The sequence below is a fragment of the Xenorhabdus sp. NBAII XenSa04 genome (genome assembly GCF_963866145.1).
GTDB lineage: Bacteria > Pseudomonadota > Gammaproteobacteria > Enterobacterales > Enterobacteriaceae > Xenorhabdus > Xenorhabdus indica.
The window spans coordinates 1-57,671 of the sequence record NZ_CAWMEB010000406.1; the positions used below are offsets into that span (position 1 = coordinate 1).

Genomic DNA, 57,671 nt, shown 5'->3' on the forward strand with positions numbered 1-57,671 from the left:
ACTGCTGTTCCGATCAGTGATGAAATCTACCCAATAAAATCAAGTGATATCTTGTCTCCATGCTTCGGCGGACAGCGGTTCGCCAAAATGGCTGGCTATCAGCTTGCGTGTAATATCATGTAATGGAGAGGCCAGCACTTCGGCTGTATTACCGCGCTCGACGACCTCCCCCTGATGCATGACCAATACCTGATCACTGATATGTTTCATCATACCGAGGTGTTGGGTAACATATATATAGGCAATACCATGTTTCTCCTGTAATTCCAGCATCAGATTAATAATCTGGGAACGCATAGACATATCAAGAGAAGCCAATGCTTCATCAGCAACAATAATTTGAGGTTGTAATATTAGTGCCCGTGCTAGTGCTACACGTTGCTTCTGACCTGAAGCCAGCATATGTGGGTAATAATTGGCATGATCGGGCAGCAGTCCGACTTGGCGTAATGTCTGATTGATGCGTTTTTCCCGCTCAGAAGGAGAAAGTTTTGTATTCAGGATCAAAGGCATATCCAGAATTTGACCAATCCGTTGACGGGGATTTAATGACGTACTGGGATCTTGAAAAATCATACGGATGAGCTGGCTGCGGTAACTATAGTCCCCATAAATCAGTTTATGGTTTTTAATCAAGATTTCACCTGATGTAGGTTCGATAACCCCTGACAGCATTCTGGCCAGCGTAGATTTGCCTGAGCCATTTTCCCCGATAATCGCCAGTGTTTTTCTGGGCTGCAAAGTAAAACTTACGGGCTTTACGGCATCAAGATAATGGCGACGGAAAAATCCGGTACGATAGCGGAATGTTTTCGTCAGGTTTTTAACTTCCAATAATGTCTCGACCACTTATTGTTCCTCCATGTTTAGGGGGAAATGACAGGCAAAAGTATGACTTTTGATTCCCCGCAATCGTGGCGTTTCAATACAGGTCTTTTGGGCATAAGGACAACGAGGCCCAAGACGGCATCCAATCGGCAAATGTTCCAATGATGGAATCACACCGGGTAGGGTGTTCAGGCGGCTTTTATGGGGTAGCGGGCTACCGAAGTCAGGAATCGAACGGATCAATGCCTGTGTATAAGGATGGCGAGGAGTGACCAGCAACTCATCAGGTGTAGCACTTTCCACCGTTTGACCACAATATAACACGTTGATGCGTTTTACCAATTTACTCATCATTTGCAGATCATGGCTAATTAACAAAATCGTCATGTTGTTGTTTTGATTCAGGCTCGATAGTAAACGGAATATTTGGGCCTGCGTTGTTGGTTCCATTGCATTGGTTGGTTCATCGGCAATCAGCAATCTTGGTTGATTGGCAAGTGCAATGGCAATCATCACTTTTTGACATTCTCCATCGGTTAACTCATAGGGATAAGAGTTCATAATGTCATGATGATCTTTGATACCCACCCGATGGAGCAATTCAATAGCACGGCGTTTTTTCCAGTTGAATCGTTGCCACCAGCGACCTTTAAATGTCCAGCCGGGAATAGATTGAATAAGTTGTTTACCAATACTTTCCGATGGATCGAGGCATGATTGGGGTTCTTGAAATATCATTGAAATATTGTGACCAATAACTTTACGACGCTGTTTTGGTGTCAGGCGCAATAAATCAATATCATTAAAGCGGAAACGATCTGCGGTAACTGTAAGGTTATCTTTTGTGACACCACAGATAGCTTTGGCGATTAAGCTTTTACCAGAACCTGATTCACCAGCCAGTCCAAGTATTTCACCTTCGGTTAACGAAATACTCATCCTGTCAACGGCTTTGACAGGGCCTTCTGCCGTCATGAATTCAATTGTAAGATTACGGATATCGAGTAACGGCATTATTCGACTCCTGCATTAATAGCGCGGTGCAAGCCATCACCAAGTAAGTTAACCAGCAGGACGCTGAGCATAATCGCCGCACCCGGCAACATCACTGTCCAGGGGGCAGTGTAGATTAATTCCAGCGATCCTCCGAGCATAGCTCCCCATTCAGGTGATGGCAATTGTGCACCAAGATTGAGAAAACCTAAGGCTGCAATATCAAGGATGGCAATAGAGAAAGTACGCGTTAATTCACTGACTATCACAGCAGTAATATTCGGAAAAATGGCATAACGTAGAATATGATAATTTGAAGCGCCATCCAAACGGGCAGAAATAGTATATTCTTTATCCAACTCGTCGTGTACAGCGGTGTAAACGGTTCGTACGATCCTTGGTAATAAGGCCAGCCAGATAGCAATCATCGCATGTTGCAAACTGGCTCCCACAAAAGCAACCACAATGATAGCCAATAACAGTGAGGGAATAGAAAGTAAGGTGTCAAGAATGTGGTTCAGAATTGCAGATTTCAACCCATGTGTAATGCCAGCAAGGCTGCCGATAAATAATCCGACAATGGCTGCTGCCGTAGTCACAATCAGCGCCGCACCAAAAGTAGAAGAAGTGCCAATCAATAATCGGCTGAAAATATCCCGCCCAAGATCATCTGTGCCAAGAAAAAAGGCAACATTACCGTAATGTGACCATGAAGGGGGCATTAGCTGGTCGATAAGTTGCTGATCAATCTGATATGGAGCAATATGGCTACCGAAAAGACTTAAGACAATCAAAATCAGTACGCCATAAAAACCCGTCATTGCCAGTGCGTCAGCATAGAAAAAACGCCAGATAACTTTTAGGGGCGAAGGCGTTTTCTTTTCACGGTAAAAATTATCTAAGGGCATACCATTCCTTATGTTTTAAGGGATTAGCCATCGCGCCAATAATATTTGTCAGCACGTTAACTGAAATAACTAAAGTGCCTATCACCATCACACCCGCAGAGATAGTCGAATAGTCCTGCTGACGAATGGCACTGATAAGCCAACGCCCCAATCCCGGCCAATTGAAGACTTGTTCCGTGACCATAGCTAATGTGAGCATGGTTGAGAATTGTAATCCTAGTTTAGGGATAATGGGGGGCAGGGCATTATGCAGTAAATGACGACGGATAATCGTCAGTCTCGATAAGCCACGAATGGAAGCAGATCTTATATAGTTGGATGCTGAAACCTCTTCCGCACTATTACGCATCAGGCGAATAACATCAGTCATCGGCGCAACTGACAGCGTGATAACAGGTAAGATCATATGCAGGATGACATTCATAATCATGTCATTACGATGAGGGCTTTCTGATAACCAGGCATCAATCAGTGCGGAACCTGTTACGGGTTCCATTCGGTACAGTAAATCAATCCTTCCTGATACTGGTAACCAACCTAAGTGCAGTGAAAATAAGAGAGTGAGTAGCAAAGCCAGCCAGAACCCAGGAATAGAAAAACCAAACAGTGCAAGCGTGCTGATAATTTTATCTGCCTTTTTATTTCGCCATACACCAGCAATAATCCCTAAAGGGATACCCATTAATAACGCCAGAGTGAACGAAAGCAGGCAAAGTTCAAGGGTTGCCGGGAATACATCGTACAGTTGTTCAACAATTCTCTCACCATTAATGCTGGAAATACCAAAATCCCACTGTAGCAAGCCGTGAAAATAGAACAGATAGGCATCAATCAGTGATGCACCGCTCAAAGGTCCATGAGGAGTAAAATACATCAGACTAAAGCTGATTAATGAGAGAAAAAATAACGTCACAACCAGCAATAGCAAACGACGCAGAATATAAATAATCATTTGCTTTCCTTTTCGTTTTTAGCAGGCGTAAGTTCAGTGGATATATGCTCAGTAGATATCTGTCCTGTAGATATATAGCGTTCCTGCTCTCGGTAAACTCCGGCAAAAGAGCTATTGCCAAAAGGACTCAGAACTAATCCTTTAATGTCATAGCGAAATATCTGCGATCTCATTGGATACGCTAGTGGTAATACAGGTAATTGTTGAGCAAGGATTTGTTGTGCTATATGATAACTTTTGATACGTGACGCGAGTTGCTGATCTAACAGTGCCTGGTGGATTGCCTTATCAAACGTCGGATCACACCAACGGCTCAAATTTGTTTGAGATGCGATAGCTGCACAACTGAGAAGCGGGCGGAAAAAACTATCAGGATCGTTACTGTCAGTAGACCAACCCGCTAACGTCATATCATGGGTTTTGTCCATTAATTGGTTTTCCTGAAAACGGCCTTCAACAGAGCGGATAGACATGTTAATACCGACATGCGCCAAATCTGCCTGAATCAACTCTGCCATTTTCAAAGGGCTTGGGTTATAAGACTGTGAAGTGATTGGCACCCACAATGTCAGTTCCAGCCCATTTAAACCCAATATATGGAGTATCTTGCGGGCTTCTGTCGGATTATATTCGGTGATTTCAGCACGATTATCATAAGCCCACGATGCTCTTGGTAAAATAGATGCGGCAGTTTCAGCCGTGCCATAATAGATAGCTTGCATCAACCTTTGATTATTGATGGCATACGCAATGGCCTGACGCACTTCCAGTTTATCTAATGGCGGTTTACTGGTATTGAATGCAAGATAGGCAATGTTCATCCCTGGACGTAAAGTCAGGCGCAGGTTCTGATCACTATGGAGTAAGCTCCATTGGTTAGCCGTTGGGTAGGCCAATACGTCACATTCACCAGTGAGTAATTTGGATATCCTGCCTGTACCACCCGCTCCGGTATCTACAACGAATTGTTCCATCAATGGCTTACCTTTCCAATAGTTATCATGCCGGACAAGACGGATATATTGTCCCATCTGATAATCTTCCAGCATGAATGGCCCTGTCCCGACGGGTTGCCAGTCAATTTGTTCCTCCCTGTTTATGTGATGCAGTTTCTGCCCGTATTCGGCAGATAATATAGGAGAATAATGAGTGGCTAAATGCCAGAGAAAAGAAGCATCAGGAGCATTCAGGCGGAACTCGACAGTATATTTATCGATTTTTCGGATATCCTGAACGGAATCGCCAAACTGTAAGCTATCAAAATAGGGGTAATGCCCGCCATTGACATAATGATAATAGTGCGTTTTGTCGAATAAACGGCGGAAGCTGAAGATAACATCATCAGCGTTCATCGTACGGGTCGGCGTAAACCAAGCGGTTGATTGAAAAGCAACGTTATGACGCAAGTAAAAACGGTATGTTGCGCCGTTATCCTTTACTTCCCAGCGAGAAGCTAATTCTGGCATTAAACGATAAGTTAGAGGGTCTACCCCCAGCAGACGATCATAAATCTGGGCGGCCAGAGTATCTACAGTCAGACCGCTAATAGCCATTTGGGGGTTAAAAGTATTCAGGTTACCGTTGACGCAATAAATAAAGCCATTCTGCCGCAGAGTAGCCGGAACATAAGATATACCTTCTGATATATGTCCATGAGCCACTTTGACAGTAGCTTTAGTCGTTTCTGGAATAGCTGTCTCAGCAGCCAGAGTGGATGCTGAAAACAATAATATGATCCAGTAGATCAAATAGCGCATATAAAACATCAGTTATAGAAGAAAGTCTGGCTATTGTAACTTAACTAACCCTTCTTGCTCAAAAACAACGGGTGGATCACTATAGTGAGAAAAATTCTCAATAAAAGACTTTACAATCACTATTGATAAGCATTATCATTCGCATCGTGCTGTTGAGATGTGTTTCGTGACCCCAGTCTGTTGTCTCAATATGCATGACATTGCTCACATTGCTTCCAGTATTTTTATTATTAGCCAGCTCGGGTGCTGGCTATTTTTTTATCTGTGTAACCTTCTGCATTTTTTCTTTTTTTAGCCCATAACTAACCTATCAATAACCCATAATTTTTAATCCATGACATGAATATTGATGTGATGTTTTTTGATTAATCCACGTAATTGATGGTATGTCAGGTTGAGTTTTTCAGCCGCTTTTTTCTGGCTGTATTGGCTTTCTGTTATTGCTCGTATAATCAGTCGCTTTTCACAATCGTTTTGCCATTGTCTTAAATCGAGAGGTAAATCAGGAAGAAAATAGTCACTGGCGGTGTTATGGCCAGAGGTTTTCTCTGACACCGTTTGTGCAGCAGATGACAATATTGGTGATGTTGAAAAAGGATTGATAATAACAGTAGCTAATTCATTTTGGTTATCTCCATGACGGTAGATAGAGCGCTCTATGACATTTTTCAATTCACGAACATTGCCGGGCCAATGATAATCGAGTAACTGCTGTTTGGCTTGCTCGGTAAATCCCGGAAAAAAAGGAAGGTTTAATTCCTGACACATTTGAATGGCAAAGTATTGTGCCAGTAACATAATATCTTGATGTCTTTGGCGTAATGGAGGGATGTTGATAACATCAAATGCCAGCCTATCGAGCAGGTCAGCTCTGAATTTTCCATGATCTGCCATAGCAGGTAAATCTTCATTGGTGGCACAAATCAGCCGGACATCAACTTGTAAAGCTTGACTGCCTCCCACACGTTCAAAATATCCATATTCAATAACCCTTAATAGCTTTTCTTGTACTTGCATTGGAGCAGTAGCAAGTTCGTCAAGAAACAGTGTTCCGCCATCGGCTCGTTCAAAACGCCCCAGATGCTTCGAACGGGCACCGGTAAAAGCCCCCGCTTCGTGACCAAAAAGCTCTGAATCCAGCAAATTCTCGCTGAGGGCAGCACAGTTCAGTGAAATAAATGGGCCTTGCCACCTGGGAGAAAGATAGTGCAAACGGCGGGCAATCAGCTCTTTACCTGTTCCCCGTTCTCCCAAAACCAAAACAGGTTTATTTAATTTTGCCAATTCAGAGACTTGCTCCAAGATCTCAATAAAATTGTTTGCTTCCCCTAATAGGTTATCAGTGAACTGATTCATAATTTTTTCCACTAATGGATGGTATTTTTCGCCAATTATTGGTTGATTTAACTACGAAAAAATATTGTAAGAAAAAATCAAACGGAAATTAAACGATATATTTCAATAGGATAATTTATAAATAAAAGTTGGCACATATTTTGTATTTAACTGAATGCCTTACTCTGTATCTTACTTAACAGTACACAGGCATAACATACATTCTAATGAAAGAGGTTTATGACTATGGGTATTTTTTCTCGTTTTGCTGATATCGTTAACGCTAATATCTCTTCCCTGTTGGATAAAGCAGAAGATCCACAAAAAATGATCCGCTTGATGATTCAGGAAATGGAAGATACGCTGGTGGAGATACGTTCAACATCTGCCCGTACATTGGCTGAGAAAAAGCAGCTTCTGCGCCGTATCAGCGCCGGAGAAAGTCAAATTGAAGGTTGGCAGGAAAAAGCCGTATTGGCATTGAGTAAAGACAAAGAAGATCTGGCCCGTGCTGCCTTGATTGAAAAACAAAAAGTCAGCCAATTGGTTGAAACGCTGAAAAATGAATTGTCTATTTTGGATGAAACGTTTGATCGTATCAAAGGAGAAGTTGCTGAACTGGAAAACAAATTGATAGAAGCGAGGGCAAGACAGCAGTCTTTGACTTTACGTCATCAGGCGGCGGCCTCTTCCCGTGAAGTACGTCGTCAGTTAGATAGCGGTAAAATTGATGAAGCTATGGCACGTTTCGAGCAGTTTGAGCGCAGAATTGACCATATGGAAGCAGAAGCGGAAGCTGTTGGTTTGGGGAAAAAGCAATCGCTGGAACAGCAGTTTGCAGAATTGAAAGCGGATGATGAAATCAGTGCACAACTTGCTGCACTCAAGGCTAGAATGAGTGCTAAAGATTCACAGTGATAGCAAATGTTATTCGCACTCTCATTGATAACTAAGGAAAGGTAATGGCCTATATATTTCTGGGGATCCCGCTGATCCTGTTTGTGCTCTTTGTATTACCCATCTGGTTATGGTTGCATTACAGTCACCAGAATCGCGGTAAATTAGAGAACAATGAAATTCAACGTTTGGAGCAACTGGCAGAAAACGCCCGGCGTATGCAGGAGCGGATCAAAACGCTGGAAGATATTCTTGATGCAGAACATCCAAACTGGAGACAGTCATAATGTCCAATTCTTACCGTGGAAAACTTTACCGTTTGCCAGAACAGGGAGTGATTAAAGGCGTGTGTGCTGGGTTAGCGCACTATTTTGGTATCCCGGTTGCGCTTATCCGTACTATAACAATATTGTCACTATTCTTTGGATTACTTGGCATAACAGTATTGGCTTACATTATCTTGACCTTTGTGTTAGATCCCGCACCTACGGGATATCAGGCAGAGGAAAACAGAGCACCATCAACCCGAAAAATGCTGGATGAAGTTGACTACCAATTGCGGGCAGGGGAAGAACGTTTGCGCCAAATGGAACGTTATGTGACTTCTGATACTTATAATGTGCGCAGCCGATTTCGCCAGCTTTAAGCGAGGCTGGATAGATTTTCAGGGAGGCAACTTGAATTATTGGCAGGAGCTTATAAGGTTACTGCGGTTGCAATCTCTCGCCCATTATCTCTCACCCATTGGTTGGGTGAGGGAACTCACCTATTCGGAAAATCCAAGCCATAATAAACAAGTTATGATAAAAATGGACGACATTGGAAATATCTTTATTGAAATATGGCAGGCATAAAGCATACATAATGTCATGGTGTCCAATTCAGGAGAAACATGAAACGATTGCAAAATGAACTGACGGCACTTGTTAATCGTGGAATCGATCGCCATTTACGGCTGGCAGTAACAGGATTAAGCCGTAGTGGAAAAACCGCATTTATTACTTCTTTGGTCAATCAGCTTCTGCATGTTCACAGTGGTGCCAGATTACCGCTGTTTTCAACTGTGCGTGATGGCCGTTTGTTAGGTGTAAAACGAGTACCGCAGCGGGATTTTGGTGTTCCCCGTTTCACCTATGATGAAAACATGGCTGCATTGCATAATACACCGCCTTATTGGCCAGTTCCGACGCGGGGAGTGAGTGAAATCCGCCTTGCCCTGCGTTATCGTCCAGAAGATTCTCTATTTCGTTATCTCAAAGAGACCTCCACCCTTTATCTGGAAATTGTCGATTATCCGGGAGAGTGGTTATTGGATTTACCTATGCTGGAACAGAGTTATTTGGCATGGTCATGGCAGATGAACGGATTGTTGAAAGGTGAAAGGTTAAACTGGGCTGAACCGTGGTTGGCATTATGTAAACAGTGTGACCCACTGGCACCTGCCGATGAAAATCTGTTGGCCAGAATTGCACAGGCTTATACGGATTATTTACACCAGTGTAAAACAGAGGGGCTACATTTCATTCAGCCGGGGCGTTTTATCTTACCGGGAGATTTGACGGGAGCACCAGCGCTGCAATTTTTTCCCTGGCCGGATATTGATCGAATCGGAGAACCTCAACTACTTAAGGCGGATAAAAATACCAATATTGGTATGCTGCGTGAACGGTTTACGTATTACTGCAATCACATCGTAAAAGATTTTTATAAAGAACACTTTCTTCGTTTTGATAGGCAAATTGTTTTGGTTGACTGCTTGCAGCCATTAAACAGTGGCCCCCACGCTTTTAACGATATGCGTCTGGCGCTGACACAGCTAATGCAGAGTTTTCATTATGGCAAGCGGACGCTATTTCGCCGTTTATTTTCGCCTTGCATTGACAAGTTAATGTTTGCAGCGAGCAAAGCCGATCATGTCACAGCGGATCAACATGCCAATCTTGTTTCCCTTCTCCAGCAACTTGTACAGGAAGCATGGCAGAATGCTGCATTTGAAGGGATCAGTATGGACTGTGTCGGCCTTGCGTCAGTTCAGGCAACCGAAAGTGGCATTGTGGTGCATGAGGGAGAAAAGATCCCGGCTATCAAGGGAAACCGTTTGTCAGATGACAAGTTATTGACATTTTTTCCGGGAGAAGTGCCACAACGTTTGCCTGACAATGCTTTTTGGCAAAAGCAGGGTTTCAATTTTGAATCATTCCGGCCAAGACAAGTTAATATTGATGAGCCGTTACCTCATATCCGCATGGACAGTGCGATGGAATTTTTATTAGGAGACAAGCTGACATGACGGACTCTTTGAAGACGGAACCAAAGGGATCTGGCTCCTTAAAACCAAGAATGGATTTTGATGATCTTTTATCAACATCATCAGAACCTTCGCTGAAATCCCAAAAAGAATTCAATGAGCGGGGGAACGAGTTCTATCCGGTTATGTCTGAATTGAACGCTGAAGAGCAGGAAAGTGAATTTGAAGGAGCAGTGAATGCAGCATTGAAGCCTAAGCATAGCTTGTGGAGAAAAATTTTTTCTGGCGCAGTACTGTTATTGGGTGTCAGTGTTATCGCTCAGTTTATTCAATGGATATATCAGTCATGGCAACAACAGGATTGGATTGCATTGGGTATAGCTGCCGCAGGTAGTTTGATTATCTTTGCGGGAATAGGGGGAGTAATCAGTGAATGGCGTCGTCTTTACCGTTTACGCCAGCGGACAGAAGAACGTGATATCGCCAAGACATTGTTAAAAAGTCATGGCATTAGCAGAGGGCGACAATTTTGTGAAAAACTGGCAGAACAGGCAGGTATAGGGCAACAACTTCCTGCTTTACAACGTTGGCAGGCGGCTGTGCATGAAACTCACAATGATCGTGAGATAGTCATGTTATACAGTAAGCTGGTTCAACCTGTTCTGGATGAACAGGCCAAAAAAGAGATCCGTCGTTCAGCAGCAGAATCTGCACTGATGATCGCTGTCAGTCCACTTGCTGTGGTGGATATGGCCTTCATTGCATGGCGAAATATTCGTCTTATTAACCGGATTGCGGCAATATATGGAATTGAATTGGGGTATTTCAGCCGTATTCGTTTATTTCGGCTGGTATTGTTGAATATTGCCTTTGCAGGTGCGTCAGATTTGGTCAGAGAAGTGGGAATGGATTGGTTATCGCAGGATATTGCTGCCCGGCTTTCAGCCCGTGCTGCGCAGGGTATTGGTGCGGGGTTACTTACAGCTCGTCTGGGAATTAAGGCAATGGGGCTATGCCGTCCTTTACCCTGGATTGATGACGATAAACCCAAGTTGGGAGATTTCCGTTATCAGCTGATTAACCAGATTAAAAGTACGTTGGCGGCTAAGTCCAAGAGTGAAGTTAAAAAAACAGGACTGTGACCAGTTAGAAACCATCACCAACTAGAAGCGACTGTCACTTTAATTTGACACTTTGCTTTATTGTCAACTTTAGCTGACAAGGGGCTTCATCTATTGCACAGTAACGAGTAATATTTCAGACGGTTATGAACATCGTGTAAATAAGGTCGGAATAAATGCGATTGGAAGTTACTTGTCAGGATCGAATTGGGCTGACTCGCGAGTTACTTGATTTATTGGTTTTAAGAAATATTGACCTGAAAGGAATTGAGATCTCTCCTGAACGTCGTATTTACCTTAGTTTTACTCAAATTGATTTCAATACCTTTCGCTTGCTGATGGCAGAAATCCGCCGCATTAATGGCGTGATAGATGTGAGGACAGTGGCTTTTATGCCGTCAGAAAAAGAGCACAGAGCTATGTGGACATTACTGGAGTCTGTGCCTGAGCCTATCTTGTCCATTGACATGAAAGGAAGTATCGATTTGGCTAATCTGGCATCCCAGACATTGTTTGGTATCAGTAAAGAAAAAATCAGCCAAAAAAATATCAGCCAACTTATCAGTAATTACAATTTCCTCCGTTGGTTGGAAAGCGATCATCATCAGCCTCACTCGGCAACGTTAACTATCAAAGGAAAATCTTATTTGATGGATATGACACCCATGCAACTGACTGATGAAAATCAGAAGGTTAAATGTGTGGGAGCGGTGATTATGCTACGTGTATCCGTTTATGCGGAACCTGCGCAGAAAAAATTGACAGTGAATGACGATCAGGCTTTTAAGGATCTTGTTGCTGTCAGTCCGAAGATGGTTCATGTCGTTGAACAGGCCCGTAAAATGGCTATGTTGGATCTGCCTTTGTTGCTTATTGGTGATACAGGAACAGGGAAAGATGAATTTGCCAAAGCGTGTCATCTGAGAAGTTCAAGAGGAAAACAACCTTTTCTTGGACTAAATTGTGCATCTATGCCGGATGACGTAGTAGAAAGTGAACTGTTTGGTTATGCTGCGGGTGCATATCCGAATGCACTGGAAGGTAAAAAAGGCTTTTTTGAGCAGGCGAATGGCGGCACAGTTCTGTTAGATGAAATTGGTGAAATGTCGCCACAAATGCAGATCAAATTACTCCGTTTCCTCAATGATGGAACATTTCGTCGTGTTGGAGAGGATAACGAAGTTAAAGTGAATGTCAGGATCATCTGTGCTACTCAGAAGAATTTGGTTGAGTTGGTGCAAAAAGGGGAATTCAGGGAAGATCTCTACTATCGGCTCAATGTATTAACAATCACTTTGCCACCTTTACGGGAGCGGCGGGCTGATATCATTCCATTGACGGATTATTTTGTAACCCGTTTTGCTAGAGAGCAAGGTGTAGAAAAACCCAAATTTTCACCTGATCTGGAACAATTCTTGTGTAACTATTATTGGCCCGGAAATGTGAGGCAGTTGCGTAATGCCATCTACCGGGCATTAACGCAGCTTGAAGGTAACCAATTAAGCCCACAAGATATTCAGTTACCGGAATTAGAAACAGAAACCGCCTTTATCAATGAAGATATTCTGGTTGGCTCTTTAGATGAAATCAGTAAGCGTTTTGAACGTTCTGTCTTGACCCGTCTTTATCGCCACTATCCCAGTACCCGTAAGTTGGCAAAACGACTTGGTGTTTCTCATACCGCTATTGCTAATAAACTGCGTGAATATGGATTGAGTGGAAAAAAACAGACAGTGGGATCAGATTCGAATGATGAATAATACCTGCTTGTGCAAACGACAGGTTTTTTCCGGGGGATAATGTTTTTCAGGAGATGTATCTTCGGTTGTTATTCCTGGCGCAGATCTCCTGAAAGCAGGCATGTCAGGAGATCTGATAAAGGAATGGGAGGTGCGATGCGGGAGTTTTACAGGCTTGTATGAGAGAGTGTTTTATCATCGCAGCTAATTTTAAAATGGAAGGCGGGCGGTCTGACACTTTTATTGCCAGCATACAATCAATGACATGCAGAAATGATAAGGAATAACCTGTAGGGCACTGTTTGGTTAAAGGTTGATAATGATCTTCAATATTGCGCACAATGCTGACGGGTGGTGGCCTCCCGACAATCAAAGTATGTAATACAGCCCCTAAAGCATAGATATCAGTCCAGGGGCCTTGCTGTCCTTCTTCATTGATGGTGTATTGTTCGCAAGGTGTGAAACCAGGCCTGACAGTGATTTCTTCATCATCAGACAAATGTTCTGTTGTTTTTCGGGCCGATCCCAAATCAAGCAGTATTGGTAACTGATTGTTCTGAATTAAAATATTATCGAGAGAAATATCGCAGTGCAGATAGCCTGCTTGATGAAACGTATTGAGAGCATCAAACAAGGGAAACAAAATACGACATAGCCAGCTCTGCGTAATGATCTTTGGGTGTTTTAGCTGTAACAGTTTTAGTGTTATACCCCTGTAAAACGGAGTGGCAATGTAAGCTGTACTATTCTGTTGCCAAAAACGTAAGAAACGGGGCAAACATGGATGATTAAAGCAAGACATTATATGGGCTTCACGCATAAAACTATGAAGACCAATTTTGAATTTCTTTTGCAGACTTGAGCAACGCAGATTTAATTTTAAATCGTTGCGACGGAGCACAACTGCTGATGGCAGATATTCTTTAATGGCAACAGCACATTTTTTACGGTGATCCCAAGCCTTATATACGATGCCAAATCCACCTTTACCCACAACTTTCTCAATTTCAAATTCCTTGAAGCAGTACCCAATAGGTAATGCCTGCAATAATGGGTGCCTGTTATTAAAGTAGCTATAGTCGGAATTCTGCATCGGAGATGGCCTCTTGAACCTCTGTTTTATCCTCTTTACTTTTCAAGTTCCCTCTTTGGTTGGCTGCATCTTGAAATCCATAGGGTATACACACGATGTTACGCAGGATCTATTGATTATCATTCGAAAACTGGAATTCAAGCTCACCTTGTTCGAGTGATACTTGTAACCGGTTATATTGTTCATCCTGGGCACTGGCAGAGAGCAGCCGTTGACTGATTTGTGGCAATATAGTGTTAGTCAAGATAGCATCCACCGTACGACCACCTGATTCAACCTCAGTACAACGACTGACAATATTTTCAATCATAGCGTCATCAAATGTTGCAGCAATGCCATGGTTCTCCAGTAAGCGTTTTTGAATTCGTCCTAATTGTAAATGGACAATATTAGTCATCACTTCGTCATTCAATGAATAGTAGGGAATAACTAACAAACGCCCCAATAAAGCCGCAGGGAATGTGTCCAATAATGGCTTACGTAATGCAGAACTGAGCTGTTCCGGTTCTGGTACGCTATTATCTTGTTGGGGATGCTGGCGGCATAATGAACTGACTAAATCGGCTCCCACATTGGATGTCAGGATAATAATGGTATTACGAAAATCAATGTGTCGGCCTTCACCATCTTCCATCCAGCCTTTGTCGAATACCTGAAAGAAAATCTCATGAACATCAGGGTGCGCTTTTTCGATTTCATCCAGCAATACAACACTGTATGGACGACGGCGAACAGCTTCAGTTAATACACCTCCTTCACCATAGCCAACATAGCCGGGAGGGGCTCCTTTCAAGGTTGATACGGTGTGTGCTTCCTGAAATTCGCTCATATTGATGGTAATGAGATTTTGCTCACCACCATATAGTGTTTCAGCCAGAGCGAGTGCTGTTTCCGTTTTACCCACACCAGAAGGGCCACATAATAGAAAAACGCCAACTGGTTTATTGGGATCATCTAATTTTGCCCGTGAAGTACGTACCCGTTTTGCGATTATTTCCAATGCGTGGTATTGACCAATCACCCGCTGACTGAGTGTATCAGCCAACTGCAATACAGCTTCAATTTCATCTTTCATCATGCGGCTTAGAGGAATGCCGGTCCAATCTGACACAACAGCGGAAACAACGTTACTGTCTACTGCCGCAAAAATGAGAGGTTCTTCCCCCTGTAAAGTTTTCAATTGTTGTTGCAGATCAGTTAATTCGGTATGGAGAGTAGCGGTATCATTATTTTGGTCTTCATTCAATTGGATGCGTAATTGAATAATTTTCTCTGTCAGGGAAAGTTCTTGTTGCCAGCGTGCTTCTAGCTGCGCTTTTTGTTCTGCCAGAGTGGCGAGTTGATTGAAGATATTTTCTGTTCGCTGAGAGTCACCCATACCGACTTTTGCTTCCCGCTCCACAATTTCCAGTTCAACATTCAGGGCATCTATCTGATGACGGCAGTTTTCTAGCTGAGGAGGCTCTGCATGTTGGCTGACAGCAACTCTGGCACAGGCTGTGTCCAGTAATGCGATGGCTTTGTCTGGTAACTGACGGGCAGGGATGTAGCGGTGGGAGAGATGCACGGCTGCTTCAACTGCCTCATCTAATAAAAGAATACGATGATGTTTTTCCAGTGTATTGACCAGACTACGTAGCATTATCAGAGCTTTGGTTTCGTCCGGTTCATGAACCTGAACAACCTGAAAACGACGGGTCAAGGCAGGATCTTTTTCGATATATTTTTTATATTCTGACCAGGTTGTCGCACCAAGTGTACGTAATTGACCTCTCGCTAAGGCCGGTTTTAATAAGTTGGCGGCATCACCTGTTCCTTGTTGTCCACCAGCACCAATTAAAGTATGGATTTCATCAATAAACAAAATGATGGGGGTTGGACTGGATTGCACTTCTTCAATCACTTTGCGCAAACGGGATTCGAATTCTCCTTTAACACCCGCTCCAGCCTGTAACATGCCAATATCTAGCAACCAAAGCTGAACATTCCGTAAAGGAGGTGGAACTTCGTCTGCGGCAATCCTCAGTGCTAACCCTTCAATTACCGCAGTCTTACCGACACCAGCTTCACCTGTCAGTAATGGGTTATTTTGACGGCGGCGCATCAGGATATCAATGATCTGGCGGATTTCTTCATCACGTCCAGACACAGGATCAATCTCACCATTACGGGCCCGTGCCGTTAATTCCTGACCATATTGCTGTAGTGCTGAGCCTGTTGTAGTTTGTGTTGTTGCCCCTTGTGTACCTGTTGATAATGTTGTTATCTCCTGGGCTTCATCACTGCCATCGAATATTGCGTGAAAATTATCGATCAGGACATCTGTATTAATGCGATCAAACAGGGGAGAAATGGTTTTCAGGACATTGCGTAGATTGAAAGTTTTCAATATGCCTATCAGTAAATGGGCACTGCGAATTTGATCAACACCGAATTTCAGTGAACCATAAACCCAAGCCCGCTCAACGGCACTGTCAATATGTTCTGAGAGGTCAGAAATGGCGCTGGCACCACGTGGCAGGCGATCCAGTGCGGTAACGATGTCTTTGGTCAACGCAGATTCATCCAGCCCGAAGTGATGGAGAAGTTTCTGTAAATCACAGTTTTGTTGCTGCATGATTTGATGTAGCCAATGCGCTAACTCAACATAAGGATTACCCCGCAACTTGCAAAAAGCAGTGGCACCTTCTAACGATGTGAATAATGTACGGTTAAGCTTACCAAATAGTACAGAGCGGCTGATTTCTGACATAACGTGTAATCCGTGATGTTATCGTTGATAGTGTTTTGTAGAGAGTGATTACATTGTTGTTTATGGAATTGTTATTCGATGAAATTGCTGTTCAGTGAAATTCTGGATTGTAGATTAAGTCACCACAATGGGATTTCTGTTCAATGTTGCCAAGCCAGCTACTTAATCCTAATTTTACGGGCTCTGACAGGTGAATACCTTTTATATCGGCTCGATCAAGTATCAGGCGGATATCCCATGCGTATTCGATCCCGAAATATTGATATACCCAATCACGTAGCTGTAGGGACTTTGGTTGGTTTGGTAAAAACGCTTCATACTCAGCCAGGGTTAACGGGCCGAGTTCAAGGCGGAATTTATATTGAACATCATATAATGCTGTTCCCAAAAAGGCCGATTCACCCAAACGAGGCATATTGCGTCCGGCTTTTAACCGTGCCTGATCCTGAGCTTCAATTTTCAACCATTGGGGAATATTTTGTATAACTTTTAACGGAATATTGAAGTAACTGAATAATATTTTTGCCAACCCTTCCGCGCCATGTCCCTGTCGGGATAAATGGCCTGATAACGAATAGCGGGCGTGTTCACTAATTGAATCTGATTGTTGTTGAGCAGGTAACCCCATACCTATCAGACAAGCAAGATAATGACAGAAGCGTTGGTTATCCTGACGATCAAGCGATACTGTTGATTGGGAATTAGCCCAGGCACGATAGAACAGCAGTATTAGCCGATGGTGAAATAAATTAGCAAATGCGTTCAGTGTTGGGTCTTGATAGTTATATTGTCGCGCATAAGTATATTCGGTGATATGGAGCGGCAATGGCCCATTTGGGCCGAACAAGCCAAAACTGTAAATCAGTATGTCATACAGTTTTGAGTTTTCGCGTTTTTTGGCTTCAGCAATGGTCGATGGGGCGAATATCATTGACGCTTTTTGACCTAGCCGCAGCAGGTCGTATCGCGGCAATGGGGCTGAACCTAGCATATAATACTCCCCGGACTGGGCGTCTATTCGGCGCAGGGTCTGAAATAGATCGAATTGCCACGGTGTCTGGGTGAGTTGTTGCCAAAAATTATCCGGCAGGTGACATATGCGATGTATGGAAATAGCACTTGTTTCGCTCATATTCATTTTTGTCTGTAATTACTGGCTATATCAGTTTCTTTTTTCCCATCCGGGCCGGCCAAAAACCGATCTTGCCCCGTTGCTGGCTATAGAGAGTCATTTCAGTAAAAGAGTTCATGGTGACCAGACGCGAGAATAATTTTTCCAGAACACTTCCCAGTAACCAGGGGCTGTTGCCGGCAAACTCCTGCTCATCCACTTCCAGTTCAATGCTGACTCCACGGGCAAAAACGATCGGGCCGGGTTCAGGAACCCTCCGATAAATCGTTTTTAATGAACAATGGCGAATACCATTAATCTGACGGGTGATAGCTGGCTCTGAAAGATTGGCATACAGGCTGAGTAATTGCCGTAATGCCTGAGTCCCTTGTTCATCATTTTTATCCATAAAATTCAGATAATTGAGCTGGAGGTGACTGATTAATTTCCACGATATTGAGCCTTGTGCTAAGGCAGGGCGTGGTATGGTTGGTCTTTTAAGAAACACAATCTGGTTGATGGGGATAGAATCCAGCATAACGAAGTTATCAAGATCTTGTTGACGCAACATTGCAGATAAATCGCGGTTAGTGCACATGACATCGGCAGTCAGGAATTTGAGTTCGTTCGGCCAAGGGGAATGATGTTCATCAACAATAGAAACAAAGGATTCTGTACCGACATAACTGGTTCGGGTGCCGTAATGATGGGCATGTTCAGATAAAATGCGGGGATCACGGCGCACAGAAAAATAGGCACCGTAATTGCTTTTATCATCACTGAAAGTAGACCAGAAGGGTCTGAAAATCTGCGTTTCTCTGTGTTTAATATCTGCACCATGCAGATGTTTCACAGAAAAGATTTCATAATCCAGAGGCCGAATATTGTCGACAACTAAATGGTACTCATTAGTACTTTCTTTTACCGTGGTACGTTCAGTCAACTTAGGGAATAAATTAATGACGGGTGTACTATTGAGGGCTAAATAAGAGACATCAACCAGATGCTCCAAATCCGTATCTATTTTGTCCAAAAGCAGGATCAGTTCAAACTCACTCTCTTTTTGTGTTTTTTCCAACAGAGATTGCATGCCACTAATGCTGAAAAATTGGAAACGTGCCGGAAAAGCAAAATATTCCTGGAGCTGACGATAGCCACTGAAAGTACGTGGATCATTAGGTAACAATGACTGATCATCATCAAATCCTTCATGATGTGGAGAAATATCAGGTAAAACCTGATATTGAGGAGTATCACCAAGGGTCTGACATACCATGCCGACGCAATGTTCCATGAGTAATTCTAACAATTGTTGGGATTGAATATCTGGCCCTGAAAGAAAGAATACCAGTTTGTTGAGATCCAGTTCGTTGAGGAAAAATTTGCCTTTGCAGGAAAGATGAATGCGCAGCGCACTGACAGCACCGGATTGGTGAAGATTTAACGTTGCCAGAGGAATGTTGGCAGGCAGCTTACCCAGTTCAACTTTCTGCAAATTTAATGGTTGCAGAATAACGTCTTGTGCTGTGCTGTATTGGAATGTGATGCCATCTTTTTTCAATGTCTGACAGTGCATGAGCGTTCCACGTGGCACCAAAAATCCATGGCTGATATCCCCTTTGCTGGTATCAGGCTGGAGCTCGACGATTGTCATTGATGGCGTAGGAGCCAGATAATTAGGGTAGAGCATCTCCAGTAATTGTTGGGAAAAATTTGGAAATTCAGCATCCATTTTCAACTGAATACGGGAAGTCAGAAAAGCAAAACCTTCCATAAGTCGTTCAACATAAGGGTCAGCAACATCAATACCATGCATACCCAGTCGGTTGGCGACTTTTGGATAACGTTCAGCAAATTCTTTGCCCATTTCACGTAAATAGACTAGCTCACGATTGTAATATTCAAGTAGTTTGTTATCCATGTATCCATATCCTCTCGTATCTGTTTTTATCCTGCTTCTTTGATAGTGAAATAACCATTTTCCAGGTCAATATCACTACGGAACAGGAATTCGAGTGGCCAGGGAACACACCACAAAAAACCTTTAATTTCAATGGATAATGTATTGTATAGATTCAGGGAATGCGTATCAGAAACACAACGCACTTCAAGTTCATCAGCAATAATGCGTGGTTCAAACACATGTATCGCCTTAATGATTTTATGTTGAATATCTTCCCACTCTATTTCAGACATACGTTTACCCGCCAGGGGTTCCAGCCCAAAGTTATAAACAGAACGGCGTATTTCCGGATACAGGGTAAGATCTTGCTCGGATTCACAGTTGATGCTATTGAGCAACCACTGTAAATCCCGCAGAACATTTTGTCGTAATGTACTGTGTGATATCAGATAGTTGCTGATTGCCTCTTTTTTCTTATCGGGGTCGTTATCAGTGAGCCTATCCAGCAAGGATGGCTGCATTCTGTCTCTGGCAGTGATACGCTTGGCATTACTCCGACGATGATAACCACCATACATTAAAGTTATATTGTCATTCATGGAGTACCTATTGGTCGTGTTGATAATGGGCAATAGGGGAAAGATTGTTGAGGCAATGAACCTATTTTTAATTTGCCTATTTTTTTAGTTTGCTTTGAGAACTTTTATATTTATTGACCTCTTTTTCATAGGCTTGTAGAAAGTTTTCACCAAACAGAGCTGAATTTTGCTCAAATTCATTGGCTGTTTTTTGATAGTATTTGGTGAGAAATTCCCACAGTGATGTTTTGTAGGTTGACGATAAAGACAAACGTGGCATACCGCCTTCATCCCGCGCTTTCTGCTCAAGAATACCGGGATGGAAGAGTTGCAGGATATCTTTCGTAATGGCACGTACTCCTGCAATCATTCCTAATTGGTGTGCCTGTAATTCAATTAAAATATCGCGGGTCGCCTGCTCAATAGGCATAAATCCAGGCATATGATCACCAAACATCTGTACTAAAACAGATTGACCAGAAGGTAATAGCTTAAATGGATTATTGGCATCCAGTAGCATTTGAGTCATATCCGCATCAGCTTCCCGTTTCAGCATTGTGCGTGAAGCATTGAGTGCGACAATCCCTTGAGATAACTGGCTGATAAACAGACCTAATTGATACATACGGTGTTCATCAAATTGTGGTTGATGAAGGTTTTTGAGTCCCATCCCCTCTAATAGCGATGCCAGTAATTTCCCCTCTAGTTTGATCCCGTCTGTTTGATGGTTATTGGAACTGTAGCTTATTGGATCAATACCAAGCCGTTCATAAGCATGATTATCATGCGTGATATGCAGGGAATGATTCGCGTGACTCACTTGGTGCTTAACAGAGGGCTGGTGATTGGTGCTGGCCGGATAATCAGGATATTCATTTGAAGGAGCAGGAGGAAAAGGAGGAAAAATATTTTCTTCTGTTCTGGCTTCTTCTATACCTGTATGACTTTGAGTTAAATCTTTGCTGAGTTCCTTAGATATCTCTTCTGTTGTGAAGAGTGGAGGTAAAGAAGGTGGCTGAGCAATGGATTGTTTATCCTGAGCAGATATGGGCTGTGATATAGGCGCAAACTGAGAATTAGAAAGTGTTGGGTTATCAGGTGATGTTAGTGGTACGGCATTATCTAACATCAAGTTTAATGGGTCATCATTTTTGACGTGTTTCTGCTGTCTTATAGAATTGTCAGAAAATAATGCCAGTGGATCAATTTCTTTTTCTTTGTCGTCACTATGTTCAATTCTCTGGTCATCGTACTGGAATAATGTTGTGGGTGTATTGTTATTCAGAATATCTTCCTGTTGGAAGAGGGCATCTGAATGGAACATAGTCACAGGATCTGTCGCCCGTAATTGTAGTGTCTCTAGATCGGTTGTGTTTTCAATTTGGGCTAATGGATCAATTGGGTTACGTTCATCATTTTCCTGTTGTTGGGGTTTGAGTAGTGGGTTATTGTCATTTCCCTCTGATGTTGTCTGATGTCTGTTGGGGGAGGCCGAAGTATCGGGTGCAGTGAAAATCTGTTCCAGACCGTCCCAGATTTCATTGGGAATGCCGGAGCAGTTGGCAGCCGATTGGGATTCCGTATTGATAACCCGAGTGACTGTTTGCGGCGGCGCACTTTTATTGATATCAACTGCCTGAATCTGATAGTCGCCAATATTCAATACATCACCATCGCGGATTTCAACCTGACGATCCGGAGCCAATGGTATTGTGTTTAGTAACAGCTCAGATGCAGAGCCACGATTGGTAATCCGACACTCACCATCAGCAGAAATAGACACGATGGCTTGAAGCCGGGCAATAGCCTGCTCTTCATCGGGCAAAATCCAGTTATTGTCTTTGCTGCGACCGATAGTTCCCCCCGGAGGCGAAAAGTCATAACTCAATTGTGTGGGTTGGTTTGTACCGGTGTTTTTAACAATGGTGAATCGCATAAGCGTAGATCCCTATTTTTTGATAAGGATAGGTTAGTAAAAATAACCTCCCTGTTTTAGGGAGGTTATCGGGGTGGATAATTATGAAATTAGAGTGGCTTATTAGCGAAAGAATCCCATCCATAAGTGACTTCGGCGCCTTTTTTGCCTGTGAAGTCCAGAGGATAGTAGCTTTCTTTATGTTTTTGGAAGAATAACTTAACAGTAGAAATGTATTGGTCAAATGAGAATCCGAGCGATGTGCTTGCTACCATAACGTTCGTCATGACTATGGTATGCCAAAGTACATTTTCGCCTCCTTGTCGCAATACTTCAATTTTAACTTCATTGATATGTTTACCTATCGTCAGATAATTAGACAAAGTTATACATGATTTATCAAAGAAGAGTCCTACAGTAATACCAGGAATTTCAACTATACCTGAACTCAATCCGCTAGACTGAGTATTTGTAGAAACAGAATTAGTCATTGTCAGTTCAAAAACATGAACGGCTGTCCAATCTTTATGGGCATCGTCACCTGATTCACCTTTAATGTCAGTAAAAGTAATATATGCGTTATTAGACATAATCTTTGCCTTAATAGAGTTGAATGGGATGATTGAATCCAATGGATGTATATTGGAGTACGTATATACGTCTAGAAATACATGTGTATTGTTACTGGAAGCCCCTCTGTGCGGGATGATTTCTGATTTTACTTAGAGAAAATGACTTTTTAGTATCACGCTCCTTTTAGTGAGGGTAATTTTGAAACCAGACGTAGAGAAACGGTTAGTCCTTCCAATTGATAATGGGGACGCAGAAAAAACTTAGCTTGATAATAGCCTGGGTTGCTCTCTATTTCTTCTACCTGAACCTCCGCGGCTGCCAGTGGCTTCTTCGCCTTGGTAAGCTGTGATGAATTGACTGGGTCACCGTCAACATAATGAGTGATCCATTCATTCAACCAACGTTCCATATCACTACGCTCCTGAAAAGTCCCAATTTTGTCGCGTACAATACATTTCAGGTAATGAGCAAAACGACAACAGGCAAATAAATAAGGCAGACGGGCGGAGAGATTGGCATTTGCTGTAGCGTCAGGATCATAATATTCTGATGGTTTTTGCAGCGATTGGGCACCGATAAAGGCGGCCATATCGGTATTCTTACGGTGTAAAAGTGGAATAAAACCATTTTTGGCTAATTCAGCCTCACGACGATCGCTGATGGCAATCTCGGTAGGACATTTCATATCCACTCCGCCATCATCAGAGGGAAAAGTATAGCAAGGCAAATTTTCTACAATACCACCAGATTCCACACCGCGAATAGAGGTGCACCAGCCGTACAGTTTAAAGGAACGGTTGATATTGACCGCCATAGCATAAGCGGCATTTGCCCAGGTATAGTTTTCATGGGTGGGGCCTTCGGTATTTTCCTCAAAATTGAAATTATCAACGGGATTAGTGAGAGCGCCATAAGGTAAACGGGACAGAAAACGGGGCAGTGCTAATCCGATGTAACGTACGTCTTCTGATTCGCGTAAGCTACGCCAGGGGGCGTACTCTGTATTTTGGAAAATCTTGGTGAGATCACGAGGGTTAGCTAACTCCTGCCAGGATTTCATTTGCATAACACTTGGGGCTGCTCCTGAAATAAATGGACAGTGTGCTGCGGCACTGATTTGTGCTAGCTGACGCAAAAGTTCAACATCCGGCGCGGTATGGTCAAAGTAGTAATCGCCTACCAGACAGCCGAAAGGTTCACCACCAAACTGACCGTATTCTGCTTCATAGACCTTCTTAAAAAGTGGGCTTTGGTCCCAACTGACGCCTTTGAAACGTTTTAGCGTGTTGCTTAGTTCTTTTTTGGAAAGGCACATCACACGGATTTTCAGCATCTCATCGGTTTCTGTGTTATTAACCAGATAATGCAGACCACGCCATGCGCCTTCCAATGTCTGGAATTCATCATGATGCAGGATATGGTTCATCTGTTGTGATATTTTGGTATCAATTTCAGCAATCAATGACTGGATAGTGCGATAAGTATCGCCGGAGATGGTGAGGGTATTTTCCAGTGCCTGCTGTGCCAGGGTCTTTACTGCATTTTCAACGGCATCACGTGTTTGATCACTTTGCGGACGGAATTCTTTACCGAGCAATACACTTAATTCATCAACCGTATATTCTTTCGGTGCCTGCTCTTGTTGAGCCAGGTTTTCTTGTTCAGTTGTACTCATCAATTACTCCTTATCTTCAGCACCTTCATCTGAAGCTGAAGTGCTATCTTCAGGTTTTGGCGCTTCCGCCAGTGATTTCAACAGAGCAGGATTTTGCAGTATTTCAGCGATCAGTTGTTCTGCGCCACTTTTACCATCCATATAAGACAGTAGGTTCGCCAGTTGGGTACGTGCTTCCAACAGTTGAGCTAAAGGTTCTACCTTTTTAGCGATAGCATCAGGTTGAAAGTCTTCCATTTTTTCAAAAACTAACTCGACATTCAGTTTGCCATCACCTGTCAAGGTGTTATCAACCTGAAAGGCGGCTCGTGGCTTTATTGACTTCATGCGTTCGTCAAAATTATCAATGTCAATTTCCAGAAATTTCCGGTCGCTAACGTCTGGTAGGGCTTCTGTGGGTTTTCCTGCCAAATCAGCCATAACGCCCATGACAAATGGTAATTGGACAACTTTTTCTGAGCCATAAAGCTCGACATCGTATTCAATCTGGACTCGAGGAGCACGATTTCGGGCGATAAACTTTTGTCCACTGGATTTCATGACAATTTCTCCATTACTGGCTAAATAGGTAAGTTAAGAGATAAACGGGCGATATACCCTTCGTCTTTCAAGTTGCCTCTTTGTTGGTTGGATAAGTACAAGAGACAACTAATTTGTATCAGTGTCAGAATTATCAGTATGGCCAAAGATGATGGCGAGCTGATTTAATCCTTCTGGTGCAAGGTCATAGATAATGTCGATAAAATCACGATCAATCAGGCGTTGAATACGGTCAATCATCATCGGAGCAGGGTGGCTTGGTTCGTGTGTCAGAAAATAGGTTTTCGCTTTTTCCAATAACATGCGTGCTTCATCACGATTATTGACTTCTACTCCGTACCAATTAAATGAGGACAAACCAGCCATCGCTGCTATATCTGTTGATGATTGCTCTATAGACGATGGGTCTATTGATGATCGCGTTGTTGCCTGCTTTATCACTGATGCAGATTGAGGTTCTCCTTTATTGCCGGGAGTTATCGAAGCGGCAATAAAGGAGCCACTTAATGCGCTAAATTCAATAACGGTATTCAGATTTTTTAGGAATCGCGATAGTTCAGGCATATGCCCGGCGGATAAGTGCTGGCGAATGATATCAAGCAGAGCAGTAATATGATCGCGAATGATGGCTAATGCTGATATTTCCGGGCTGTCAGTTTGTTGTTTTAACTCATCTTGCAGGCGGGTTCGCCCTCCGGTGTAACCACTGATTTCTGTTATCGAACCATCAAGCAGTGAGCAAACTTCCCGGAATGACAATTCTTGCGAGATACTTTTCAGCAGAATGGAATATTGCACTTTTATTGAGAGAGGGGCGCCATCTTCAATATCTGCCAGAGCATTAAGGCGAAATAAGGGATCGTATTCACCATCAAATTCCAGTCTTGGCCATACCTCTTCCCAATAGTGTTCCAGTGTTTGTCGGAGTAGCGCCAGGCCATTGGCATAGCCACATATTCCCTGAGTTTCTACCCATGCATGCATGAGAGCGATGATAATACGCAGATCTTTGGTACGGGATAGCAGTAACGTTGTAGCTTGTTTTTCCACTTCTAACCAATCGGGTGGTTCCGCAGGGATAACAAAATCACCAAACTGTTGCTCTGCTTTTCCGATAATGCTTTGTTCTAATAATAGAAATACATCATCGTATTCGAGATTTTCCCCACAAGGAGACTCTTCACTGATTGGCGCAAGTAAAGCATCAATATTCATGGTGTTTTCATACTCTTCAGGTTCGGGCAGGAGAAATCAGGTAGTTTAAACGGACTGAAAATACTATTTGGTGTGAACTCCAGTAAGACCGTATGCCCTTTGATATTAAACATTGCCTGTAAGCCAGTATCATCACTTTGAGTTGAACTTCCTGTTCTGTTTTGCCAAATACGCTTCGCTTGATCCAGTAACCGGTTCAGTGCCCAGGGGCCAGAAGTTGATAAGTTTGCCGTTGTGCCATTTTCTAAATTTAATTGAATGCGGGCCTGATTGGTTCCCGCAGAGCCCGGCCAGCTAATGAGCTGCGAAAGTTGAGGGCCGTGACTATATTGCAGTCGTTGCCCATCAACATCCAGTACCATACTCAATATCTCATTATCCATACTGATTGGGCGAACCATGATATGAAATGACGGTGTGAGAGCCCCACTGGAAAAGAGAGTATCGCGAATAATCTGTGCTTGCTGGAAAGGTTTGAGCAATTTTTCTCCACCGGGTAAAGGCTTGCCATCTACCCCGGGCATAAATCGCCATCCTGGCTGAGTTGTATCAACTTTGCCCACTAAATTTTTTTGGAAAAAACTGTCCATTAAGCCTTTTCCGGGAGCAAACATCCGTGTCATGTCATCAGGTTTGATGTCTTTGTGCGCTTTAGGCATCAACGGATAACGGTTGGCAATAGCCTGTTGGCAAAAACCACCTATTTCTGCACCGAGATGTTTGCCGACATTTTTCATATCACTGATTTGTGTATCACTACTGGCTCCAATTGCCAGGGCAGAAATCATATCTCTGAATGGTATCGGCAGGCGTTCAGATGCCGTTTGTAACTGGGTAATAATGTTGTTGGGAGGAAAAGTCATACCTGTATTGACGGCATTTTGCACTGAAGCCAGATATTGATATAAGTCACCGATTTTTTTCAGTATATCGTCAAAAGGTATTTTTTTATTTTTTCCATCAGGGCTTTTCGCCAGAGCGGTAATTTGTGCAAAATGTTCTGCTAACACTTGCTCTGGTGAAGGTTGACCATTATCCGGCAAGATTTGTTTTGAAACTAAATTTGTTAATTTACTGTTTGTTACGTTACTACTGACTTTACCTTTAGCCTTCTTCATAAGGCTGTTAAGTTGGTTATTAGTTAGTGTGACATTTTTGCTGATATTGATTAGCAGAGTACGCATCGGTGAAGCTGAAGAAGAGAGCAAACGCGCTGTGCTGGTACGTTGATTTAATTCATTAATATTGTTCAAACGAATATCAGTCAGATATTTGTCCCATTGATAAATATAGTCACTGATATAAAACTGTCGGACAGATAATTCGAGATCTTTAACTGACTGTTTTCTCGCATAGGAATCCAGTACCCAATTATCCTGTGAATTCAAAGTGACAAGAAAAGTCATGAGATCTTTGCCGATACTTTTTTTATAACCCGCAGGGGTGAACATTCCCGGTATGCCACTGGTTATTGGTGCTCCACTAATGCGTGAGAAAGCTAATTCAGCTTGAGGACCAGCAAGTGTGACTAAATTTACTGATGCTAAATTGGGGTCAAGTAACAAATTGTGTTTCAGGATATTGTAGGCACGTTGCGCAGGGGGAATGCTGCCAATTAATGCTTGTTTTTGTTCAACCAGATAGTCATTACGAATATACGGTGATGTGACAACCTGATTATCCAGTAATTGACTGAGATGCCTGTTAATTTGTTGTAATTGTTCCTGAGTTGTTTCTGGATCTAAGTGTGTTTTCAGATATTGCATCACCCAATTACGTAGAAACTCACCGTCATAATGTTTGGGCTGATATAACATCTGATATGCTTTTAATGTATTGTAGGTTTCCTCTGTATTATTATTGTCATTATTATTGTCGTTAGCATTGTGTAGTTGGCTGGTGATTAACTTGGTTATTTGTGGCAGTAGTAGTGTTTGCAGTGCTTTCATATACAGAGTACGGCTTGCATTACTGACTTGTTCACCACTATATAATCCCATGCGGTAAGATATTGGGGGATCATCCAGCGAAAAGTTCTGGCTTTTAGCGAGGTTAGCCAGGTTGTTCAAAATCGGCAATAGATTATAGGTGTTATTTATCTCATCGGTGTCATCATGATTTTTATTTAATTCAGCGCCCTGACGTAAAATGGTCGGAATTTTAGCCTGAACTTCCATCAGATAATTTTTATTATTGTTGTAACTGGTCAGAAATAAAGTGGTGACTAAGACCAGAATTGCTATTAATGCCATGTTGCCTAACCAATTAAGCAGGCGATTTTGGTATACCCACCAACGGTTGTAGCTGGCGAGTCCTGCTTCCTGAAAAATACTGTCCAGTAAATTTTTCAGAAAATAAGTCTGGCGAGTCTGGGGTTGATATAAAATTCCTTTATCATCATTATTATTTCCCCATGACATTGAAATGCTGTCATTGTCTGTTGGCAATTGGAAATTGCGGTTAAATTTATCCATGACACCATCAAATGGTATCCCTCCCTGTGTGCCACTGGTGAAATAGAGTCCTCGTGGGTAACTGGGGACTTCAAATCCTGATCTTGCGAATACAATTTCAAGATATTGCGCAATGCGTGGACGTAAGGCAGCAAATTCTTGTGGAAACAGATAACTCTCGGCACATTGCCGCGGGTTCGGCTCGTTTAAGAGAATATAGGGTAATTCTGCATCCAGTCGCAGTTGTAACTGGTTGTATTGCTCCTCAAATATCGAATTGATATTCCAGTCAGTTTTTTTGTCTTGTGGGAAGGTTAATCCCCAAATTTGTTCACGTGATGCTTTATCAAAATGGGTAAAATAGGCGTTAAATCCTTTTAATAAATCCGTTTTAGTGATGAAAATGTAAATAGGAAATTGGATCTTAAGTTTTTCACGTAATTCAGACAGGCGTCTGCGTAACATATAGGCGTGTTGATCACGGGTTTCTGTTGATGGATTCAGTAAGTCTTCCACACTGATTGTAAGGATGATCCCATTGATTGGTTGCCGTGTACGGTATTTTTTTAACAACCTGATAAAAGCCTGCCACTCTCTGCTGTCTGCTGCGTGTAAGTTGTTATGATGAGTGGTATAGCGACCTGCGGTATCAAGCAGGACGGCTTTATTCGTAAACCACCAGTTACAGCTATTCATATCTCCCATACTGTATAGGGCAGATTTCCCGAAATAGTCTGATAGTGGGAAATTCAGCCCGGAATTTGCCAGCGCTGTTGTTTTACCTGAATGTGGGGCACCGATAACGAGATACCAGGGTAATTGGTATAAATATTGACGGCTAAACAGCCCATTCCAGCCAGGTTTAGGTTTGCCATTTAAACTGGAGAAATAGCCGGAAAAATAAGCTTTTCGCAATAATTTTACGGCGTCAGAAAAGCGTTCTGACAACGTGAGGTATTGATCATCGTGTTTTTTGTCCTGTTTCTGTTCTTTTTCATCGTCCTTAATGATATTCAATTGGTTCGCTAATTTTTTGTTAAGCCATGTCCGATATAGCAGGGGAATTAACTGACTTAAGAGCCAGGCTAAGAAAAGTGAAATAATGGTAAAGATTCGTATGAATTTCGATTCAAAAGGGACTGAGTTACCGACAGAAATAATGGGCCCGATGAACCAGATAATGGCAGAAATTGCCGTTATACCGAGAAAACTCCACATTAATCTGCTGGTAAGGATAGAAAAGAGTACACTTAACATCTTAGTTTCCTCACTTTATTTGATCGGCTGGAGAAACTAACAGTGTGATTTCTACTCGTCTGTTTTTAGCCCGGTTACTGGGAGTATCATTAGGGACAAGCGGATCACTTGCGCCTCTTCCCTCAGTTTTAACTCGCTCAGGCTGGTTCAGATAATGCTGAAGTTTTCTCTGGACAGATTTCGCTCTGGCCAGCGATAAAGCGTAGTTAGAGACGAAACGAGAATAGATGGGGATATTATCAGTATATCCGACGACTAAAATTTCACCTTTATAATGGTTCATCGCTTCTGCAATACGCCTGATAACGTCCAGATAACGGTTTCTGATTTGGGTTGAAGCTGATTTGAATAAACCGTCTCCTTTCAAGGTGACGATGCTTCTATCAGCCAGATCGGTGACAGTTAATAGCCCGGCTGAGATTTCATCCCGTAACCTGCTTTGTAGATTCAGCGTCGGAGGAACAGGTGGAGATATCCGATCATCGACGGCTACATTTGGCAGACTGGTCTGATAGATAGATGATAAAACCGGGGTAGATATATCACTTAATCGCCAATTCAGGCCGATATACAAGATACATCCCAGAAAACACAATAATGCTATACAAATCCACATAGGCAAAAAAGGTTTCCAGAGTTTGTTGGGTTTTGTGATGATTTGTACATCGGGAGACAATTCGGCAGGATGGTTGCCGCGAATTGAGCGGATTAACTGAAACAGGCGTTGTTTTAGCGTTTCTAACTGAGAGCGTCCGTTGTCCATGATGCGGTAACGTCCTTCAAATCCAAGTTGGAGACAAAAATTAATCAGCTCCAGGAGAAATAAATTTTCTTTAGGATTCTGTGATAATTTAGCCAACAGTTGGAAGAATTTCTCACCTCCCCAGGTTTCATTATGAAAAGTGACCAGTAATCCACTACCTGACCAAACACTACGACTTCCCCAAGGTGTCAGTGCGGCTGCTTCGTCCAGTGCGGTACATAGACAGTAGCGTGCACCAATAATGACTTCATAGGGTTGTTTGGCATGCTGACACGCGACTTCAAAACGTCGGATTTCATCAATCAATTTTTGACGTAAGGCTGCGGGGTCCGGGTGAACAGTGGTATGCCGGATTTGGGGAAGCGTATTCAGCAGAGGATTTGCAGCAGCAACCAGAGGATTATCATTGGATTTACCAGAAAACCATGAATGCTCAATCTTCTGCATTTCTTGTCTTATCATAGGCGTCATTACCTCTATTTAGGCTGATCACGGACAGCCCAAAATTCCATATTTAAACCGGGGAACTCACCAGCCAAATGCAATGCAAAGCCACCCGATTTATCCATTTGTTTCCATAAATCCCCGTCTTTTTCCAGTTCAAAATAGATATATCCTGAGTGCCAAGGGATTTGTCTCGGCACGGATGGCAGAGCTCGTATTGAAATACCGGGTAATTGCAACTGAACCAGTTCTCGTATACGTCCGACAGGGGCAATTTTCATTTGGGCCGGGAAATGACTCATTAATGTGTCATTGGCGATATCAGCGTAGACAGCCAGAATAAAGCTGAACGTATTGACCATACTGGCATTGGGTAATGTGGCGATATTCAAACCATGAGAATATTCTGTCAATGGGAGCTGGATGGCATGCTCTTCCAAAATGATTGATAACCCTTGACGCAACTGAAACATGAGTTGATTGAAACACAGTGTCAAATTGTCGTGATCATAGAGGGGAAAGATGTCTTCCGGCACCCGGTTTTGGGAGAACGTTGCCAATTCAGTGACAAATTGCAGCCACTCACTAAATAGCCTCTCTGGATGCAGCAACGATATATTCCGTATGTGGCTGACCTGGCCACTATAGCGATTAACCAGAGACAGCAACAGGAAATCCATGATTTCGGAATCATTATGCCGTCCCAATTGTAACAAACGTTGGCTTATCTGTTGGCGGCGTTGCTCTAATAGCCCCTGGATATCGGTGATAAATCCTGCCACTTGTGGGCTGGCGTAACAATTAAGCAGGGGGGGAATAAATTGTTGATCAAGATAGATTTTATTATCGCTGGTTCTATTTATGACATGTACAATGCTCAATGAAGTCCATTCTGGTGTCAAATCAGACTCCAGCATCAGGCGCAAGCGCATTTTGCCGAATTGTACAGCGGCACTACCGACTGACATGGCATTAAAATCATTCACTTCGGCTTCAAAGCTGACAAAACGTGCCAAAGAGTCTTTTTTTTCACTGAAAATGATTTCTTCTCTGCCCCGCCGGAAAAGAGGCAGGGCGAGTACTACATTAACATCTATCTGATTTTCAGTGAGTTGCAAAGGAGCGGGGGCATGTGCACCGTCAAAACTGAATGGAGTTCCATCCGGAAAAATACCGCTCGCTGAGGAAAGCATGACTTTACCCTGATTGAGGAGTTCCTGATCCAGTTCGAGTGTCAGAAAACCCCAGTAATAGGACATTTGGGATTTTCCCCAGTCGCGGACATAAGCTTCCAGATAGTTTTCAGCCTGTTGGAAATGATGAGGGCGCAGAAACATGCCTTCGGTCCAAATGACTTTCTCTGATCTATTCATGATTTTTCAGTTTCCTGCGGCACAATTTGAGGTGGAACTTAAGCCTTTACCAGTAACCTTAACGCACACTTGTAGTTCATCGGGGGCAGAACGCCAGAATTCGTAAAAAGGGAGTTTTTCTGGTACGGGGACTGGAAACGAAATACGCCATTTCTTGCCATCTAATTGTTTATACTCTGCAATAATTCCGATGTGGCTGATTTCTGACTGATTCTTTTCCAACAAAGAATGTGCACGTTCGAAAGGAAGTATAAAAAATCGATCTTCATTGACCAATTTATCGCCTAGTGTGTCTTTCGCTTTGTCTTGTAGTGAAAAAAAGTCTGCCGACATAAATTCTTCATTCGATTGCAATAAAAAAACGTGGATTTTTAGTGGTGCGGAATCATTGACATTGGATGCGATATTGAAAATTAATTTATAAGGGGGCAATTTTTCCGGTTGCGATGAACAGCCTGTCATTATTAAAAGAAGTGTGAATAAAAGCGACGGTAAAAATGCCCTCTTAATCCAACAATTAATTGAATATAACGTTTTGATTAAGATTGTTTTTCTCAGTGAAAAACGCAATATCATAAAGTTCATTAATTATTCAGGCATAGCCAGCATTGAATAAAATAAAAAGTCGAGTGTATCAGGCCGCTGAAATGAGCACTTTTGTCTGACTGGGAGTAATGCGGGCACCCACGGCATTCGTTGAATTCTGCATAGTGAGACTTGTCAGTCGTGTTACCGGTGAGCCTTTGATTAAGACCGAATTGGCCCCTAATGTATGTCGGGCTGGTCCCATTACTGTTCCTGAAGCTACTCCCATATTAACTCCGGCGTTATCACCTGTTGTCATGGGAAAGTTTGTCGCTATGTTATGTACAGGAGAGCCTGCAAATAAAATGTTCATGGCATTAGTGATGCCGGTAGGCCCTTGTGCCATATTGGGATAAGGTACGGGTACAGGAAAGGGACATGGGGTCAGGCAAATATCAGGGGCTGCCATATCCATTCCCCCCCCTTGAGTATTGGCAAACATAATGTCTCCTTAACCAATATGAATTTGTTCAGCATCTATTTTGGTGACAGCTTTTGCAGACATCATAGTGTTTTGGGCATGTAATCGAATATAGCTTTCAGCCTGCATATCTAATTGGCCAGCCTGAACCTGTTCTGTCTGCGTTGTATGACGAAATAGTCGGTTGCTAAGCTGTGTTACTGTCTGCCAGACAGACTCAAATTTATTGCCAACTAATTGAGTGATGGATACCCATGCAGACAGTGATTCACCACTGTATTGCATTTTGTTGATATGGCAGTTCCCAATGCTGGCAGCAATATTCAGTCCGTTGCTGTTTAAACTTAAATCTCCCTGAGAAGAGATAGCCAGATCACCGGGCACGCTGATTTCTGCCGGATGAAGCTGTTCTGCTCGCTCTAATATAGCCAAAATCCAGAGTTGACTATCGACTGTCGTTACTAAAACGGTATCTCCCTGTTCGGGGGTCAGCAGGCAACTGGCAGCTCGTCGGCAGTGCCATCCCCGGTTGTTACTTTCCACTATTAAACTACCATCCTGAAGATGATTAACAACCTGACCTGCAACTTGGTGTAAGGGTTGTTCGGTAGTAAGAGGATGTGAAGAAAGCGCATAAGAAGGTTTTGACATTTTGATTCTCCCGGTTAAATCTTGCGTTGCATACTCCACTCTTCGGCTGCAAACAGTTCAGGATCATTTTCCAGTATGCCACGACGGTCAGAAAACAGTGTTTCAGCCTGTTGGGCACGATGAAAAAGTGTTCTCATAAAGTGTGCTGTGCGAAAGTCACTATTGCTGACATTGGCATAGGAAAGATCGGCATAAGACATGTCACAACCGGTAAATCGTGCATTCACTGCATGTACTTTGTGCATGATGGCCTGGATTAATTTGCTTTGCCTGAAATCAGCGGATTCAAGACAGGCACCGACGAAAATCGCCTGTTCAAACAGACTATTGCTGCAACATGCCTGGGTTAAATCTGCTTCAATGAATAAAGCCTGGGTTGCATTGACATTCGATAGCATTGCATTTTGTAAAGTGGCACCCTTGAAATTACAGTTAGTTAACCTTGCATGATTGAAGTTTGCTGCTTCAAGTTGACAATCTGTGAACAGACACTCTTTGAGTTGTTGTTTCTGATAGTCCTGACCACGTAGATCACATTCAAAAAAAACAGCTTTAGTATATTCATTGGCAGAAAAGCTTGTTTCCCGTAAATCCAGTCGAAAAAAAGTGACCAGAAACAAGCAGCTATTTGTTAATTCTGCTTGATTAAGTGTTGAATCAATAAATGTTATGCGCTCAAGGTCACTATTGCTAAATTCCACACATTGCAGTGAACTGGATATAAACTGAGTTTCATTTTGCTTATTTTCTGTAAAACGTGCTTTCTGCAAAATACACTGATTAAATACGCAGTTTGTTATTTTACTTCTATCGAATACAGTGCGGATCATATGGCATTGTTCAAAAGTACTCTGTTCAAGCACGGCTGAATCAAAAACGGTTTCTCCGAGTTGGCACTCAGTAAAAACAGTTTCTTTCAGTTGAGCATGAGAAAAATCCACACCAGAAAAATCGACTTCTCTGAAAATTCCACCAGATAAATCCTGTCGGGTGAGCGACATATTTTGTAAGCTGACTTTCTCAATTATTTCCCCTTGTTTTATTTTTGTTATCAGTTCACCTGTTGACAGCGAATTCATATCACTTCCTTATCTCGTTTGGGTAAGGTTTTAGTCTGCTGTGTGTAGACACCTTTAAACAAGGTTGAGTTATCAACGATGGACTGGGACATATCGGCGCGGAATAGATTGGTTTCCCGTAAATCCGTACCATTAAAGCTGCATTTTTGCATCAGAGCATTCATCAGATTGGCATTGTTCAACAAAGCCCCGCGAAAATCTGTTCTGATAAATAGGCTTTTTATCGTATTTAAATACTGCATATCGGCTGACTGACAGTTAGCTTCACTCAGGTCACAGTTGTTCAAAGTCGCAGAGTGAAATACTGACTGCACCAAAGGCATTTTGCGTAGATTGCATTCTGTTAAAGTAGCCTGTCTGAAATCAGCCTGGTTAAGTTCGCTGTTCATTGCAAAAGCACAAGTCAACAGATTAGCGGAGCGAAATCGGATCTTGTTTGCTTCAGTTTCTACCCAGGCACAGCTTTCGAGGAGTGCATGGTCAAAAATGGCTTGTTTCAGTTTACACTTGAGAAAAGACACCTTACTCAGGTTTGCGTGATTGAATTTGAGTGCAGGTAATTCGAGTTCTGCAAAGGTACACTCTTTCCACTGGGAATATTGAAAATTACAATAGGTAATAAAAACCTGTTGCAGGAATAAATCCGTGAATGTTGTACGGTTGAATTGGCAACGATCAAACAGTGCTTCCTGTAATTGTGTTTCTTTGAAGCGAGCGTCAGAAAAATCGCTCCGTTCACATTTAGCCAGTATTAAGTTAGCATTATCTAATTTAACCTCGGACAGGGAAGCGTTGCAGATCTCTGTTCTGGCCAGCATAGCCCGACTGAAATCGGCTTCGTCCAGTTGACTATTATTGAAACAGGCGCTTTCCAATAATGCCTGGGAAAAATTGGCTCCGCGCAGATCCATGTTTGACAAATCTGCTCCGGTAAAATCCATGCCACTGAAATTACCACCTTGCTCCATGATCTTTTGCACCCGTTTACGGATGATTTGCGACAAACTTCCTGTCAAACGTAAGGCCGGATTTTGTGATTGTACTGAAAAAAAATACGTATCACGTAGTGATTGTTCAATTTGTGCTAATTTCGGGTCATCAAACGCTATTTGCTGTTGTTGCTTTTGCAATATATCCCGCATTTTATAGAGATTTTCTGGCCCTCTGGCTTGGTTTTCTGTCACTGATTGATCAATATCAATACCCAGTTGTTTCGCTTTGGCTGCTATATTCTCTCGCTTTAGCTCGGCTTCCGCCCGCTTTTGGGTCGCATCTTGCTCTATTTTCTCCACAAATTCAGGCAGTTCATCCAATCTGGGGGTGGCAGGAGGTGCAGATGTTGCGGGGGGAGCAGGAATGATAGTATCGATATCGTAACCATATTCAGCTAAACGTTCTTTCTGTTGTTCACGGAGACGTTTTTCACGATTAAGCACATTTTCCTGTATTGGATTGTTTTCAGATTGTTCCGTATCTATCCACGGGCCAATGATTTCTTCAGGGATGAGATCTTTTTCCCGGAAGCTATACAAAACGCCTTTTTCTTTATCCATACGTTGGTTAAGCACTTGCAAGTAATGATTTTCCGCCAGGGGGTTATCATTTAATTCCAGAGCCGATACCATTTGTAATACATCCGCTGCATCATCTTCATTAATCCGGGTATGTCCATGCCATATCAGGATCATTTGCTCCAAATGGGGAAAGAACCATACCGTCGTCTGGCGCATGCCTATTTCTTCAAAAATCTCCTCATCAAGACGTAAGCGCTTGATAAAACAACGCGCCCGCCATGCAGGCAAAATGCCTTCTTGTACCGGTTTTTCAGGATGCATATTCTCAATACGCCATGCAGCCTGAACCGGCAGGGCAGTGATCTGATCCAGCCATTGATCCTTTGGAGCTGCATTAAATAGTCGCCAGTCAATATCATGGGCAAACCCCGGAAATTCATTTTCCAGCCACTCCTTGTCATATTTTTTACCAATACGGGTAAAACGACGCGGACATGTAAAATCCAGTGGACAAAAACTGGCAGGAGTGGGGATATCCTCTGGTGATAACAACTGCTTGTGCAAAGTTTCGATATTAGGCAGGTGATGGATTTTTACGCCATCTTCCATCAATTCCGGGCTGAAACCGATACCGTGTGGGTTCTCTTCATAGCCTTCACCCCCAAAAGCCCGGCTCCAGTCCAATCGCATTTGTTCAAATGCCTCAGATTTTGAGGGAGTATCACCGATCCAATAACGATCACCGAAAGCAACTAATGTTTTTTCCAATTGATCCACCTGAATACGTACTGTACAGGCTGTTTTATCGGTTTGGTGATGCGTATAGGCATAGCCTGTGGCCAGAAATTCTGCACAGGATTTAGGCATCGCGAGATCAACAATACCATTACAGGTTTTCAGTTCTTTTTCTGCCAGTTGCCAAAGTTCTGGTTCTGGACGCAAGCGTGGGGTAGGACTCATATCAGCCAGTGCCATGATAGAGATACCGAGATGGTTTTTTTGCATCCAGCGATAAGGTCGATAAAGCACACTTAATCGCAGGGGTTTGATAATTTTCATGACACTCTGCCAGATATATTAGTCAACTGATGATATGTAAGCTGCTGTTTAAGATGTTAGCGCTTGCCTGTATGATCGAAGTCACTGCTTTAGCTAACTTCGTATTAGATTGCGAAAGTTCTGTTCCCGTTTTACTAAGAGATATATCAGTTGTGCTGACAGATAAAATCGTGGATGAGAAACTTGTATTGGTTGAACTTATACTAAATTTTGTGCGGGATAATGATATCTTAACCGAACTTATGCTTATTTTTACCGAAGAAACACTAAAATCTTTGGATGTATAAAAAGACTGTGGGCAATCTATTGCGACATGAGTATCGCTCTTTATTGTAATGAGATTAGGACTGGAGATTAGCGTCGTTCCGGTAATATCCTGTGTCCAGTTTCCGTCAATTTTAGCACTTAAATCCCCTTTGAGTTTATAAGTATCCCCATCACTAATCTCTGTTTTTCTTCCTTTCTGAATGGTTCTTTGCTGGCTGTTTTCAACAGATAATGTGTCTTTGCCTTTAACTACCGTGTCACGAGCATCTTCATAAGTGAAACTGGCTTTACCTGTTACTGTATCCGTTTGCTGTTTTTTTATTTCAGTCGTGCGGTTCCCATCGATAGTGACTTTCTTATCCTTTTCCACGGAGATATTCATGTCACGCTCTGCATGCAGATCAAATAACTCTTTATCTGGAGCATCATCCATAAAGAGGTAATTTGCTTGTTCATGTTTACCTTCCTTTGTATTTGACATCACACCACTACGGGTTTCATGTTTGGGAAGCTCCCAGGGGGGCATATTTTCATTGTTATAGGCGCTGCCAATAACAAAAGGCTTATCCGGGTCACCATTGACAAAACTAATAACAACTTCTTCACCCACACGGGGTACATAAATACTGCCATACCGCCAGCCAGCCCAACGGGTTGCCACACGTATCCAGCAAGAACTGGTATCATCTTTTTTATCGCTTTTATCCCAACGGAATTTCACTTTTATCCGGCCGTACTTATCAGTCCATATCGGTTTATCTTTAGGACCCGTTACAACTGCGGTTTCAAGACCTGTTGCTTTTGGCCAAGGGGTTACTGCTGGTGGTTTCCAATGGACATTGGCAGGGATAGCATCAAATTGGATAACATTTTTATCTTTATTGGGTTTATCGTCGTCACAATCATCATCGTCGTCATATTCGCAATTAAGAGCGAAGCCGTAGCATGATTCATAAAAAGTATATTGAGCACCAGTAATTAAATAGTCATTGTAGTCATCACCTTTAATATCATTAGGTAGTGACAGGGTGAACGTATGTCCCGGAGCCATGCCCAACACATTACCTTTACCATTAATCAGTTCACTTTGTGCTTCTGTGGCTTGTTGAAGCACTCGAGCATAAAATTGCCCCTGTCCATTTTTTACATAGCGTCCGGGCCACATGAATATTTCTGTATTATTAACCGAACTGAGTGATGTCTGAATGGCAGCTTGTAACTTAGCCCGTGGTTTGCGGAAATCGTAGTCATCAAGACAAAAATTGTTTGGTATCGTGATACTGCGAATATTCCAATTATAAATATATTCTTTACCCGGTTTTTTGGATGATTTACCGACATTGAAATAATTGATAGTATCATATCCAGGCATGGGACCAAGCATTTGGGGCATATCGACTAAAATCATAGTATGACTTCCTATGTCGTGTTTGAAATAGTAATAAATCCCTTCGTGCGCCATTAGCCGATGGATGAAATCAAAATCAGTTTCATTATATTTAACGCAATATTCCCATGTGCGATATTTTTCAAGGAGCCGATCCTCAAAAAAGATACCAGCATCCATCAATACAGCCGCAATAATCTCAGGTACAGTCTTTTCTTGCCAAATGCTATATCCAAGTTTTTTTTTCAATTCCCATAGCTTAGGTTTGACTGTGGCCGTATATAAATAAAGCCTGTCATCATATTTATAAAAGGGGTCATAAGATATCTGTTCTATATAACCGCTTAGATATCTTGTCTGTTTTGACGGGGTTTTTATTTCTACAGTCAGGACGGTATTATGCAGAGATATTGGGTCGGATAATCTCTTTTCGCTCAGTAATTCAACCTCAAATTTGTAAGCTTCCGATAATCTTTCTATTCCATTCAGTGACTTAAAATATAAAGTTTCATCGGATGAGGAGTGTGCGATAAACATTCTCTCCATAAGATTTACTCGCTTTTGTTTAAAGCTACCGCATACTCCAGGTAAGTTCGGGAATATAGGGTAGTTAGAGGAATATATAGTGCTGGTTTTCTAATGCTGAGTTAAGCATAATGGTTACCATTTGTAATCAGTGAATATCATTTTGTTGATGTAATATGTAATTAATTTTTATGTTTCTGTTTTTTGTTATTTTAACTCCTTTTGTATGTGTTTATTTTTTTTATATAAAGTATTTTAAGATTATAAAATTCATTTTTTATGAGAAAAGGTGTTAATTTAACCAATTGTATTTTGATAAATATTTATTAATGTCGTTTGTTGGGTAACAGCAAATGGGGAATCAACCAATCTTGATTAATGCACCAGAGAGAGTAACGCATGTAGTGCCTTTAATCTCAGTATTTACTGTTGCACTTAAAGTGAGAGTCGAAATAGCTTTCAGCTCGGCTGATCCAGTGACAGATTTTTTCCAATTCCCTGTAATACTACCTTCTTCGTTTCCGGTAATTGATTCTTTTTTATTGCCACTGATATCTGCTTGATAATCACCAGTTATATTATATTTAATACCACCACTCGTGACTTCAACTTCTTTACCATTAGTCACCGTTGTTTTCTGTTTATTCTTGAAAACTGCCGTTTCTTCTTGTTCAACGGTCGTATCACGTTTTGCCTTATAGGTAAAACGTGCATCTTTTTCTACGGTATCCGTTTGTTTTTTCTTTATTTCTGTTGTGCGGGAGCCATCAATAGCTATCTTTTGATCATTTTCTACAGAAATATTCATATCTTTTTCTGCGTGTATATCAAAAGATTCTTTATCTTGCGCATCATCAATGAATAAATAACTGGCGTTATTATTTCCACCTTTTATGCTCCGTGACATAAAGCCTATCTTTGTGGCTTCTTTTGGCAATTCCCACGGAGGCATATTCTCTTTATTAAAAGTACTGCCTATTATTAGTGGCCGATCAGGGTTGCCGTTGATAAAGCTGACAAAAACTTCATCTCCAACTCTGGGGATCTGGACTGCACCGAATTTGGTACTGGCCCAGGTGCTGGACCAACGTATCCAACAAGAACTGGTATCATCTTTGGCACCTTCTTGATCCCAATGAAATTGTACTTTGACCTGAGCATATTCATTTGTCCAGATGTCTTTGCCACTTGCACCCACGACTTCCGCTGTTTCTATGCCAGCGACTGGCCATGGTGTTAAACAAGGAGCTCGCCAGTTTACTTTAGCCGGGATCGCAGTGAAACTGGTTTCAATTTTGATGGTGCTATCATCACTGATATTAATATCACCAGAATAATAACTGGATTCAGAAAATTCATATGTGGCACTGACAATCAGATAATTACCATTATCCCCGTCTCTCAATGCCTTAGAAAGCGTAAAGATATGCCCCGGAGCTATACCAATTTCAAGACTCTTGGCTTTAATATAATGGCAATGAGCGGTATAGGATTGTTGTAAAACCAGAACATAAGATTTTCCTTGTGAAGCTTCAGTATAATTTCCCGGCCATTCATATATTTTTGTGCCCGGAACCGAAGGATCCGGGTTTTGTTGTGTTTCCAATAACTGAGCACGTGGTTTGAGGAAATTGTAATCATTCATTGCATAGATCTTTGGTGCTATTGAATAACTTACATTCCAATCATATAAATAGAGCTTCTCTTTATTTCTTGGGGGAGAATGATTTGGATAATATTCTATAGAGGAATATCCCGATAAGGCCGAATGAGATTGGGGAGAATCCGCTAATATAAGAGTGTGCTCACTGGCAGTATGTTGAAAATAATAATAAATTCCCTCATGCTCCATTAATCGACTGATAAAATTGAAGTCAGTTTCGCGATATTGTGTACAATATTCAAGTTGTTGATATTTAGAATTTAATTTACTTTCAAACTTGATACTGTGTTTATTCAGTATATCTTTGATAATTTCAGGGGCAGTTTTCTTTTGCCATATTTGACATCCCTTGCTTTTTTGCAGAATTGATAATTTTGGTTGAAGAATGAATTTATATTTATAGAAGTAAGAGTCATAAAAATCACATATTATACCATCATGGACTATGCCATTCAGATAACGTGTGTTTGCTGACGGATTAGCCGGGTTATTTATTTCAATAGTAATTGATTTTCCTCGTAGTGATTTGATATCAATATCTTTTTTTTCACTTATTAATTCAATATCAAAGCTATAAATAGTTGATAGTTTTTCTTCACCTTTTAATGAACTAAAAAGTAAAGTTTCTTCACCCAGTGAAGTATGCGCAATAATATTTCTTTTCATTGAGAGTACCTTTTTAAATTAAAAGCTACCGCATGAACCTATCAATAAAGGACCAGATAAAAAATTAAACCCTTTGTTATTACTGACCGTTACTTGTTATTAATTTAATTCATAAATACAATATTTCATAAAAGAAACTATATCTCAATGTTATTATCACTATGTTTATATTTTTTTACAAAAAAAAATTTAAAATTACAAATTTGTCTCTTTTTAATAAAGGATAGTCTTTATCATTTTGATTTAGATAAAAAATTATCTTTACATAAAAAATAGAAGTGCTTAAGAAAAGTGAGGAAAGGGAGCAGAGGGATAAAAAAGTTGGCGGAAATTATCCAAACAACAATTACCGCCAGAGGTGGGCTTTATTGATAAAACAATGTATCAACGGTGCCCGGAAGCAAGAAAACACATTGTTTCCAATAAAGAATTTTTTATAGTGCTGTTTATTTTAACACTGATAATGCGTTGTCATAGTCAGGTTCGTTGGTAATTTCATCCACGAGTTGGCTATAAATGACTTGATTATTTTCATCCAGAACAATAACAGCGCGCGCAGTCAATCCGCTCAATGGGCCTTCGCTTATTGCGACACCGTAATTTTCCTGAAACTCGCCGCTGCGTAGTGTTGACAGAGTGACGACATTTGAAAGGCCTTCAGAGCCACAGAAACGAGATTGTGCGAAAGGTAAGTCTGCTGAAATGCAAAGTACGACGGTATTGTTCAGTTCGCTGGCATGTTGATTGAATTTACGAACAGAAGTTGCACAAACACCGGTATCAATACTTGGAAATATATTGAGTACCTTACGTTTCCCTGCGTATTGGCTCAGTGCCACATCAGTGAGATCTTTGGCTACCAGCGTAAATTCTTTTACTGTTTCACCTGCTTGTGGAAAACTTCCGCTCACGGTGATATCGCTACCTTGGAACTTGACGGTTTGTGTCATAATTTTATCCCTCTATATAAGTAAACTGCGGTGCCAGTGTAAAGGAATAGTGCGATCTTGCCCACAAAAATAGATGTAATATTTAGAAATACTCACCTATTGTTTAATTAACAGTGTCTTATAATTTATTTTAGGGTGATTATTAGACCAGTAGAGTAAAAAAATTTATGCATAATTTTCCCTTATTCCCTTCTGTATTACTGATGACCGGACTTTCTTTGCCTCTTTCTGTGTATGCTGCGGAGATCCCGATGGGGACTCAATTAGATCCTCATCAGGAGTTGGTTCGACATTTGAAAGATGAACCTGCGTCACTTGATCCGATTAAATCTTTTGGCTTAACGGAAGCACAGGTATTACGTGATTTGCTGGAAGGTCTCGTCAATCAGGATGCTTATGGAAAACCTATTCCCGGTGTTGCTATTGACTGGCAAACGACAGACAACAAAACATGGATATTTACACTGCGACAGAATGCCCATTGGTCTAATGGTGACAAAGTGACAGCTTCTGATTTTGTTTATAGCTGGCAGAGACTGGTTAATCCTAAAAATGCTTCCTCATTTGCCTGGTTTGCGGCTTTATCAGGTATTCAGAATGCTCAGGCTATTATTGATGGTAAACTGCCAGCCGAAAAATTAGGTGTTGAAGCTCTTGATGCTTATACCCTGAAAGTCACACTGGATCGCCCTGTAGCTTATTTTCCCAGTATGACAACTAATTTTAGTCTTTATCCGGTCAATAAACAGTGTGTTGAAAGATACGGTAATGACTGGACCAGAGTCGGTCATTTGGTTGGTAATGGCGCATTTATGCTTACAGGGCGGGTGGTCAATGAAAAAATTGTTTTGACGCCTAACCCTTATTATTGGGATCACAAAAATACGGTATTGAAAAAAGTCACTTTTGTACCTGTCAGTCAGGAGTCCCATGCGGTTAAGCGTTATCTGGCCGGAGATTTGGATATTACAGAATCTTTTCCTAAAAATATGTACCACAAGTTACTGCATGATATCCCAGCAGAAGTTTTTACTCCTGATCAATTGGGTACTTATTATTACGCATTTAATACTCAACGGGCACCGACCAATGATATCCGGGTCAGGCAAGCTCTTGCTATGACGATCGATAAGAATCTGATTGCGGAAAAAATCCTGGGAACGGGAGAAAAACCTGCATGGCATTTCACGCCTGATGTTACAGCCGGGTTCCAGCCAGAAAAGAGTCAACAAGAGAGGCTGACGCAGCAGGAAAGGGATAAGAGAGCCAAAACACTGTTAAAAGAAGCGGGTTATGGCCCTGAAAATCCATTAAAACTTTCTTTGCTCTATAACAATCTGGAAAATAACCAACGTATTGCCATTGCAGTAAGCTCGGAATGGAAGAAAAAACTGGGCGTTGAAGTGAAATTAGTTAATCAGGAATGGAAAACTTATGTTGACAACCGTAATACCGGCAATTTTGATGTTGTCAGGGCGTCCTGGACTGGCGATTATAATGAACCATCAAGTTTCCTGTCTCTTTTAACATCAACACATAGCGGAAACCTGGCTAAATTCTATAATCCAGCCTATGACGCCTTGTTAAAAGCAGCCAGCCAGGAAACAGACAGCGCAGCCAGAAATAAGGATTACAATCAGGCAGAAAAAATGATTGAAGAGCAAGCGCCAATTGTACCGATTTATCAATATACCAATGGCCGGTTAATCAAAAAGTGGTTAAAAGGATACCCGATCACCAATCCTGAAGATGTGGCTTATAGTCATACTATGTATATCATTAAGCATTAGCCTGCATAGGCTGGTAACGGTGATTTTTCAGAATTAGCTAACTCATCACAAACTGGTCAATTCGCATTTATACGTTTGACCAGTTATTACGCTATATTTTTTGAATAAAAATTGATTGAATAAAAACGTATTCTCAGAATTAGCAGTAAACTTTGAATTTACAACTCAGTGAATTCTGTACTCGATGAAGAGTCAAGTTTTATAATGCACAGCCCTATTTTAATTCGTATTAATTGCTGTTTTACGGTTCTCGATTGATATAAAAATCTGACTTAAGTAATATTTACTGGCTATTTGGCAGTAAGATGAAATTACCTTGAATTTTAGCAAATAATAAGTGAGGAATTTATGTCTGAAATTAATAAGCCAGAAGATAAAAAAACTAACCTCAACTGCCCATTCAAACCAGAACAATACCAGATTGGCAAAGACAGTATAACTGTCCCCGCCGGGACTTTCGCCTGGGCGTCAAGCCATGTGTATTTGGGGAAACAAGTGTATCGTAGTGGCTGGAATGCCCCTAAAGAGCACATGCGCCTTGCCCATAAATCGGAAGCGGGGAGTGCAGGTGATGGAGCTGCTTATATTGAAAAGAGTGATAATGAGGGTTATTGGGCTCATTGGCAGCCAACACAAGAAGATCTAATGGCTTGTGACTGGAATCTGCTGAAATCAGAATCTAAACCTGAACCAAAGCCTGTTGATTGCATGTTGGAATTTGATCTTAAGGTCGGAGTTGGCACTTGGGGTTTTGGGCGTACACCTCTTGGGGGAGCAGGCACAGGGAAGGTTGTAGGTGTTGCTCCTTTTGGTGAATTAAATATGAAATCAAATAATCTAGATATTTTAAACATATTAGCATTTTGTTCCACATATGGATATGGTTGGGGTATAATGTTTTTTTTAGGTATAACGACTAGACAAGATAAAGAAAGTTATCAAAAGGTAAGAAAGCTGTTTCAAAATAATGACCTTTGGGTAACGGTTGATAGCAAACATTATAATCTCGGCCATCCATCTGAGCGGGATACCAACTCGCTACCGCTTTATGATTACCTGTTTGCATATTCTATTAGTGATGATGCAGAAAAATTAAGTGAGGTGATAAAACAACATGAAAATAAAACTATGCACGTTTGTTTGAACTGGAAATAACTCCCTAAATTTGCACTCTGAATTCAAGGCGGAACTTCGGTTCGGCCTTTTTCTATATTGGTTACAGTAAAATTTTCCTAAAGTGATAACTATACTGATCCAGACACAAAGTATCTTCAATGACGTTGGGTATGTATTGTATTTATTTTATGCAATTAAACATCAAGTGTTAAACAGGAGTGGGTGTGGAAACGATATATGGCTCAGCATTTAAAAATTCAAATGCTGTGTATGCTTGTCAATTGAATGGTAAGGGCGGTATCACAGGCTTTGGGGAAAATTCACTTGCAACGGCAGAGCAACCTTTCTGGCAACATCTTGATTATAAAAATCAGGCCAGTTATCGATGGATTATGAATACAAATTTGTTACCCGCTCCGGTAAAAGAAGGGCTGGCAGGTGAAAGTGTCCGGCCTAAGCTTATTCGCACTGGAGAAGGCGCGATGATGACATTGCGGACAATTAACCGTAATGATAATGCTCGTCCTGATCATTTGGTTTCATTCCGCATCTATATTAATGACAGAATAATTATTTCCAGTCGTCATCGGAAAGTCTATTCGATAGATCAGGTCTTAGATAATTTGTACAATGGCATAGGCGCAAGAAATACGGGACATTGGTTGGTTGAAATAGCGGACGCTATTACCGATGAAGTGAACGATTTTATTGAAGCGTTGCATGATAACTTGATTGAGTTTGAGGATGGCATTCTGGAACAGAAAATTCCCGGGCGCGGTGAGTTAGTGTTATTGCGTAAGCAATTAATTGTTCTGCGCCGTTATATGGCACCACAGCGCGATGTCTTTATGCGTTTAGCCAATGAAAAATTACCCTGGATGAGTGACGAGGAGCGTCATCTGATGCAGGAAATTGCTGATCGCTTAGGGCGTGGGTTAGATGATCTGGATGGCTGTATTGCAAGGACGGCTGTTCTTGCGGATGAGATCACTTCTATTATGGCAGATGCGATGAACCGCCGTATCTACATGATGTCTTTATTAACAATGATATTCTTACCCAGTACCTTTTTAACTGGGTTGTTTGGCGTTAATCTTGGCGGGATCCCAGGGAATGAATATCAGTTTGGGTTTAGTTTATTCAGCCTGTTATTGTCGTTATTGATCGCCGCATTCACCTGGTGGTTAAGACGCAGCAAATGGTTATAGGGTGCTCTAAGGTATAAGGAAAGCGGTGTTTCAAAATCACTTTCCCTAAATCAAACGATTAATCTCATTCAGTTTGAGATATATCAATAATCTGAACCTACAGTTAAGGCATGATAACTGTGCAGGTGAATACAACGTTGCGCGATGAACGTTGTGCTCCATATCCATAGTTGTAGTGTTTCTCATATTGAGGTTATACAGATTAATTGACGTATTGTGCCGATGTTAATGTTAGCATCGGCCATTTTTTTATCATTATCTGATTTCGATAACGTTCAATCGTTCTGTCTGAAAATCAATCTGTTCATCGGAGCTGATAGCAGGTTGTATCGGTAGTTCTTCCCGATCAAAAGCCAAATCTCCACCATCAATAATTTCACTACCATGATTAATGCTTTTGAAATCGAACAGATTAAAGTCACTAAGATGTGATGGAACCACATTTTGCATGGCACGGAACATGGTTTCAATGCGGCCCGGATAGCGTTTGTCCCAGTCACGCAGCATATCTTTAATGACTTGACGTTGTAGGTTAGGTTGTGAGCCACACAAGTTACAAGGAATGATTGGAAATGCTTTAGCTTCAGCGTAGCGTTCGATATCTTTTTCCCGACAGTAAGCAAGTGGGCGGATCACAATGTGCTTACCATCATCACTGATCAATTTTGGGGGCATACCTTTTAATTTGCCGCCATAAAACATATTTAAAAAGACAGTTTGTAAGATATCATCGCGATGATGACCCAATGCAATTTTGGTGGCACCCAACTCAGTCGCCGTGCGGTACAAAATACCCCGGCGTAAACGGGAGCACAGAGAGCAGGTTGTTTTTCCTTCAGGGATTTTTTCTTTAACAATACCATAGGTATTTTCTTCAACAATCTTATACTCAATGCCCAGTTCATCCAGATAAGCCGGGAGTATATGTTCAGGAAAACCGGGTTGTTTTTGATCCAAATTAACGGCTACAAGGGAAAAATTAACGGGGGCACTTTTTTGCAGATTCTGCAAAATGGACAGCAGAGTGTAGCTGTCTTTGCCACCAGAAAGACAGACCATGATGCGATCACCTTCTTCGATCATATTGAAATCTGCGATAGCTTGGCCCACATCACGACGCAGACGTTTTTGTAATTTATTGAAATTATACTGTTCTTTTTGAGTGTTCATCTCTGATTGTTCTTACTGTTTCTGATAGCTGTTCGGCTAAATGCCTTTTAAAAATGATGATGATTTTATGGCGGAGAACATGAAAAGGGAACAATGATAGCGGATGAAAAGGGATTATCAATCAGAGTTAGCGAAAAATGCTTTATATCTCCCCCACATGGGGGAGAAAATCATTTTTATCCTTCGTATTTATTCTGAACCGGGAAGAACTGGCTGATTAGAACTAAAATACCGACCAGTAAATAAGCGGCAAAAATGCCAATTAACCATTGTGGCATGTCTAATGTCAGAAATGACCACTGTTTCATTGAACAATCACCAACGGCCTGAAATACCGAAGGTAACCATTCATTCAGTGGTAACCAAGATGGGAATCTGGCAAAAAATTCACAAGTGTTAAAAGGGCCAGGGTCTAACTGCATCATAGTGTGATCCCATGCCAGTTGTAATCCGCGCCCTGCACTATAAAGCCACAGTAAAATGGCTAACCAACGTAGCGGAGTTCCGGGGGCAATAGCGCCCAATAGTGCCGCCCCCAAAATACCCAATAGAGCAACGCGCTCATAAATGCACATTACACAAGGTTGTAGTTGCATAACATGTTGAAAATAGAGCGCAATAGCTTCTAATATAAAAGCGGTTAGCGCCATCAATAACCAAGCACTTCGCTCTTGGGAACTCCGTTTTAAAAAATGAAACATGCTTCTTTTCCCATATCTTGAATACAATTAGTTGCTTATTTTGCCGCTTCTCAAATCACAAAAAAATAAATTTCAGTAATTAATTAATAAATTTCAGTAATTATAGTGGGATAACCCAACCGATTTTGACGAGATACTCAGTCACCGGAAGTAGCAAAAATTCGACACACAATAATCCCACTAATGTCATCACAACGGTGTAAGGCAATGCCATGAGTACCATGCGACCATAAGATAAACGAATTAATGGCGACAGGGCTGATGTCAGCAGGAACAGGAAAGCTGCCTGTCCATTCGGTGTTGCCACTGAGGGTAAGTTAGTGCCGGTATTAATAGCTACAGCCAGAAATTCATATTGCTGTTGCGAAATGAGACCATTTTTGAGAGCGCTTAAGGCTTCATTAATATAAACTGTACCTACAAATACGTTGTCAGATACCGCTGAGAGCAGGCCATTAAACAGATAGAAGAGTGAGAGCTGCGAAGCAGGTGAAGATTGCAGCACAAATTGAATAAACGGCGCAAACAGTTGCTGATCAATAATAACGGCAACCACAGAAAAGAAAACAGTTAATAACGCAGTAAATGGTAGGGCTTCTTCGAAGGCTTTGCCTAAAGCATGCTCCTCAGTGATACCGCAAAATGCGGTGGCCAGAATGATGACTGATAAGCCAATTAGCCCCACTTCCGCTAAATGGAAAGCCAGAGCCACAATCAGCCAGATACCAATTAAAGCCTGAACTACAAGCTGAGTTTTTTCTTGGTATGTACGTTTTTCACTCGCTTTCTGGGCATAGTCTTCCAAAACGGAACGGACGCGCTCAGGTAACTCAGCGCCATAACCGAATAACTTGAAATGTTCAACCAGCAGGCAGATCAACAGGCCACAAATAAAGACAGGGACAGTCACAGGTGACATACGGATAAAGAATGTCATGAAGTCCCAACCAACGTGTTTGGCAATGATCAGGTTTTGCGGTTCACCGACCATGGTCATTACGCCACCTAGTGCTGTACCGACTCCGGCATGCATCATCAGACTGCGTAAAAATGCCCGGAATTGCGCCAGCGTCTGCTTTTTATCTTCATTATCAATGAACTTGTCATCGTTGAGGTCTGTATTGTCGTTTTGGCTGGCGCTGGAAAGATAACGGTGATAGATGGAGTAAAAACCGACAGATACACTGATAACAACGGCAATAACCGTCAGGGCATCAAGGAAAGCGGATAAGAATGCACTTGCCAGACAGAATGCCAGCGCCAGCATTTTTTTGGAACGAATACTTAATAGCAGCTTAGTGAAGACAAACAATAAAAGCTGTTTCATGAAGTAAATGCCGGCAACCATGAAAATCAGTAGCAAGATCACTTCCAGATTATTGGCTATCTCATGCCCTACTTGTTTTGGTGAAGTCATACCGATGATAACGGCTTCAATAGCGAGTAGCCCTCCAGGTTGCAGGGGATAACATTTTAACGCCATCGCCAGCGTGAAAATAAATTCAACAACGAGCATCCAGCCTGCAATAAAAGGACTGACAAAGAAAAAGATCAGTGGATTGATAATAAGAAAAACAATGATGGCCAGCTTATACCAGTCGGGAGAATTGCCGAGAAAGTTTTTCACCACTGCGCGTCGGATACTGATTTCCATTATTATTAATATTCCTCTTCATGGATACATGGACGATTCTAAAGGCTCATAGTACGCTCTAAACAGGACTAATTTAAGGGGTTAACCTCATAATTAATCAGATAATAATTATATTTTTTTATGACCTCTTTCACTCTTTCGTGGTTTATTTACTATGTAACTATGTCGAGCAGATGCATTCTGGTATGATCAGTGCCTATTATTAGCTGAGAAAACTGCTTTGGAATAGTTAAAATATGGTAATTAAGGCTCAGAGTCCTGCGAGTTTTGCGGAAGAGTATCTCATTGAAAGTATATGGAATAATCGCTTTCCACCAGGCTCCATACTGCCAGCAGAGCGTGAGTTATCTGAATTAATCGGTGTCACCCGAACGACTTTACGTGAAGTGTTACAACGCCTTGCACGTGATGGTTGGTTGACTATTCAGCATGGAAAACCAACAAAGGTCAATAACTTCTGGGAAACATCCGGCCTTAATATTCTGGAAACTCTGGCGCGCCTGGATCATGATCGTGTGCCTCAGTTAGTCGATAATTTATTGTCAGTCCGTACTAATATTGCAGCCATTTTTATTCGTACTGCGTTCAGGCACAATCCGGAAAAATCATTGGAAGTATTGGCGGAAAAGAACAACGTAGAGGATACTGCCGAATCTTTTAGTTCTGTGGATTATGATATTTTCCGTGGATTGGCGTTTGCGTCAGGGAACCCGATTTATGGTTTGATTATTAACGGATTGAAAGGACTTTATACTCGTGTCGGCCGTTATTATTTCTCGAATCCTGATGCCCGTAAGCTCGCTTTAAATTTCTATCAGCAATTGAGTGTACTGTGTCAGGAACAGACCTATGACAAGATTATAGAATGTGTACGCAATTATGGTAAAGAGAGTGGGATTATCTGGCATGGAATGCAGGGCATCATGTTCAATGAGTTAACTGAAGCCCGTCAGGGCTGATCACATCCATCATCAATCTAGTTCATTGTCTAAGCTTTTCTTAAAGGCGGGCTGCTTTGTATGCAGCCCGCTCTTTTTTTAGTTGATTTTATCACCATACCTATATCATGGTATTTTTGCCTTGTAATCAGCATTGAAAACCCACCCAAACTGTAAAATTCAAATTTTTAAATTATTATTCTGTTTAGTTTATGTTGAATCAGATTTTTATTCTGAAATAAAACAAAAGTAAGGATTTAAATAAATTCACAAAATGTGAACGAATTGTTTATTTTTTGCCGCAAAAAACACTTTTTAAGATACTAATATAAGAAATTAATAGCATTTAATTCTTTTATAATTTGTTGTATTTAAACTAATTTAAGTATTTTTATCATGATTTGAGAGATATTGCTTGTCATTGTTTTGTAATTAAATTGTGATTTAAATCCTAAAATTCAACTAATCATTTTATAGTCTATTATTCTGTATTGGATTTTCATGTTTAGCATATTATGCTTGCATATATCACTCATCAATAGGGGGCAGAATGAAGGTCCTTATTTTAGGTAGCGGCGTTATCGGCGTCACCAGTGCCTGGTATCTGGCTCAGGAAGGCCATGAAGTTATCGTTGTCGATCGCCAGCAGAGTGCGGCTGAAGAAACGAGTGCAAGTAATGCCGGGCAGATCTCACCCGGATATGCGACACCCTGGGGAGCACCGGGGATCCCATTAAAAGCAATAAAGTGGATGTTTCAACGACATGCCCCATTAGCTATTCGCCCTGATGGTTCACTATTTCAGTTACGCTGGATGTGGCAAATGCTGCGTAATTGTGATGCCGATCATTATGCTATGAACAAAAGCAGAATGGTACGTCTGGCCGAATATAGTCGTGACTGCATTAAACAATTGAGAGCGGATACAGGCATCCAATATGAAGGGCGTCAAAGTGGTACGCTACAACTATTCAGAACTAATAAGCAGTTTGATAATGCGGTTAATGATATTGCGGTGTTAGAGCAAGAAGGCGTTCCTTATCGGTTACTCACCTCAGAACAATTAGCATCAGCGGAACCTGCACTCGCCCATGTTTCTCGTAAATTGACGGGAGGATTACAGCTTCCTAATGATGAAACTGGTGATTGCCAAATTTTCACAAAAGAACTGGCAAAAATGGCAGAAAAAGCCGGGGTCAGATTTATGTTTAACCGGCAGGTTAAACACATTTTGGTGGATGGCGATAAGATAACAGGTATTCAGTGTGATAATGGCATCATGGCAGCGGATCAGTATGTTATAGCAATGGGCGCCTATTCTACTGAATTATTGAAAGATCTTGTCACAATTCCGGTTTATCCAATGAAAGGTTATTCGCTAACCATGCCGATAATGAATGAAACACGCTCACCTGTTTCAACAGTATTGGATGAAACTTACAAAATAGCCATTACCCGTTTTGATCATCGAATTCGTGTTGGAGGAATGGCAGAAGTCGTTGGTTTTAACCTGAATGTGCTGAAAAACCGTTGTGAAACACTCAAAATGGTAGTAGAGGATCTTTACCCTAATGGTGGCAATATTGCTGAAGCCTCATTCTGGGCTGGATTACGGCCGATGACGCCGGATGGCACTCCCATTGTTGGTCCAACCAAATATCCTAATCTTTATTTAAATACCGGGCATGGAACATTAGGCTGGACGATGGCCTGTGGTTCAGGAAAGTTATTATCTGATTTAATCTCTGGTAAAAAGCCCGAAATTGCAGCAGATGATCTCTCTGTATTCAGATATATCAATGGATTTAATACAAAAGTGCTTCGGATGAAGCATCGTTTACATACTGCGTAAAGTAAATTAGAAGAGGCCATCATGCCACGTCCTATTTTGGCAACCATCCATCTCAACGCACTTCGTCATAATTTGGCGGTTATCCGCCAAAAAGTCGGTAATAGTAAAATTTGGTCGGTAGTGAAAGCGAATGCATATGGGCATGGGTTGGACAGAATATGGCAATCACTCAAACAGTCGGATGGATTTGCACTGCTTGATATGAATGAAGCTACTTATTTGAGAGAGCAGGGGTGGCAGGGGCCAATCCTGTTATTGGAAGGTTTCTTCAATGTTGAAGATTTGCAGATAATTAATCAATATGACCTGACAACCACAGTGCATAGCCATTGGCAACTCAAGGCGATAAAAGAAGCGGAATTAAATAATCCCATTGATATTTATTTGAAACTGAATAGTGGCATGAATCGTCTGGGATTTACCCCAAACGAATATCCGCAGGTAGTTTCAATGACAAATGGGATAAAAAACATTCATTCAGTCACTTTAATGACGCATTTCGCTAATTCCGATAATGAAATTGGTGTTGATGGGCAATTCACCGTTGTTAACCGGCTGAATATGAACTCACTCCCTCACTGTCTGGCTAATTCTGGGGCAGTTTTATGGCATCCGCAAACACACGGAGATTGGGTCAGGCCTGGAATTATTCTGTATGGTGCCTCTCCCAGTGGAAAGTGGCGTGATATTGCGGATGTAGGCTTAAAACCAGCGATGAGTTTAAAAAGTGAAATCATTGCGGTTCATGATCTTCCCAAAGGAGAGAACATTGGTTATGGCAGTCGCTATACCACCCAATATGTCACGCGTGTAGGAACAGTGGCGTGTGGTTATGCTGACGGTTATCCACGACATGCGCCAACAGGAACGCCGATTATTGTCGATGGTATTCGTACTCGCTTGTTGGGGGCTATATCAATGGACATGATGTCGGTTGATTTGACTCCATGCCCACTGGCTACAGTTGGCAGTTCAGTCGAATTATGGGGAGAAAAATTACCGGTGGATGAAGTTGCAGAAGCAGCAGGAACAATTGGTTATGAGCTACTGTGTGCTTTGGCCAAACGTGTTCCGGTAGTTGTGGAATGACGCTGTTTTCTGTCTTTTCAGGCATTTTTTCGTACAGCATTCTGTATGGAAGCTCTGTACGAAATAAATGCCTGTCCAGCCTCCGCACAGCACCGACTCAACTTTTATTTTGGCGACAACGAATAACGGTAGCAAGCCTGCCAGGAGTTCCATTTTTAGAATATAGAGGGGTATTGATACGTGCGGTTTCAACGCAGGCCATATTCTTGTAACCTTCTTTACTGATATCTTGCATGCTACTCGCTAGCTCAGCACCGGGATTCCAGCAGACCACATCACTATGATGATAATGATGGATTTCAATGGTACGTTTCCATAACTCATCTCTAATCAGACTGAAATTTTCTGGCTCTGTATAAATGCGATCCGTTCTTCCTTGAAAAATGAGGTCTTCATCAGTGTATTGCTCTCTGTCTATAACAGTATCAATAAAGTGATGACCTAACCCGCTGATCCGGATTTGATGGATGTTACTGACATTGAAGTAAGAGTGTAGGGCACAAGTGACCTGATAATCTCCATGGGATTCCAGCTCTATTTCGCAAGTCTCCCCCAATTTAAAGCGGGCAATAAGTGTGAATTCATGTGGCCACAACTGTTTTGTGTATGCGCTATCTTGTAGTGTGAACATCAAAATCACACCATTCTCATTTTCATGATGGGCCTTGAATTCCCACGGTAATATCCGGGCAAAACCATGATTTGGTGTGCTCAGAGAGCCAAACCAAGGCCAACAGATGGGAATACCGCCACGAATGGCTGTACCCTCCCGGAGTTTTGTATTATCGCTTAACCATAATACAGGTTTTTCACCACAGGGTTGCCATGCCATAAGATGTGCGCCCTGGATACTGATTGCACCACAGATTTTGGGGTGGGAAACCACAATCAGTGGAAATCCATCAATGCTCCTTTGACTGATATAAGGAGATATTTGTTTTACAACCGGTAATGAGAAAATTTTATCAAGCATCTACATGACCTTATATAAACCTGAATTGGATAATTGGTGAAGGCAAGGATAGCTTATTGTGGTAGAGAGGGAAAATAAAGCCACCTGTAAAGGTGGCTTATTGAATAATTTCTTAAAGTTCAATTAGTTATAGATATGAGCAATCAGATCCAGAACTTTGTTAGAGTAACCCGTTTCGTTATCATACCAAGAAACCAGTTTTACGAAGCTGTCGTTCAGAGCGATACCTGCTTTTGCATCGAATACAGAAGTGAGTTTTTCGCCATTGAAATCGGTAGAAACAACGTCATCTTCAGTGTAGCCCAGAATGCCTTTCAGTTCGCCTTCAGCCGCTTCTTTGATTGCTTCACAGATTTCTTTATAAGTCGCTGGTTTTTCGAGACGAGCAGTCAGGTCAACAACAGAAACGTTAGGAGTCGGCACACGGAAAGACATACCGGTCAGTTTGCCGTTCAGTTCTGGAATAACTTTACCTACTGCTTTTGCAGCACCGGTAGAAGATGGAATGATGTTTTGTGCCGCCCCACGGCCACCGCGCCAATCTTTTGCAGAAGGGCCGTCAACCGTTTTCTGAGTTGCAGTTGTTGCATGAACAGTTGTCATCAAACCTTCAACGATACCAAATTTATCATTGATAACTTTAGCTAGCGGAGCAAGGCAGTTGGTTGTGCAGGATGCGTTGGAAACGATATCCTGACCTGCATAGGCATTGTGATTGACACCCATAACAAACATTGGCGTGTTGTCTTTAGATGGGCCAGTCAGAACAACTTTTTTCGCGCCAGCAGTGATGTGCTTACGTGCAGTTTCGTCAGTCAGGAAAATGCCAGTTGCTTCGGCAACTACATCAACACCTACTTCGTCCCACTTCAGGTTAGCTGGATCTCTCTCAGATGTAACGCGGATGGTTTTGCCGTTAACAACCAGATGACCGTCTTTAACTTCAACAGTCCCGTTGAAGCGGCCGTGGGTTGAATCGTATTTCAGCATGTAAGCCATGTAATCTGCATCTAACAGGTCATTGATTGCAACGATTTCAATGTCAGAACGTTCTTGTGCAGCACGGAAAACAATACGGCCAATACGACCAAAACCGTTAATACCTACTTTGATAGTCATAGTATTCCACCAGCTATTTTTTAGTGAATTAAAAGTTGTTTCTAACGTTACCAAAATCTTGTCAGTCGTCAAGCGGAATCGTGTCAACAATTGAAAAAGATCAATTTAGAAATCACTATTTGAACGCTCCCTATTCAACCGTAACAAACTCTACGCGCATCATTATCAGGGTATAAAACGATATTTAAAGTTACCATTGGTTAGATATGTGAGATTTATCACAATTAGTAAAGTAAATCATGATGTTGAATGCGTTAGAATGCTTTTTAGCATTCTAATATTTGCTTTTTGTTGTTTTCGGTGTTTTTTAATTGAAAATATTGGCCTCAAAAGGTGGTTTCCATGGCTAAAAATATCTCCGTTTCTCTGGAGCAGCTTAGTGAAATGCAGCGTTATGTCACGCAGGAAGCAGGTACTGAGCCGCCATTTTCAGGAAAGCTGTTGCACAACAAAAAAAGGGGTATTTATCATTGTTTGTGTTGTCATCAGCCATTATTTGTTTCTGATACTAAGTTTGATTCTGGATGTGGATGGCCAAGTTTTTACCAGCCAATCAATGATAAATCCATCAAATATATTGATGATTACTCCCATAATATGCATCGAATAGAGGTGCGTTGCAGTCATTGTCAGGCACATTTAGGGCATGTTTTCCCTGATGGCCCTAAACCTACCGGAGAGCGCTTTTGCATTAATTCGGTTGCGTTATGGTTTGTTGATAAGGAAACAGGTGAGGAAACAGCAGGTTAATATTATGACTGCGGGTGTTTTTAAATAGATATATAAGAAATATGAATTGTTCATTGAAATAGAATCGATTCAGCCAAAATATGTAGCCGTAAGGAAATATCAATGAAGTTGGATGATTTAC

General features: G+C 41.7%; 46 protein-coding genes (1 of these 46 running past the window's edge). 14 read left to right on the plus strand and 32 right to left on the minus strand.

Annotation, left to right across the window (positions count from 1 at the left end; genetic code table 11):
- Positions 1–39: 39 nt before the first annotated feature.
- The 6 genes from sapF to pspF all read right to left on the minus strand — a co-directional run bounded on the left by sapF (position 40) and on the right by pspF (position 6,794).
- On the minus strand, positions 40–849 hold the full coding sequence (gene sapF / locus AAC147_RS14740) for a putrescine export ABC transporter ATP-binding protein SapF (protein WP_047682458.1): 810 nt from the start codon (positions 847–849) through the stop codon (positions 40–42).
- Positions 850–1,842, minus strand: a complete 993-nt coding sequence (gene sapD, locus AAC147_RS14745; protein ID WP_047682460.1) for a putrescine export ABC transporter ATP-binding protein SapD — start codon at positions 1,840–1,842, stop codon at positions 850–852.
- Entirely contained in the window at positions 1,842–2,729 is an 888-nt protein-coding gene (gene sapC / locus AAC147_RS14750) for a putrescine export ABC transporter permease SapC (RefSeq protein WP_047682462.1), read from the minus strand. The genes sapD and sapC overlap by 1 nt, the downstream gene beginning before the upstream one ends.
- Positions 2,716–3,681 carry a putrescine export ABC transporter permease SapB gene (gene sapB, locus AAC147_RS14755; RefSeq protein ID WP_047682464.1) on the minus strand — a complete coding sequence of 322 codons (966 nt, stop codon included), beginning with the start codon at positions 3,679–3,681 and terminating at the stop codon, positions 2,716–2,718. Before sapB ends, sapC begins: the two co-directional genes overlap by 14 nt.
- Complete coding sequence (sapA, locus tag AAC147_RS14760; RefSeq protein WP_081989045.1) at positions 3,678–5,438, minus strand: ABC transporter substrate-binding protein SapA; 1,761 nt, start codon at positions 5,436–5,438, stop codon at positions 3,678–3,680. The genes sapB and sapA overlap by 4 nt, the downstream gene beginning before the upstream one ends.
- A 327-nt stretch (positions 5,439–5,765) precedes the next feature.
- Complete coding sequence (pspF, locus tag AAC147_RS14765; protein ID WP_047682466.1) at positions 5,766–6,794, minus strand: phage shock protein operon transcriptional activator; 1,029 nt, start codon at positions 6,792–6,794, stop codon at positions 5,766–5,768.
- A 225-nt stretch (positions 6,795–7,019) separates the two neighbouring features.
- On the opposite strand from pspF, the gene pspA reads away from it, so the two are divergent.
- The 6 genes from pspA (at position 7,020) to tyrR (ending at position 12,799) form a co-directional block, all read left to right on the plus strand.
- Positions 7,020–7,691 carry a phage shock protein PspA gene (gene pspA, locus AAC147_RS14770; protein ID WP_047682468.1) on the plus strand — a complete coding sequence of 224 codons (672 nt, stop codon included), beginning with the start codon at positions 7,020–7,022 and terminating at the stop codon, positions 7,689–7,691.
- A 44-nt stretch (positions 7,692–7,735) separates the two neighbouring features.
- Positions 7,736–7,957: an envelope stress response membrane protein PspB gene (gene pspB / locus AAC147_RS14775; protein WP_038270282.1), complete on the plus strand. Its 222-nt coding sequence runs from the start codon at positions 7,736–7,738 to the stop codon at positions 7,955–7,957.
- Complete coding sequence (pspC, locus tag AAC147_RS14780; protein ID WP_047682470.1) at positions 7,957–8,316, plus strand: envelope stress response membrane protein PspC; 360 nt, start codon at positions 7,957–7,959, stop codon at positions 8,314–8,316. Before pspB ends, pspC begins: the two co-directional genes overlap by 1 nt.
- A gap of 246 nt (positions 8,317–8,562) precedes the next feature.
- Positions 8,563–9,960: a YcjX family protein gene (locus AAC147_RS14785; RefSeq protein ID WP_047682474.1), complete on the plus strand. Its 1,398-nt coding sequence runs from the start codon at positions 8,563–8,565 to the stop codon at positions 9,958–9,960.
- Entirely contained in the window at positions 9,957–11,060 is a 1,104-nt protein-coding gene (locus AAC147_RS14790) for a YcjF family protein (RefSeq protein ID WP_052189570.1), read from the plus strand. The genes AAC147_RS14785 and AAC147_RS14790 overlap by 4 nt, the downstream gene beginning before the upstream one ends.
- 155 nt (positions 11,061–11,215) lie before the next feature.
- On the plus strand, positions 11,216–12,799 hold the full coding sequence (tyrR, locus tag AAC147_RS14795) for a transcriptional regulator TyrR (RefSeq protein WP_047682476.1): 1,584 nt from the start codon (positions 11,216–11,218) through the stop codon (positions 12,797–12,799).
- Positions 12,800–12,902: 103 nt separating this feature from the next.
- Here tyrR and AAC147_RS14800 read toward each other — a convergent pair whose 3' ends face one another.
- The 21 genes from AAC147_RS14800 to tpx all read right to left on the minus strand — a co-directional run bounded on the left by AAC147_RS14800 (position 12,903) and on the right by tpx (position 43,190).
- A complete protein-coding gene (locus AAC147_RS14800) occupies positions 12,903–13,871 on the minus strand; it encodes a serine/threonine protein kinase (RefSeq protein ID WP_052189572.1) in 969 nt (322 codons plus the stop codon).
- Positions 13,872–13,980: 109 nt separating this feature from the next.
- On the minus strand, positions 13,981–16,623 hold the full coding sequence (tssH, locus tag AAC147_RS14805) for a type VI secretion system ATPase TssH (RefSeq protein ID WP_047682478.1): 2,643 nt from the start codon (positions 16,621–16,623) through the stop codon (positions 13,981–13,983).
- 91 nt (positions 16,624–16,714) lie between these two features.
- Positions 16,715–17,755, minus strand: a complete 1,041-nt coding sequence (gene tssG / locus AAC147_RS14810; protein ID WP_047682554.1) for a type VI secretion system baseplate subunit TssG — start codon at positions 17,753–17,755, stop codon at positions 16,715–16,717.
- Positions 17,756–17,780: 25 nt separating this feature from the next.
- Positions 17,781–19,655: a type VI secretion system baseplate subunit TssF gene (gene tssF / locus AAC147_RS14815; RefSeq protein ID WP_047682480.1), complete on the minus strand. Its 1,875-nt coding sequence runs from the start codon at positions 19,653–19,655 to the stop codon at positions 17,781–17,783.
- A 26-nt stretch (positions 19,656–19,681) separates the two neighbouring features.
- A complete protein-coding gene (gene tssE, locus AAC147_RS14820) occupies positions 19,682–20,236 on the minus strand; it encodes a type VI secretion system baseplate subunit TssE (protein ID WP_047682482.1) in 555 nt (184 codons plus the stop codon).
- Between the two features lie 76 nt (positions 20,237–20,312).
- A complete protein-coding gene (locus AAC147_RS14825) occupies positions 20,313–22,151 on the minus strand; it encodes a type VI secretion system-associated FHA domain protein (RefSeq protein WP_047682484.1) in 1,839 nt (612 codons plus the stop codon).
- 89 nt (positions 22,152–22,240) lie between these two features.
- The gene (locus tag AAC147_RS14830; RefSeq protein WP_047682486.1) at positions 22,241–22,720 is read right to left on the minus strand and encodes an Hcp family type VI secretion system effector; all 480 of its coding nucleotides are present in this window, start codon (positions 22,718–22,720) and stop codon (positions 22,241–22,243) included.
- A gap of 155 nt (positions 22,721–22,875) precedes the next feature.
- The gene (tssC, locus tag AAC147_RS14835; protein WP_047682488.1) at positions 22,876–24,378 is read right to left on the minus strand and encodes a type VI secretion system contractile sheath large subunit; all 1,503 of its coding nucleotides are present in this window, start codon (positions 24,376–24,378) and stop codon (positions 22,876–22,878) included.
- Between the two features lie 3 nt (positions 24,379–24,381).
- Positions 24,382–24,918, minus strand: coding sequence for a type VI secretion system contractile sheath small subunit (tssB, locus tag AAC147_RS14840; protein ID WP_047682490.1), 537 nt, complete (start codon positions 24,916–24,918; stop codon positions 24,382–24,384).
- A 108-nt stretch (positions 24,919–25,026) separates the two neighbouring features.
- Entirely contained in the window at positions 25,027–26,133 is a 1,107-nt protein-coding gene (tssA, locus tag AAC147_RS14845) for a type VI secretion system protein TssA (protein ID WP_047682492.1), read from the minus strand.
- The gene (gene tssM / locus AAC147_RS14850) at positions 26,130–29,843 is read right to left on the minus strand and encodes a type VI secretion system membrane subunit TssM (protein WP_047682494.1); all 3,714 of its coding nucleotides are present in this window, start codon (positions 29,841–29,843) and stop codon (positions 26,130–26,132) included. The genes tssA and tssM overlap by 4 nt, the downstream gene beginning before the upstream one ends.
- Positions 29,844–29,853: 10 nt before the next feature.
- Positions 29,854–31,068, minus strand: a complete 1,215-nt coding sequence (locus tag AAC147_RS14855) for a DotU family type VI secretion system protein (RefSeq protein WP_052189573.1) — start codon at positions 31,066–31,068, stop codon at positions 29,854–29,856.
- 14 nt (positions 31,069–31,082) lie between these two features.
- On the minus strand, positions 31,083–32,423 hold the full coding sequence (gene tssK, locus AAC147_RS14860; RefSeq protein WP_047682496.1) for a type VI secretion system baseplate subunit TssK: 1,341 nt from the start codon (positions 32,421–32,423) through the stop codon (positions 31,083–31,085).
- A gap of 6 nt (positions 32,424–32,429) precedes the next feature.
- Positions 32,430–33,008 (minus strand): type VI secretion system lipoprotein TssJ, encoded by a 579-nt coding sequence (tssJ, locus tag AAC147_RS14865; protein ID WP_338114288.1) that lies wholly within the window; start codon positions 33,006–33,008, stop codon positions 32,430–32,432.
- 49 nt (positions 33,009–33,057) lie between these two features.
- Positions 33,058–33,450 carry a DUF4150 domain-containing protein gene (locus tag AAC147_RS14870; protein WP_047682498.1) on the minus strand — a complete coding sequence of 131 codons (393 nt, stop codon included), beginning with the start codon at positions 33,448–33,450 and terminating at the stop codon, positions 33,058–33,060.
- Between the two features lie 9 nt (positions 33,451–33,459).
- Complete coding sequence (locus AAC147_RS14875) at positions 33,460–34,080, minus strand: DUF3540 domain-containing protein (protein ID WP_047682500.1); 621 nt, start codon at positions 34,078–34,080, stop codon at positions 33,460–33,462.
- Positions 34,081–34,094: 14 nt separating this feature from the next.
- A complete protein-coding gene (locus AAC147_RS14880) occupies positions 34,095–35,159 on the minus strand; it encodes a pentapeptide repeat-containing protein (RefSeq protein WP_047682502.1) in 1,065 nt (354 codons plus the stop codon).
- Entirely contained in the window at positions 35,156–37,732 is a 2,577-nt protein-coding gene (locus AAC147_RS14885; RefSeq protein ID WP_047682504.1) for a DUF2169 family type VI secretion system accessory protein, read from the minus strand. The genes AAC147_RS14880 and AAC147_RS14885 overlap by 4 nt, the downstream gene beginning before the upstream one ends.
- Before the next feature lie 22 nt (positions 37,733–37,754).
- Positions 37,755–39,923, minus strand: coding sequence for a type VI secretion system Vgr family protein (locus AAC147_RS14890; RefSeq protein WP_231571434.1), 2,169 nt, complete (start codon positions 39,921–39,923; stop codon positions 37,755–37,757).
- Between the two features lie 349 nt (positions 39,924–40,272).
- Positions 40,273–42,240, minus strand: a complete 1,968-nt coding sequence (locus AAC147_RS14895) for a type VI secretion system Vgr family protein (RefSeq protein ID WP_052189574.1) — start codon at positions 42,238–42,240, stop codon at positions 40,273–40,275.
- A gap of 446 nt (positions 42,241–42,686) precedes the next feature.
- Positions 42,687–43,190, minus strand: coding sequence for a thiol peroxidase (gene tpx / locus AAC147_RS14900; RefSeq protein WP_047682508.1), 504 nt, complete (start codon positions 43,188–43,190; stop codon positions 42,687–42,689).
- 167 nt (positions 43,191–43,357) lie between these two features.
- Between tpx and AAC147_RS14905 the strand changes: the two genes are divergently transcribed.
- From AAC147_RS14905 to zntB, 3 genes are all read left to right on the plus strand, one after another.
- On the plus strand, positions 43,358–44,980 hold the full coding sequence (locus AAC147_RS14905; protein ID WP_047682510.1) for a peptide ABC transporter substrate-binding protein: 1,623 nt from the start codon (positions 43,358–43,360) through the stop codon (positions 44,978–44,980).
- A 348-nt stretch (positions 44,981–45,328) separates the two neighbouring features.
- On the plus strand, positions 45,329–46,135 hold the full coding sequence (locus tag AAC147_RS14910; RefSeq protein ID WP_047682512.1) for a Thoeris anti-defense Tad2 family protein: 807 nt from the start codon (positions 45,329–45,331) through the stop codon (positions 46,133–46,135).
- A 185-nt stretch (positions 46,136–46,320) separates the two neighbouring features.
- Positions 46,321–47,304, plus strand: a complete 984-nt coding sequence (zntB, locus tag AAC147_RS14915) for a zinc transporter ZntB (RefSeq protein WP_047682514.1) — start codon at positions 46,321–46,323, stop codon at positions 47,302–47,304.
- 255 nt (positions 47,305–47,559) lie between these two features.
- On the opposite strand, the gene ttcA is transcribed toward zntB, so the two are convergent.
- The 3 genes from ttcA to nhaB all read right to left on the minus strand — a co-directional run bounded on the left by ttcA (position 47,560) and on the right by nhaB (position 50,829).
- Positions 47,560–48,474, minus strand: a complete 915-nt coding sequence (gene ttcA, locus AAC147_RS14920; protein ID WP_047682516.1) for a tRNA 2-thiocytidine(32) synthetase TtcA — start codon at positions 48,472–48,474, stop codon at positions 47,560–47,562.
- A 176-nt stretch (positions 48,475–48,650) separates the two neighbouring features.
- Entirely contained in the window at positions 48,651–49,175 is a 525-nt protein-coding gene (gene dsbB / locus AAC147_RS14925; protein WP_047682518.1) for a disulfide bond formation protein DsbB, read from the minus strand.
- A 100-nt stretch (positions 49,176–49,275) separates the two neighbouring features.
- A complete protein-coding gene (gene nhaB / locus AAC147_RS14930) occupies positions 49,276–50,829 on the minus strand; it encodes a sodium/proton antiporter NhaB (protein ID WP_047682520.1) in 1,554 nt (517 codons plus the stop codon).
- Between the two features lie 236 nt (positions 50,830–51,065).
- On the opposite strand from nhaB, the gene fadR reads away from it, so the two are divergent.
- From fadR to alr, 3 genes are all read left to right on the plus strand, one after another.
- Positions 51,066–51,788 carry a fatty acid metabolism transcriptional regulator FadR gene (fadR, locus tag AAC147_RS14935; protein WP_047682522.1) on the plus strand — a complete coding sequence of 241 codons (723 nt, stop codon included), beginning with the start codon at positions 51,066–51,068 and terminating at the stop codon, positions 51,786–51,788.
- Between the two features lie 529 nt (positions 51,789–52,317).
- Entirely contained in the window at positions 52,318–53,619 is a 1,302-nt protein-coding gene (locus AAC147_RS14940) for a D-amino acid dehydrogenase (RefSeq protein WP_047682524.1), read from the plus strand.
- Positions 53,620–53,640: 21 nt separating this feature from the next.
- On the plus strand, positions 53,641–54,708 hold the full coding sequence (gene alr / locus AAC147_RS14945; RefSeq protein ID WP_047682526.1) for an alanine racemase: 1,068 nt from the start codon (positions 53,641–53,643) through the stop codon (positions 54,706–54,708).
- 97 nt (positions 54,709–54,805) lie between these two features.
- Here the strand turns inward: alr and AAC147_RS14950 are convergent, their stop codons facing one another.
- Entirely contained in the window at positions 54,806–55,681 is an 876-nt protein-coding gene (locus tag AAC147_RS14950) for a D-hexose-6-phosphate mutarotase (protein WP_047682528.1), read from the minus strand.
- Between the two features lie 123 nt (positions 55,682–55,804).
- Positions 55,805–56,800, minus strand: coding sequence for a glyceraldehyde-3-phosphate dehydrogenase (gene gapA / locus AAC147_RS14955; RefSeq protein ID WP_047682530.1), 996 nt, complete (start codon positions 56,798–56,800; stop codon positions 55,805–55,807).
- A gap of 342 nt (positions 56,801–57,142) precedes the next feature.
- Between gapA and msrB the strand changes: the two genes are divergently transcribed.
- Positions 57,143–57,550 carry a peptide-methionine (R)-S-oxide reductase MsrB gene (gene msrB, locus AAC147_RS14960; RefSeq protein WP_047682532.1) on the plus strand — a complete coding sequence of 136 codons (408 nt, stop codon included), beginning with the start codon at positions 57,143–57,145 and terminating at the stop codon, positions 57,548–57,550.
- A gap of 102 nt (positions 57,551–57,652) precedes the next feature.
- Positions 57,653–57,671, plus strand: the start of a protein-coding gene (locus AAC147_RS14965) for a YeaC family protein (protein WP_047682534.1). 266 nt of this gene lie beyond the right edge of the window; only the first 19 of its 285 coding nucleotides appear in the window; it begins with the start codon at positions 57,653–57,655; the stop codon falls past the right edge of the window.

Bases quoted from the DNA above. Each gene is read 5' to 3' on its own strand.
- tpx (WP_047682508.1), bottom strand. From the start codon at position 43,190: ATGACACAAACCGTCAAGTTCCAAGGTAGCGATATCACCGTGAGCGGA.
- pspB (WP_038270282.1), top strand. From the start codon at position 7,736: ATGGCCTATATATTTCTGGGGATCCCGCTGATCCTGTTTGTGCTCTTT.
- AAC147_RS14830 (WP_047682486.1), bottom strand. From the start codon at position 22,720: ATGTCTAATAACGCATATATTACTTTTACTGACATTAAAGGTGAATCA.
- tyrR (WP_047682476.1), top strand. From the start codon at position 11,216: ATGCGATTGGAAGTTACTTGTCAGGATCGAATTGGGCTGACTCGCGAG.
- AAC147_RS14890 (WP_231571434.1), bottom strand. From the start codon at position 39,923: ATGTTTATCGCACACTCCTCATCCGATGAAACTTTATATTTTAAGTCA.
- AAC147_RS14825 (WP_047682484.1), bottom strand. From the start codon at position 22,151: ATGCGATTCACCATTGTTAAAAACACCGGTACAAACCAACCCACACAA.
- alr (WP_047682526.1), top strand. From the start codon at position 53,641: ATGCCACGTCCTATTTTGGCAACCATCCATCTCAACGCACTTCGTCAT.
- AAC147_RS14940 (WP_047682524.1), top strand. From the start codon at position 52,318: ATGAAGGTCCTTATTTTAGGTAGCGGCGTTATCGGCGTCACCAGTGCC.
- AAC147_RS14785 (WP_047682474.1), top strand. From the start codon at position 8,563: ATGAAACGATTGCAAAATGAACTGACGGCACTTGTTAATCGTGGAATC.
- gapA (WP_047682530.1), bottom strand. From the start codon at position 56,800: ATGACTATCAAAGTAGGTATTAACGGTTTTGGTCGTATTGGCCGTATT.
- AAC147_RS14800 (WP_052189572.1), bottom strand. From the start codon at position 13,871: ATGCAGAATTCCGACTATAGCTACTTTAATAACAGGCACCCATTATTG.
- tssB (WP_047682490.1), bottom strand. From the start codon at position 24,918: ATGAAATCCAGTGGACAAAAGTTTATCGCCCGAAATCGTGCTCCTCGA.
- tssF (WP_047682480.1), bottom strand. From the start codon at position 19,655: ATGGATAACAAACTACTTGAATATTACAATCGTGAGCTAGTCTATTTA.
- ttcA (WP_047682516.1), bottom strand. From the start codon at position 48,474: ATGAACACTCAAAAAGAACAGTATAATTTCAATAAATTACAAAAACGT.
- AAC147_RS14790 (WP_052189570.1), top strand. From the start codon at position 9,957: ATGACGGACTCTTTGAAGACGGAACCAAAGGGATCTGGCTCCTTAAAA.
- tssA (WP_047682492.1), bottom strand. From the start codon at position 26,133: ATGAATATTGATGCTTTACTTGCGCCAATCAGTGAAGAGTCTCCTTGT.
- AAC147_RS14870 (WP_047682498.1), bottom strand. From the start codon at position 33,450: ATGTTTGCCAATACTCAAGGGGGGGGAATGGATATGGCAGCCCCTGAT.
- fadR (WP_047682522.1), top strand. From the start codon at position 51,066: ATGGTAATTAAGGCTCAGAGTCCTGCGAGTTTTGCGGAAGAGTATCTC.
- AAC147_RS14895 (WP_052189574.1), bottom strand. From the start codon at position 42,240: ATGAAAAGAAATATTATTGCGCATACTTCACTGGGTGAAGAAACTTTA.
- pspF (WP_047682466.1), bottom strand. From the start codon at position 6,794: ATGAATCAGTTCACTGATAACCTATTAGGGGAAGCAAACAATTTTATT.
- tssH (WP_047682478.1), bottom strand. From the start codon at position 16,623: ATGTCAGAAATCAGCCGCTCTGTACTATTTGGTAAGCTTAACCGTACA.
- msrB (WP_047682532.1), top strand. From the start codon at position 57,143: ATGGCTAAAAATATCTCCGTTTCTCTGGAGCAGCTTAGTGAAATGCAG.
- AAC147_RS14875 (WP_047682500.1), bottom strand. From the start codon at position 34,080: ATGTCAAAACCTTCTTATGCGCTTTCTTCACATCCTCTTACTACCGAA.
- sapD (WP_047682460.1), bottom strand. From the start codon at position 1,842: ATGCCGTTACTCGATATCCGTAATCTTACAATTGAATTCATGACGGCA.
- AAC147_RS14905 (WP_047682510.1), top strand. From the start codon at position 43,358: ATGCATAATTTTCCCTTATTCCCTTCTGTATTACTGATGACCGGACTT.
- tssG (WP_047682554.1), bottom strand. From the start codon at position 17,755: ATGAGCGAAACAAGTGCTATTTCCATACATCGCATATGTCACCTGCCG.
- pspA (WP_047682468.1), top strand. From the start codon at position 7,020: ATGGGTATTTTTTCTCGTTTTGCTGATATCGTTAACGCTAATATCTCT.
- AAC147_RS14855 (WP_052189573.1), bottom strand. From the start codon at position 31,068: ATGATAAGACAAGAAATGCAGAAGATTGAGCATTCATGGTTTTCTGGT.
- sapC (WP_047682462.1), bottom strand. From the start codon at position 2,729: ATGCCCTTAGATAATTTTTACCGTGAAAAGAAAACGCCTTCGCCCCTA.
- sapA (WP_081989045.1), bottom strand. From the start codon at position 5,438: ATGCGCTATTTGATCTACTGGATCATATTATTGTTTTCAGCATCCACT.
- tssE (WP_047682482.1), bottom strand. From the start codon at position 20,236: ATGAATGACAATATAACTTTAATGTATGGTGGTTATCATCGTCGGAGT.
- AAC147_RS14910 (WP_047682512.1), top strand. From the start codon at position 45,329: ATGTCTGAAATTAATAAGCCAGAAGATAAAAAAACTAACCTCAACTGC.
- tssC (WP_047682488.1), bottom strand. From the start codon at position 24,378: ATGAGTACAACTGAACAAGAAAACCTGGCTCAACAAGAGCAGGCACCG.
- sapB (WP_047682464.1), bottom strand. From the start codon at position 3,681: ATGATTATTTATATTCTGCGTCGTTTGCTATTGCTGGTTGTGACGTTA.
- dsbB (WP_047682518.1), bottom strand. From the start codon at position 49,175: ATGTTTCATTTTTTAAAACGGAGTTCCCAAGAGCGAAGTGCTTGGTTA.
- tssJ (WP_338114288.1), bottom strand. From the start codon at position 33,008: ATGAACTTTATGATATTGCGTTTTTCACTGAGAAAAACAATCTTAATC.
- AAC147_RS14880 (WP_047682502.1), bottom strand. From the start codon at position 35,159: ATGAATTCGCTGTCAACAGGTGAACTGATAACAAAAATAAAACAAGGG.
- AAC147_RS14885 (WP_047682504.1), bottom strand. From the start codon at position 37,732: ATGAAAATTATCAAACCCCTGCGATTAAGTGTGCTTTATCGACCTTAT.
- nhaB (WP_047682520.1), bottom strand. From the start codon at position 50,829: ATGGAAATCAGTATCCGACGCGCAGTGGTGAAAAACTTTCTCGGCAAT.
- tssK (WP_047682496.1), bottom strand. From the start codon at position 32,423: ATGAATAGATCAGAGAAAGTCATTTGGACCGAAGGCATGTTTCTGCGC.
- AAC147_RS14950 (WP_047682528.1), bottom strand. From the start codon at position 55,681: ATGCTTGATAAAATTTTCTCATTACCGGTTGTAAAACAAATATCTCCT.
- pspC (WP_047682470.1), top strand. From the start codon at position 7,957: ATGTCCAATTCTTACCGTGGAAAACTTTACCGTTTGCCAGAACAGGGA.
- tssM (WP_047682494.1), bottom strand. From the start codon at position 29,843: ATGTTAAGTGTACTCTTTTCTATCCTTACCAGCAGATTAATGTGGAGT.